This window comes from Bradyrhizobium sp. 137 (genome assembly GCF_023074095.1).
GTDB lineage: Bacteria > Pseudomonadota > Alphaproteobacteria > Rhizobiales > Xanthobacteraceae > Bradyrhizobium.
In genome coordinates, this window is sequence record NZ_JADPKU010000103.1 from 1 (window position 1) to 54,069 (window position 54,069).

At 63.5% G+C, this 54,069-nt stretch carries 56 protein-coding genes and 3 pseudogenes (1 of these 59 only partly in view); 19 read left to right on the forward strand and 40 right to left on the reverse strand.

Going from position 1 to position 54,069, the window contains the following annotated elements:
* A pseudogene (locus IVA78_RS27690) lies at positions 1–106 on the reverse strand (IS5/IS1182 family transposase); the annotation flags it as partial.
* Positions 107–318: 212 nt separating this feature from the next.
* Here IVA78_RS27690 and IVA78_RS27695 point away from each other — a divergent pair.
* Positions 319–1,311, forward strand: a complete 993-nt coding sequence (locus IVA78_RS27695; protein ID WP_247468745.1) for a chromosomal replication initiator DnaA — start codon at positions 319–321, stop codon at positions 1,309–1,311.
* A 160-nt stretch (positions 1,312–1,471) separates the two neighbouring features.
* Here IVA78_RS27695 and IVA78_RS27700 read toward each other — a convergent pair whose 3' ends face one another.
* The 4 genes and pseudogenes from IVA78_RS27700 to IVA78_RS27715 form a co-directional block, all read right to left on the reverse strand.
* Positions 1,472–1,993 (reverse strand): hydrogenase, encoded by a 522-nt coding sequence (locus tag IVA78_RS27700; RefSeq protein WP_247468897.1) that lies wholly within the window; start codon positions 1,991–1,993, stop codon positions 1,472–1,474.
* Between the two features lie 15 nt (positions 1,994–2,008).
* Positions 2,009–2,219, reverse strand: a pseudogene (locus IVA78_RS27705) (SOS response-associated peptidase); the annotation flags it as partial.
* A 2-nt stretch (positions 2,220–2,221) separates the two neighbouring features.
* On the reverse strand, positions 2,222–3,094 hold the full coding sequence (locus IVA78_RS27710; protein ID WP_247460462.1) for a GIY-YIG nuclease family protein: 873 nt from the start codon (positions 3,092–3,094) through the stop codon (positions 2,222–2,224).
* A gap of 136 nt (positions 3,095–3,230) precedes the next feature.
* Positions 3,231–3,461: a hypothetical protein gene (locus IVA78_RS27715; RefSeq protein WP_247460464.1), complete on the reverse strand. Its 231-nt coding sequence runs from the start codon at positions 3,459–3,461 to the stop codon at positions 3,231–3,233.
* A gap of 297 nt (positions 3,462–3,758) precedes the next feature.
* On the opposite strand from IVA78_RS27715, the gene IVA78_RS27720 reads away from it, so the two are divergent.
* The gene (locus tag IVA78_RS27720; protein ID WP_247460466.1) at positions 3,759–4,067 is read left to right on the forward strand and encodes a hypothetical protein; all 309 of its coding nucleotides are present in this window, start codon (positions 3,759–3,761) and stop codon (positions 4,065–4,067) included.
* A gap of 311 nt (positions 4,068–4,378) precedes the next feature.
* On the opposite strand, the gene IVA78_RS27725 is transcribed toward IVA78_RS27720, so the two are convergent.
* From IVA78_RS27725 to IVA78_RS27755, 7 genes are all read right to left on the reverse strand, one after another.
* Complete coding sequence (locus tag IVA78_RS27725; RefSeq protein WP_247460468.1) at positions 4,379–5,782, reverse strand: integrase family protein; 1,404 nt, start codon at positions 5,780–5,782, stop codon at positions 4,379–4,381.
* Positions 5,783–6,444: 662 nt separating this feature from the next.
* Entirely contained in the window at positions 6,445–7,677 is a 1,233-nt protein-coding gene (locus tag IVA78_RS27730; protein ID WP_247460470.1) for a Zn-dependent hydrolase, read from the reverse strand.
* Entirely contained in the window at positions 7,670–8,455 is a 786-nt protein-coding gene (locus IVA78_RS27735; RefSeq protein WP_247460472.1) for an ABC transporter ATP-binding protein, read from the reverse strand. The genes IVA78_RS27730 and IVA78_RS27735 overlap by 8 nt, the downstream gene beginning before the upstream one ends.
* Positions 8,452–9,225 (reverse strand): ABC transporter permease, encoded by a 774-nt coding sequence (locus IVA78_RS27740; protein ID WP_247280626.1) that lies wholly within the window; start codon positions 9,223–9,225, stop codon positions 8,452–8,454. Before IVA78_RS27740 ends, IVA78_RS27735 begins: the two co-directional genes overlap by 4 nt.
* Positions 9,226–9,296: 71 nt before the next feature.
* Positions 9,297–10,238 carry an ABC transporter substrate-binding protein gene (locus tag IVA78_RS27745; RefSeq protein WP_247468747.1) on the reverse strand — a complete coding sequence of 314 codons (942 nt, stop codon included), beginning with the start codon at positions 10,236–10,238 and terminating at the stop codon, positions 9,297–9,299.
* A gap of 106 nt (positions 10,239–10,344) precedes the next feature.
* Positions 10,345–11,073 (reverse strand): histidine utilization repressor, encoded by a 729-nt coding sequence (hutC, locus tag IVA78_RS27750; protein ID WP_247460476.1) that lies wholly within the window; start codon positions 11,071–11,073, stop codon positions 10,345–10,347.
* The gene (locus IVA78_RS27755) at positions 11,070–12,428 is read right to left on the reverse strand and encodes a formimidoylglutamate deiminase (protein WP_247468749.1); all 1,359 of its coding nucleotides are present in this window, start codon (positions 12,426–12,428) and stop codon (positions 11,070–11,072) included. The genes hutC and IVA78_RS27755 overlap by 4 nt, the downstream gene beginning before the upstream one ends.
* Before the next feature lie 82 nt (positions 12,429–12,510).
* On the opposite strand from IVA78_RS27755, the gene hutI reads away from it, so the two are divergent.
* From hutI to hutU, 3 genes are read left to right on the forward strand one after another with little or no spacing between them, the layout of a single operon-like run.
* The gene (gene hutI, locus IVA78_RS27760) at positions 12,511–13,725 is read left to right on the forward strand and encodes an imidazolonepropionase (protein WP_247468751.1); all 1,215 of its coding nucleotides are present in this window, start codon (positions 12,511–12,513) and stop codon (positions 13,723–13,725) included.
* Positions 13,722–15,293, forward strand: coding sequence for a histidine ammonia-lyase (hutH, locus tag IVA78_RS27765; protein ID WP_247468752.1), 1,572 nt, complete (start codon positions 13,722–13,724; stop codon positions 15,291–15,293). Before hutI ends, hutH begins: the two co-directional genes overlap by 4 nt.
* Entirely contained in the window at positions 15,290–16,957 is a 1,668-nt protein-coding gene (hutU, locus tag IVA78_RS27770; protein WP_247468754.1) for a urocanate hydratase, read from the forward strand. The genes hutH and hutU overlap by 4 nt, the downstream gene beginning before the upstream one ends.
* Positions 16,958–17,057: 100 nt before the next feature.
* Here the strand turns inward: hutU and blaBJP are convergent, their stop codons facing one another.
* The 4 genes and pseudogenes from blaBJP to IVA78_RS27790 all read right to left on the reverse strand — a co-directional run bounded on the left by blaBJP (position 17,058) and on the right by IVA78_RS27790 (position 20,179).
* Entirely contained in the window at positions 17,058–17,942 is an 885-nt protein-coding gene (blaBJP, locus tag IVA78_RS27775; protein WP_247280468.1) for a BJP family subclass B3 metallo-beta-lactamase, read from the reverse strand.
* A 171-nt stretch (positions 17,943–18,113) separates the two neighbouring features.
* Positions 18,114–18,389: pseudogene (locus IVA78_RS27780) on the reverse strand (Plug domain-containing protein).
* A 61-nt stretch (positions 18,390–18,450) separates the two neighbouring features.
* A complete protein-coding gene (locus IVA78_RS27785; RefSeq protein ID WP_346275319.1) occupies positions 18,451–19,299 on the reverse strand; it encodes a hypothetical protein in 849 nt (282 codons plus the stop codon).
* A gap of 583 nt (positions 19,300–19,882) precedes the next feature.
* Positions 19,883–20,179, reverse strand: a complete 297-nt coding sequence (locus IVA78_RS27790; RefSeq protein ID WP_247451247.1) for a hypothetical protein — start codon at positions 20,177–20,179, stop codon at positions 19,883–19,885.
* Positions 20,180–20,352: 173 nt separating this feature from the next.
* Here IVA78_RS27790 and IVA78_RS27795 point away from each other — a divergent pair, with 173 nt between their 5' ends.
* Positions 20,353–21,162, forward strand: coding sequence for a substrate-binding domain-containing protein (locus tag IVA78_RS27795; protein WP_247468757.1), 810 nt, complete (start codon positions 20,353–20,355; stop codon positions 21,160–21,162).
* On the opposite strand, the gene IVA78_RS27800 is transcribed toward IVA78_RS27795, so the two are convergent.
* On the reverse strand, positions 21,136–21,834 hold the full coding sequence (locus IVA78_RS27800) for an ABC transporter permease (RefSeq protein WP_247468759.1): 699 nt from the start codon (positions 21,832–21,834) through the stop codon (positions 21,136–21,138). The two genes, IVA78_RS27795 and IVA78_RS27800, sit on opposite strands and share 27 nt — an antisense overlap.
* 448 nt (positions 21,835–22,282) lie before the next feature.
* On the opposite strand from IVA78_RS27800, the gene IVA78_RS27805 reads away from it, so the two are divergent.
* From IVA78_RS27805 to IVA78_RS27820, 4 genes are all read left to right on the forward strand, one after another.
* Positions 22,283–23,134: a 3-hydroxybutyryl-CoA dehydrogenase gene (locus tag IVA78_RS27805; RefSeq protein ID WP_247468761.1), complete on the forward strand. Its 852-nt coding sequence runs from the start codon at positions 22,283–22,285 to the stop codon at positions 23,132–23,134.
* Positions 23,135–23,270: 136 nt separating this feature from the next.
* Positions 23,271–23,735: a group III truncated hemoglobin gene (locus IVA78_RS27810; RefSeq protein ID WP_247468762.1), complete on the forward strand. Its 465-nt coding sequence runs from the start codon at positions 23,271–23,273 to the stop codon at positions 23,733–23,735.
* Between the two features lie 235 nt (positions 23,736–23,970).
* Positions 23,971–24,624, forward strand: a complete 654-nt coding sequence (locus tag IVA78_RS27815) for a Rieske (2Fe-2S) protein (protein ID WP_247468765.1) — start codon at positions 23,971–23,973, stop codon at positions 24,622–24,624.
* A gap of 116 nt (positions 24,625–24,740) precedes the next feature.
* Positions 24,741–26,468, forward strand: a complete 1,728-nt coding sequence (locus IVA78_RS27820) for a methanol/ethanol family PQQ-dependent dehydrogenase (protein ID WP_247280476.1) — start codon at positions 24,741–24,743, stop codon at positions 26,466–26,468.
* 263 nt (positions 26,469–26,731) lie between these two features.
* On the opposite strand, the gene IVA78_RS27825 is transcribed toward IVA78_RS27820, so the two are convergent.
* The 7 genes from IVA78_RS27825 to xoxF5 all read right to left on the reverse strand — a co-directional run bounded on the left by IVA78_RS27825 (position 26,732) and on the right by xoxF5 (position 34,617).
* Positions 26,732–26,989 (reverse strand): hypothetical protein, encoded by a 258-nt coding sequence (locus IVA78_RS27825; RefSeq protein ID WP_247280477.1) that lies wholly within the window; start codon positions 26,987–26,989, stop codon positions 26,732–26,734.
* A gap of 54 nt (positions 26,990–27,043) precedes the next feature.
* A complete protein-coding gene (locus IVA78_RS27830; protein ID WP_247302118.1) occupies positions 27,044–29,356 on the reverse strand; it encodes a molybdopterin cofactor-binding domain-containing protein in 2,313 nt (770 codons plus the stop codon).
* 1 nt (position 29,357) lies between these two features.
* Positions 29,358–29,810: a (2Fe-2S)-binding protein gene (locus IVA78_RS27835; protein WP_247302116.1), complete on the reverse strand. Its 453-nt coding sequence runs from the start codon at positions 29,808–29,810 to the stop codon at positions 29,358–29,360.
* 634 nt (positions 29,811–30,444) lie between these two features.
* On the reverse strand, positions 30,445–31,008 hold the full coding sequence (gene gfa / locus IVA78_RS27840; protein WP_247451235.1) for an S-(hydroxymethyl)glutathione synthase: 564 nt from the start codon (positions 31,006–31,008) through the stop codon (positions 30,445–30,447).
* Positions 31,009–31,039: 31 nt separating this feature from the next.
* Positions 31,040–32,149 (reverse strand): S-(hydroxymethyl)glutathione dehydrogenase/class III alcohol dehydrogenase, encoded by a 1,110-nt coding sequence (locus IVA78_RS27845; protein WP_247280481.1) that lies wholly within the window; start codon positions 32,147–32,149, stop codon positions 31,040–31,042.
* 60 nt (positions 32,150–32,209) lie between these two features.
* Positions 32,210–32,701, reverse strand: coding sequence for a c-type cytochrome, methanol metabolism-related (locus IVA78_RS27850; RefSeq protein WP_247302298.1), 492 nt, complete (start codon positions 32,699–32,701; stop codon positions 32,210–32,212).
* 110 nt (positions 32,702–32,811) lie between these two features.
* The gene (xoxF5, locus tag IVA78_RS27855) at positions 32,812–34,617 is read right to left on the reverse strand and encodes a lanthanide-dependent methanol dehydrogenase XoxF5 (protein ID WP_247451233.1); all 1,806 of its coding nucleotides are present in this window, start codon (positions 34,615–34,617) and stop codon (positions 32,812–32,814) included.
* Positions 34,618–35,127: 510 nt separating this feature from the next.
* Between xoxF5 and IVA78_RS27860 the strand changes: the two genes are divergently transcribed.
* On the forward strand, positions 35,128–36,096 hold the full coding sequence (locus tag IVA78_RS27860; protein ID WP_247280483.1) for a helix-turn-helix domain-containing protein: 969 nt from the start codon (positions 35,128–35,130) through the stop codon (positions 36,094–36,096).
* Between the two features lie 52 nt (positions 36,097–36,148).
* On the opposite strand, the gene IVA78_RS27865 is transcribed toward IVA78_RS27860, so the two are convergent.
* The 5 genes from IVA78_RS27865 to IVA78_RS27885 form a co-directional block, all read right to left on the reverse strand.
* Entirely contained in the window at positions 36,149–36,574 is a 426-nt protein-coding gene (locus IVA78_RS27865; protein WP_247451230.1) for a hypothetical protein, read from the reverse strand.
* A gap of 126 nt (positions 36,575–36,700) precedes the next feature.
* Complete coding sequence (locus IVA78_RS27870; protein ID WP_247451228.1) at positions 36,701–37,690, reverse strand: tripartite tricarboxylate transporter substrate binding protein; 990 nt, start codon at positions 37,688–37,690, stop codon at positions 36,701–36,703.
* Between the two features lie 199 nt (positions 37,691–37,889).
* Positions 37,890–38,819, reverse strand: coding sequence for a transporter substrate-binding domain-containing protein (locus IVA78_RS27875; RefSeq protein ID WP_247451226.1), 930 nt, complete (start codon positions 38,817–38,819; stop codon positions 37,890–37,892).
* Positions 38,816–39,172 (reverse strand): cytochrome c, encoded by a 357-nt coding sequence (locus IVA78_RS27880; RefSeq protein ID WP_247468766.1) that lies wholly within the window; start codon positions 39,170–39,172, stop codon positions 38,816–38,818. Before IVA78_RS27880 ends, IVA78_RS27875 begins: the two co-directional genes overlap by 4 nt.
* Positions 39,173–39,182: 10 nt before the next feature.
* A complete protein-coding gene (locus IVA78_RS27885; protein WP_247451224.1) occupies positions 39,183–40,847 on the reverse strand; it encodes a methanol/ethanol family PQQ-dependent dehydrogenase in 1,665 nt (554 codons plus the stop codon).
* A 336-nt stretch (positions 40,848–41,183) separates the two neighbouring features.
* On the opposite strand from IVA78_RS27885, the gene IVA78_RS27890 reads away from it, so the two are divergent.
* The 5 genes from IVA78_RS27890 (at position 41,184) to IVA78_RS27910 (ending at position 43,613) form a co-directional block, all read left to right on the forward strand.
* Complete coding sequence (locus IVA78_RS27890) at positions 41,184–41,576, forward strand: calcium-binding protein (protein WP_247451222.1); 393 nt, start codon at positions 41,184–41,186, stop codon at positions 41,574–41,576.
* Between the two features lie 123 nt (positions 41,577–41,699).
* Positions 41,700–42,023 carry a hypothetical protein gene (locus tag IVA78_RS27895; RefSeq protein ID WP_247451220.1) on the forward strand — a complete coding sequence of 108 codons (324 nt, stop codon included), beginning with the start codon at positions 41,700–41,702 and terminating at the stop codon, positions 42,021–42,023.
* A 228-nt stretch (positions 42,024–42,251) separates the two neighbouring features.
* Entirely contained in the window at positions 42,252–42,332 is an 81-nt protein-coding gene (gene pqqA / locus IVA78_RS27900) for a pyrroloquinoline quinone precursor peptide PqqA (RefSeq protein WP_008562446.1), read from the forward strand.
* A gap of 24 nt (positions 42,333–42,356) precedes the next feature.
* Complete coding sequence (locus IVA78_RS27905; protein WP_247451218.1) at positions 42,357–43,262, forward strand: hypothetical protein; 906 nt, start codon at positions 42,357–42,359, stop codon at positions 43,260–43,262.
* Positions 43,263–43,403: 141 nt separating this feature from the next.
* Positions 43,404–43,613: a hypothetical protein gene (locus IVA78_RS27910; protein ID WP_130211758.1), complete on the forward strand. Its 210-nt coding sequence runs from the start codon at positions 43,404–43,406 to the stop codon at positions 43,611–43,613.
* 10 nt (positions 43,614–43,623) lie between these two features.
* On the opposite strand, the gene IVA78_RS27915 is transcribed toward IVA78_RS27910, so the two are convergent.
* The 4 genes from IVA78_RS27915 to IVA78_RS27930 are packed head-to-tail and all read right to left on the reverse strand — an operon-like array spanning position 43,624 to position 46,464.
* On the reverse strand, positions 43,624–43,977 hold the full coding sequence (locus IVA78_RS27915; RefSeq protein ID WP_247451217.1) for a hypothetical protein: 354 nt from the start codon (positions 43,975–43,977) through the stop codon (positions 43,624–43,626).
* A 49-nt stretch (positions 43,978–44,026) separates the two neighbouring features.
* Positions 44,027–44,737 carry an ABC transporter ATP-binding protein gene (locus IVA78_RS27920; RefSeq protein ID WP_247280493.1) on the reverse strand — a complete coding sequence of 237 codons (711 nt, stop codon included), beginning with the start codon at positions 44,735–44,737 and terminating at the stop codon, positions 44,027–44,029.
* On the reverse strand, positions 44,727–45,464 hold the full coding sequence (locus IVA78_RS27925; RefSeq protein ID WP_247280494.1) for an ABC transporter permease subunit: 738 nt from the start codon (positions 45,462–45,464) through the stop codon (positions 44,727–44,729). The genes IVA78_RS27920 and IVA78_RS27925 overlap by 11 nt, the downstream gene beginning before the upstream one ends.
* A 1-nt stretch (position 45,465) precedes the next feature.
* Entirely contained in the window at positions 45,466–46,464 is a 999-nt protein-coding gene (locus IVA78_RS27930) for an ABC transporter substrate-binding protein (protein ID WP_247451213.1), read from the reverse strand.
* An 87-nt stretch (positions 46,465–46,551) separates the two neighbouring features.
* Here IVA78_RS27930 and IVA78_RS27935 point away from each other — a divergent pair, with 87 nt between their 5' ends.
* A complete protein-coding gene (locus IVA78_RS27935; RefSeq protein WP_247337240.1) occupies positions 46,552–46,911 on the forward strand; it encodes a hypothetical protein in 360 nt (119 codons plus the stop codon).
* Between the two features lie 193 nt (positions 46,912–47,104).
* Here the strand turns inward: IVA78_RS27935 and IVA78_RS27940 are convergent, their stop codons facing one another.
* Together IVA78_RS27940 and IVA78_RS27945 are read right to left on the reverse strand one after the other, a co-directional pair.
* Positions 47,105–47,923, reverse strand: a complete 819-nt coding sequence (locus tag IVA78_RS27940; RefSeq protein ID WP_247451211.1) for a quinoprotein dehydrogenase-associated SoxYZ-like carrier — start codon at positions 47,921–47,923, stop codon at positions 47,105–47,107.
* 42 nt (positions 47,924–47,965) lie between these two features.
* Positions 47,966–48,892 carry a quinoprotein relay system zinc metallohydrolase 2 gene (locus IVA78_RS27945; protein ID WP_247451210.1) on the reverse strand — a complete coding sequence of 309 codons (927 nt, stop codon included), beginning with the start codon at positions 48,890–48,892 and terminating at the stop codon, positions 47,966–47,968.
* A gap of 127 nt (positions 48,893–49,019) precedes the next feature.
* On the opposite strand from IVA78_RS27945, the gene IVA78_RS27950 reads away from it, so the two are divergent.
* Together IVA78_RS27950 and IVA78_RS27955 are read left to right on the forward strand one after the other, a co-directional pair.
* Positions 49,020–49,904: a substrate-binding domain-containing protein gene (locus IVA78_RS27950; RefSeq protein ID WP_247468767.1), complete on the forward strand. Its 885-nt coding sequence runs from the start codon at positions 49,020–49,022 to the stop codon at positions 49,902–49,904.
* A complete protein-coding gene (locus IVA78_RS27955; RefSeq protein WP_247451205.1) occupies positions 49,901–50,458 on the forward strand; it encodes a PQQ-dependent catabolism-associated CXXCW motif protein in 558 nt (185 codons plus the stop codon). The genes IVA78_RS27950 and IVA78_RS27955 overlap by 4 nt, the downstream gene beginning before the upstream one ends.
* A 168-nt stretch (positions 50,459–50,626) precedes the next feature.
* Here IVA78_RS27955 and IVA78_RS27960 read toward each other — a convergent pair whose 3' ends face one another.
* From IVA78_RS27960 to IVA78_RS27980, 5 genes are all read right to left on the reverse strand, one after another.
* Positions 50,627–50,926: a copper-binding protein gene (locus IVA78_RS27960; RefSeq protein ID WP_247451203.1), complete on the reverse strand. Its 300-nt coding sequence runs from the start codon at positions 50,924–50,926 to the stop codon at positions 50,627–50,629.
* 144 nt (positions 50,927–51,070) lie between these two features.
* Positions 51,071–51,679, reverse strand: a complete 609-nt coding sequence (locus IVA78_RS27965) for a hypothetical protein (RefSeq protein ID WP_247468768.1) — start codon at positions 51,677–51,679, stop codon at positions 51,071–51,073.
* Positions 51,676–52,524, reverse strand: coding sequence for an ABC transporter permease (locus IVA78_RS27970; protein WP_130211771.1), 849 nt, complete (start codon positions 52,522–52,524; stop codon positions 51,676–51,678). Before IVA78_RS27970 ends, IVA78_RS27965 begins: the two co-directional genes overlap by 4 nt.
* A complete protein-coding gene (locus tag IVA78_RS27975) occupies positions 52,521–53,327 on the reverse strand; it encodes an ABC transporter ATP-binding protein (RefSeq protein ID WP_247451199.1) in 807 nt (268 codons plus the stop codon). The genes IVA78_RS27970 and IVA78_RS27975 overlap by 4 nt, the downstream gene beginning before the upstream one ends.
* Positions 53,324–54,069 carry the 3' portion of a YVTN family beta-propeller repeat protein gene (locus IVA78_RS27980; RefSeq protein WP_247451197.1) on the reverse strand. It continues 214 nt past the right edge of the window, so 746 of the gene's 960 nt are visible here — the last part of the coding sequence; its start codon lies beyond the right edge, outside the window; the stop codon is at positions 53,324–53,326. Before IVA78_RS27980 ends, IVA78_RS27975 begins: the two co-directional genes overlap by 4 nt.

Genomic DNA, 54,069 nt, shown 5'->3' on the forward strand with positions numbered 1-54,069 from the left:
GCGGCATCTTCCGGGCGATCAGCGCCCATTCGGCATCGGTCAGATCGCTTGCGTAACGCAGTCCATCGCGCTGATACTGGATGCGAGCGGTTTTGGTCCACGGCATGGTGTCCTCCCTCGAATCTTTGCAAATCCGAAGGAATCACAAGCCGGCCAAAACCGCTCACCCTTTTTCGGTCAGGCTCTGAGAATGGGTTGGGCTATGGCGGAAGCAGCCGATCTGGTGGCTCCCGGCCTGAGGGCATTCGCGAAGCGCTCCTCCGCACGAGTAAGGAGATCATTACACTAGGCGCAAGCGATCCCGAGATGATCTCGTTAATGGGATTTTTCGAAGAGGACGTAGGCCCCGATACGATCAGCGATATGACCACGACGGTCATACTTGAGGACTTAGCGGCGATTACGGAGGACTTCTGCACGGCGAATGGAGTGCCGCTGTTTTCGTTCGAGATCGGCATGGGTCACATGCTGCCGAAGTTCGTTAGCAGGAATGGTCGCGAGGTGCCCATTGTCCTTATTCCTATGGACATTGTGCGCGAGCTACCCATTGCCAATGATTGGGAGCGCGCCGCGATGGAAAACGCGCGCATCCGTGACCGCGTAAACCGGTTTTTGGGCAGCATTGCCAGGCCCACGGTAGCGGATCGAAAAGATGCGCTTCGTTACGCGGCGATGGGATCGCAAGCCGATTTCGACTTCTTCTTGGCGGCTGTCAAAGCGAATGTCGGCAACTATGATCCGAACTTGGACGCACTCGGTTACTATCGCCTCAAAGCGATCATCGGGAACGGATTTGCTGATCTCAAGCAGGCAACCTCCTACGATTTGAAGCTTCCGCGCGTAGTGAAAGATACCATCACCCAATTCAAGCGGCACGTGGAAGCAGGCAATTTATGGGAGGAGCTTTGGGTCGGAAGCAAACCGAAGAAAGAGCGCGCCTCACAGCTTATCTACTATGCGATCGCAGACGCATTTTGCAAAGCGAACGATTTGGATATTTCGCCCGAAGCCAACATGGGTGGAGGACCGATCGATTTCAAATTCTCAAGTGGTTATCAGGCCCGCGTGTTGGTCGAGATGAAACGATCAGGCGGCACCGTCGTTCACGGCTATGAGAGGCAGTTGGAATTCTATAAGGCTGCCTCACAAACCGAATTTGGTCTGTTTGTGATCATCGACTACGGTGATCTTGGCAATAAGCTGAATGAGGTCAAACGCATTCGAGATGAACGTCTCAAGAATGGCGAGCGGGCCTCAGAAATCATCGTAATCGACGCCACTCGGAAGGCTTCGGCAAGCAAGAGAAAATGATGCAGGGCGCGGCCTACGCCGCCGCCTTATCTTCCTTGTCCGCGCCGCGCATTACGATCCTAAGCGCATCATCCGACAATGGTCGCTGCAACATCTTCGGCTCATCCCCGCGCGCATTCCCTTGCGGTCCTAGGGCAGCAGTCCAAGGAAAGCTGCCGCTCTAGACATTCTCGCTGCTAGGTTCCCTGAGCGCTGCGTTTCGTAGACCCCACAATACCAGGATGGTGGCTGTAAGTATCGACAGCCCAACTGAAACAAAGCCCACGGTTACGACGGCTTCTTGCCACGGCTGTGCGCTGTGACCGGTCGCCGTGATGGGGGACATCGCGGCCGTACCCCATATCGCGGCCAAGGTTGTCACAGCCCAATTGGCGTACGTGCCATACAACACTGTCCAATATGCGACGGTTTTCTGCGGCGGCCCTAGTATTACTTCGGACCAAATCGCACCAAGCGCAACAAGAAACGTTCCATTCATGACGCCTTCGAGATGTGCCGCTAGGCCCATTCGGGGGTTGTTCAGATTGGTTTCGACCAAGCCCGTTAAAAGACCGACCAAAAAGAGAAACATGCCATGCAAAGCAAAGCGCGCTTGCGGTGTTCCATTGCTCTGTTCCCTCGCCCGTTCAAGGCCGGTGAGCTTAGCAACAATGGTCAGCCGAAGCGACTTACCACATGCCATGCCTTCGGGCTGGCTCCGGCGCGTGCTCCGCAAGTAATGCCGGTCTCGTGCTTGGGCCAGCCGCGTAGATGCTCTCGCGGCCAGCATCGCTGTTACGGATCACCGGAGCCGGATAGTCCGGAAACACGCCGGGCATCGGGGCGAGATTGCCGACGTACCGATTGACTACGCGAAATAGAGCGCGGATCGCCTCTTGGTTCGTGGTGACGCTGTAGAGATTGCACATGTCTAGTTGTCATTCAGGCCATAGGGTTGGCGCGTGTGCAGCCGCTCTTTCCAATTACCTTCGAGCAATTGAACTTCTTCGGGCGGCATCGTGGGGGAAACGAGTTCTAGGATGGTGAAACGAAAATTTTTGGGGTCGCGCTGCCGCAACAACTTGTTCCCGCCGTGTCCGGAAGCCCCATATTGCCGCCACCTACCCAACAGGTTTTCCGAGCCATAGGCCGAGCCGACGTAGCCCTTCGCATCCGATCTGTCGAAAATGTAGTAGATGCCCCGCCACTCCGCGAGCTTCGCCTGCCAACGCTTTGGCAAGATACTGAGTTGGTCCCACGTGAGATCCAGTTCGTTCCATTTCTGCATTGCCGCATCGAGCGCACTGTCTTCTAGGACGGCGTGAACGGATATTCTATTGCGATCGGCGCGCCGCCACCAAGATCGCTCAGGCGGCGGCCAATCCACAATTAACTTGCCCTTCCAGTCCGAATAGAAATCCATCCATTTCAGGTCGAACCACAGACAAGTCGGTCGGCCGCCAGTCATGTATCCATGCATTCCCAATTTCTTTAATTCGGCAAGAGCCGGGACCTGCCAGTATTGTGCTTGCGTAAGAGGGCGTGATCTCCCGATCTCGTACAGGCCGACGAACAACGCCTTCCCGGACCCGTGTCGAATGAATGCAGCCACATGTTTCGCTGACAAAATGGCCTTCTCGATCTTTTCGCCGTGGGTTTGTTGATAGGCGTTGAACAAGTCTGGCCGATCCGCTGCCAACAGCGGAAATACTTTGTTTAACTCCGGCTCCTTGGGACGGTGGCGAAACACGATAACGCCGCGCGGATCAATGCCCTTACCCAAAAGTAATTCGTTCAATTCCATGTGCCCGATCCTGTTCGCGTCTCGGAGTAAGGCACATTAGTTCAGCGAATATAGTTTTTCGTGCCGTGAAAATGCTCTTGAGGGCCTTTATCCACGGTGAATGGTCGTCCGTTCGTCGTAGCATTGGGACGCTCGGTCACCACGACCGTCCACCTAAGACACGGCCCTTGGCAGGCGGCGGCTGCTCTTTCTTGAGCCGGTCCCGCTCGGCGCACAGTTCGTCGATCTTGTCTAGCATTCGATCCAACAGAGCTTCCGCCGATGCGCTCGGAATTCCCGCGCGTTGAAGCTGTCGGATTTCTACTCGCTGCCGCTGCACTCGCGCTCGCATGTGCTCGATCTCGCGCCGCAAGTCATCAAGCTGCATGGCTTTCCCCCTCTGCCAAGGGCCTTTTCGATCCCCCGGAGGACAGCGGTCACCGGGTGGCCCTGCCGCGTCCGATCCCATCCCACCGTGAACGAAATGAGAACAAATGGCAAGCCGCTGGACATCGGGCCGGTGACCTTTGGGGGACGCAAAAAGCGGTAGTAACGGCCGCCGACGATCGCCAACCGCTTGGTGAGGGCAGATTTGGAGCCCCGTAAGGAAGGGCCGTCGCCTACGGCAGGAACGGTCGGAGTTCGCTCCCGTTACACCCGTTCAACCCCAACGGAGCACTCGCACATGTTGAAGATCGCTCTTGTTTTGGCCGCGACCGCAGCGGCGCTGACAACTACCCCGTTCGCCATTCCGGCCAACGCCCGAGACGCCAAGATGGCCCAAGGCGTTGATGTTCAGATCGGGCGGGACCGCGAGGACCGCTACTACAGGGACCGTGACTACAGGGCCCGCGACCGCTACGACCGCGACACGACAGTTGGCGTCGGTCCGGGAGGCGTTACCGTCGGCCCAAGACAGCGCTGCCGCACGGAGACCGTCACGGTCGAACGTGATGGCCGCATGGTTACGCGCAGGGAGCGCCGCTGCGACTAATTCCGTCCGACAGGCGGATCGCGCCCTACATGCAACGTGGCTACCGGCAAGTTTGTTGGCTTTCCGTCCATTTTGAACAATGGACGGCAAGACTGGCTCCGACCCAGCTTCGCCCATTGCCCTTGGTGTCGGGGCCAGCCCATGTGGAGGGAGACCATGGACGGTAGGAGCACGGCCCGGATCGTCGCTTTCTGAATGGCGGGTATATACTTCGTTTGCATGGCGCTCGCGGCGATCAGCATGACCTAACTGCCGCTGAGCAATCTGCGGCCATTTCGTTTTCTCTGACCTATCGGTGATGCACTGAGCGGTCAGGCGACGAGGCGCAAGTCGGCTTTCGCGGACATCGCAGGCGCAGGCTCGGCGATGATCCGCCGTAGTTCTGCGGCCCACGCCTGCAGGACTTCTCGCTTCTCTTTCACCTCGCTCTCCTCGGCGTGGACGTAGTGCTTGCCGGTGACGGGTGGCAGCTTGATGCCGTCCTCCATCGTAACGCGATGATCCAAGCAAAGCGCAATCTTCGCCATTGGCTGACCGATCCGGCGTGCCCAACTCGCCGCTGTCCGCCGCAGATAGTGCGGCGTGAACGGCTTCAACCCTAGCAACTGGCAGATGCCGGGCGTTCTCACCTTGCCCTTGCGCTTGTCGCCACGCAGCGCGTCGGCCATCGCCTTGCGGTGCATCGGCTTGTTGTCGAGCGGGCTGGCGAATACGAAATCCTTGTTGTTGCCCTTCAAGGCCTCGTTGATGATCTCCACCGCGAGGCTAGACAGCGGCTGTTGGATCACCCGCCGTTTCTTGACCCGCTTGAGTGGCACGTCGAGACGCGGCTGCTCGCCGTCGAGGTCGATCACTTCGTTGCGATGCGCGCCGAGCAGTTCGGCGGAGCGCAGCATGGTGGCTAGCTCCAACTTGAGCGCGAGCCGGGTCCTCCGGTCCCATGGCGTCATCAGGTCCTCGCGGTCGAGGCCGTGCCAGAAAATCCTGATCTCGTCCTCGCTCAGGACGCGGGTGCGCGGATGCTCCGGATCGAGCGGCTCCAGATCACTGCACGGGTTGGCGGTGATGTACTCGCGCCGCAACGCCCACCGGAACATGCCCGATGCTGCCTTGCGCATGTGACGCGCGTTGCTGACCGACGGCTTGCCGCCGTGCCGACCCGCCACGATGTCGTCCGACAACGCCTGAATGTCGCCTCGGGTGACGTCGGCTGCGATCTTCCGGCCCAGCTTCGAGCCGATGAAGCGGCGCAGATGGCTCGCGGTGTTTTCCCAGCTTTCCAGCCGGGGCCGCATGTCGCCGTCCGCCTTGCGAACCGGCGTCTGCATCCACGCGATCCGCTCCTCGATGATCTCGTCGACCGTCTTGCCCCGCTTCGCCTGCCGCTCTTTCCGGTCGCGGAAGGTCTCGGCCATCGCGTCGCCGCCCATGCCCTTGAGGCCGTAGACCTTGCTCCGGGCGTCCTCGACGGTGAAGGTCTCGGGGTTATAGAGGCCGAGCCAGCCGGTTCGCTGCTTGCCGGTCGCCCGATCGGTGAACTTGAAGGAAAAGGTCGCCACGCCAGCCGTGGTGATGCTGACATAGAGGCCGGGGCATTTGCGATCGTAGAATTTGATCCGCTTGGCGACGCGCTTCTGGCAGAGGCGATCGGTCAGGATCATGCTGCCGTTGCGGGCGCGCTTGCCAGCGGGGGCAGGGGTGATGGTAGTATCCATTTCGGTTTCGGCTCCTAAGGCTTGGGACCAAAGGGCTCGGCTTTGGGACTTCCAGTTTGTCGTGCGGACGCTGAAAGGCTTAGGGCCGGGCCCTAGTTTTGACGAAACCCGCCGAAGCGCCCCGAAACAGGCTAGTCGAAAAAGGCTTATTTCAAAGGGTTTTTGTAGTTTCGGCGTGTTTCACCGAAGGCCAAAATATAGACGTGTGGTCCTGGCCGTCGTTGCTACGGTCAAGCTCTTGCGGATGCGGCATTGGCGTCAACCGGCGCGGTGTCCGTGACTTCTACGAGGGCGAGGGAGGCCAGAAGGAATTCGGCTCCCAGGAGAGCGCGGCATAAGCCGTCAAACCACTGCGCAGGGAAGGCCGTGTGTTGGGCTTCACCTGTATGCCGCTGTGCAGTTTTCTGCGTGTGCCTTTCGCACAGCGGACCGTGGGTGCCAGGTCAGCACCCGGCCTTCCCTGCGCCCTCCCGGCTTTGAGGGTGGAGCGACGAAGCAAAGCTCGGGCGAAACGTGCCGCGAGAATGCGAAGACGTGTCTGCGACCACACGCGCTGTCTTCGCCCAGCCTTGAACGGGCGATCCAGTACTCCGAGACCCTTGTGGATCAATCGACAGGCTGTGGCGTACTAAATTCCCCGCTTTCGCGGGGAGAAACTCGTTCTAACCGCCGAGGATGCGCCGACAGGCATCGACGAACACCTGCGCGCCGGTGACGATGTCGGCATCGGCGGTATTCTCGGTCCAGTGGTGGCTGATGCCGCCGATCGATGGTACGAACAGCATCCCCGCGGGCATGATCGTTGCCAGCATCTGCGCATCGTGCCCGGCGCCGCTGGGCATGCGGACCGATCGCCCGCCGGCCAGGGCCTTGCTTGCGGCTTCGATCGCATCCTGAAAGCCGGCGTTCATCATGGCCGGCGCGCCGGTGCGCAGTTTCTCCACCGTGACAGTGCAGGGGCCCTTCGCATTGACCTCGTTCGCCATAGTCCGCAGCAACTGCTCCAGCCGCGCGATGACCGCCGGGTCGTCGTCGCGGATCTGGAACAGTATTTCCGCGCCGCCAGGAATGATGCTGGGTGCGCCGGGATCGAGCGTGATGCGACCGGTGGTCCACACCGTGCGCGGGCCGCAGGCATCAGGGAAACGCTCGTCGATCGCGACGCAGAATTTGGCCAGCGCCAGGCCCGCATCCTTTCGCACGGCCATGCGCGTGGTGCCGGCGTGGTTCTGCTCGCCGACGAACTTGATCCGGTATTGCCAGATGCCGACGATGGAGGTCACGACGCCGATCGCGAGGCGGCCACTTTCGAGCGTGTCGCCCTGCTCGATATGCGCCTCCAGATATCCGACGTGCCGGCCGGGCGGGGCGGTGATGCGCGGACGTCCTGCGAGCCCCATGTCGGCGAGTGCGTCGCGCATGGTGCGGCCGCTGGTGCGGTCGCGGGCAGCATCGATGTCGGCCTCGGTCACCTGACCGACATAGGAGCGTGAGCCGAGGAAATGCCCAAAATGTCCTTCCTCGTCGCACCAGGCGGCGACCTCGACCGCGCCTTCGAACGAGGGATCGGCGTTCAGGACGCGTGCCGCCTCGAGCGCATAGACGACGCCGAGCGGACCGTCGAGCCAGCCGGCGTAGTTCTGGCTCTCCAGATGCGATCCCGCCAGCAGCTTCGGTCCCGGCTTCGCGCTGGTGCCGAAGACGTTGCCGATACCGTCGATGGCAGCGTAGAGGCCGGCGTCGAGCAGCTTCCGGATCAGCCAGTCCAGCGAAAGCTTGTGTGGCTCGGAGAAGGTCGGCTTGTGCACGCCGGTCTTGTAGGCGCCGATGGCGCGTAGCGCGTTAAGGTCGGCGAGGACGCGCTTCCCGTCGGCGCGGGGCCGGGTGTCAGGCATGTTCGGCAACCTTCAGCGCCTCTGTGCGAATCTCCTCGACCAGCCGCTCCTTGAGTTGGACGAATTCCGGCGTGGTCTTGATCTTGTAGGAGCGCGGATGCGGCAGGTCCACGTAGATCTCGGCCTTGATCCGGCCCGGGCGCGCGCTCATGACGACGACGCGGCTACCGAGGAAGATCGCCTCCTCGATGTCGTGTGTCACGAACAGCACCGTCTTCTGGTCGCGCTCCCAGATTCCCAGCAGCATCTCCTGCATCAAGGCGCGGGTCTGGTTGTCCAGCGCGCCGAACGGCTCGTCGAGCAACAGGATTTTCGGATCGTTGGCGAGCGCGCGGGCGATCGCGGTGCGCTGCTGCATGCCGCCGGAGAGTTGCTTCGGCCAGTGGTTCTCGAAGCCGGACAGTCCGACCTGGCGGATGAAGGCATCGGCGATCCTGTTGCGCTCCGCCTCGGGCACGCCGCGCTCGCGCAGGCCGAAGGCGATGTTCTCGCGCACGGTCAGCCAGGGGAACAGCGTGTAGGACTGGAACACCATGCCGCGATCTGCGCCGGGGCCGGTCACCTCGCGCCCGTCAAGCGTGACGCGCCCGCTGGTCGGGCGATCGAGGCGCGCGACGATGCGGAGCAGGGTGGACTTGCCGCAGCCCGATGGGCCGAGAATCGTAACGAAATCGTTGTTGCCGATGATGAGATTGGTCGGCTCCAGCGCCTTGGTCGGCGCGTTGCCGTGCCGTGCCGGGAAGGTGCGCGAAACCTGTTCGATCTTGAGCGTCGTCATGCGAGCTTCCACGGAAACAGCCAGGCGTTGAACGCCTTGAACAGGAAGTCCGAGATCAAGCCAATCAATCCGATCACGATGATGCCGAAGATGATCTGGCCGGTGTTGAGCAGCGCCTGACTGTCGGTGATCATGTGGCCGATGCCGGAGGACGAGCCGATCAGTTCGGCGACGATGACGTACGTCCAGGCCCAGCCCAGCACCAGCCGCAGGATCTCCGCGATCTCGGGCGCGGAGGAAGGCAGCAGCACGCGGCGGATGATGCCGCGGTCGCTGGCCCCGAGCGTATACGCCGCCTCGACCAGGTCACGGCGCGTCGCGCCGACGGTCACGGCGACCATCAGAATGACCTGGAACACCGAGCCGATAAAGATGACGAGCAGCTTCTGCAACTCGCCGATGCCGGCCCACAGGATCAGGAGCGGAATGAATGCGGAGGCAGGCAAGTAGCGCGCAAAGGAGACGAACGGTTCGAGGAACGCTTCGACCGGCTTGTAGGCGCCCATGAGCACGCCAAGCGGCACCGCGATGATCGCGGCGAGGGCGAAGCCGCCGACGACGCGCCAGATCGTCATGCCGATATCGTAGACGAAGCCCTGCTTGGCCAGCAGGTCATACCCTTCCTGCACCATGGTCAGCGGGTTGGCGAGGAAGGTCTTCGAAACATGGCCGCCGAGCGTTGCCCATGACCAGAGGGCAACGAACAGCACGAAGAATGCAAGGCCGTACGCCATGCGTTGCTTCGATGTCACGGGATCCAGGGGACGCATCAAACTGTCTATCCGAATAGCCGATCATGCGCCGGTCCCGCGCTTCAGCGGAACCGGCAACTTGCAGAAGTTTACTTGATGAAGCTGGCGTCGAAGAGGTCCTCGACCTTCGGCGCGGCCTTGATGATGCCGATTTCGAGCAGGAGGTCGGCGGCCTCCTTGTTGAAAGTCAGGAAATCGCCGGCGAAGAACTTCTGGTTCGCGGCCTTGTCCTGCCAGCGCAGATATTTCGCCGAATTGCCGAACTGCTCGCCGGTCTGCTTCACATCGGCGCCCATGATCTCGTAGGCCTTGGCCTGATCCTTGGCGATCATGTCGAGCGCCTCGAAATAGCTGTCGGCGAGCGCCTTGGCGGCCTTGGGATTCTCCGTCAGGAACTTCGGCGTGCAGCCAAAAGTGTCCATGACCATCGGGTAGTCGAGCGTGGTCGCGATGATCTTGCCCTTGTCCGGCGCGGCGCGCACGGTCGAAAGATAGGGTTCATAGGTCATCGCGGCATCGTTCTGGCCGGAGACGAAGGCCTGCGCAGCCGCAGCCGGCTCGAGGTTGACGACGGTGACGTCTTTCACCGACAGGCCATTTTTCTTGAGCATCCAGGCCAGCGCGAAATAAGGCGAGGTGCCAGGCGCGGAGGCCGCGACGGTCTTGCCCTTCAGGTCCTTGATCGAGGCCAGGTCGTTGCGGACGGCCATGCCGTCGGCGCCGTAGCTCTTGTCGAGCTGGAAGATCTGCTTGGTGGCAACCCCGTTGGCGTTCCAGGAGATCCAGGTCTCGACGGTCGTTGCCGCGCACTGGACGTCGCCGGAGGCGATCGCGAGGTGACGGTCCTTCTGCGGGATTTTCTTGATGGTGACGTCGAGGCCGTTCTTCTTGAAGATGCCGGCTTCCTTCGCCAGCGTCAGCGGCGCAAAGCCCGTCCATCCGGAGATGCCGATGCCGACCTTGATGTCGGCGAGCACCGGAGTGGAGGCCGCGAGGGCAATGAGTGTCACAAATACTTTCGAACTACGCATGATTGTCGTCCTCTTGCCGATCGATGGATTGACGTCGTGTTGATCCTTGTCGGTCCATTTGGACCGTTGCCCGAAGCATTGCAGGAATTGTGCCGCCATTATTCTCTCAGCCTCCCTTGAATCGTGCGACAAGGCGGTGAGAATCACCGGGATAGAGCAGGCGCACCGCGGTGATCGTGCGCGCGCTGCGCCAGGTATAGCGGTCGATCACGAGGCAGGGCGCGCCGACCGCGATGTCAAGTGCCTTCGCCGCGCGATGATCCGCAACAATGGCGCTGATGGTATGCTCGGCCTCGGTCCACGGGACATGGTGGAGCAGCCACGAGCCTGGCGGCTCGCGCGAGAAATCCGCGGTCGCAGCGTTCGGCACGGACGCAAGGTCGATCAGCCTGTCCTCGACGGCGAACGGCACGTTGTCGGCGCTATGCCGGCAGGCGATCGCGACCACCTTGCCGGACTTCTTGACGCCGAGGCGGGCGCGGTCAGCGGCGGTCGCTGTGCGCAGCTTGCGGCCGATCAGCTCGTAGCCGTAGCTGCGGCCGAGCGAGATGATCTCGGCACGGATGTCGGCGATCTTGAGCACGGCAGACTGATGCTGCGGCCGGCGCACGAAGGAGCCGGCGCGCCGCCGCCGTTCGATCAGGTCGGCTTGCGCCAGCTCCGACAGCGCCTTGTTGACCGTCATGCGCGAGCAGCCGTACCGCGCGACCAGCTCGTGCTCGAAGGGGATGCGATGCCCGGGCGGCCATTCGCCGGTCAAAATGCGCTTTTCAATATCGGCGCGGATTCGCTTGTAGAGCGTCGGCTTGTCGGCCGCATCGGTTGCGAGGCTCATGCGGCGAGCCTCCGGACCGAGGCCTTGAAGCGCTCGCGTGCGGCTTGGCGCAGCTTGTGCCGGCCACCCTCAACCACTTTGTCGCCGCCGGCCCAGACGCAATCGACCGCGCCGCCGTCGGCCGCGAAGATCCAGCCGTCGATGACGGCGTCGCGTGCGCGTCCCGCCAGCGATGGATGTGCCGTGTCGAGCGTGACGATGTCAGCGTGCGCTCCCGGCGCGAGGCCGACGGTCGTCTGCGCCAGCGCTTGTGCACCGCCCGCGAGCGCATGATCAAACAGCGTGCGTCCGGTCGAGCGCCCGGCGCCGCTGGAGAGCACGTTACGCTGGCGATGCTCGAGGCGCTGGCCATATTCGAGCTGGCGTAACTCGTCGGCGACGCCGATCAGCACGTTGGAATCGGTGCCCACACCGAACGTGCCGCCGGCATCGAGGAATTCGCGTGCCGGAAAGATGCCGTCGCCGAGGCTTGCTTCGGTGATCGGGCAGAGACCCGCGACCGCGCCGGTCTTGGCGAATGCGATGACTTCCTCATTCGTCGTGTGGGTGGCGTGGATGAGGCACCAGCTTTGATCGACCGGCGCGTGCTCCAGCAACCATTGCACAGGTCGCCGTCCCGACCATGCCAGGCAATCCTCGACTTCCTTCACCTGCTCGGCGGCGTGAATGTGCACCGGCCCGCCATCGGCAAGCGGAATGATCGACTTGAGCTCGTCAGGCGTCACCGCGCGCAGACTATGCGGCGCGATGCCGATATTGGCGCCCGGCAACCCGCTGATCGCCTTGCGCGAGGCGGCCATAAGGGCGGCGAACTGATTGACCGAGCAAATGAAGCGGCGTTGGCCTGCATGCGGCGGTGCGCCTCCAAATGAGCCGTGCGCATAAAAGCTCGGCAACAGCGTCAGCGCAATGCTTGAAGCTTCGGCAGCCTGTGCGATGCGCGCGGCCATCTCGCCGACGTCGGCGTAGGGCGAGCCGTCGCGATCATGATGGAGATAGTGAAATTCGCCGACGCGAGTGAAACCCTGCTCCAGCATCTCGATATAGAGCAGCGTTGCAACCGCCACGACGTCGTCCGGCGTCATCGCCAGCGCGAAGCGATACATCGTCTCGCGCCAGGTCCAGAAGGTGTCGGTGCTATCGCCGCGCAGCTCGGCGAGACCCGCCATGCCGCGCTGGAACGCGTGGCTGTGCAGGCTCGCCAATCCCGGAAGCGCGATTGCGTGGCGCTCGTCGCCGGCTACCGGGGCCACGCCCGGCGTCACCGCCGCGATCGCGCCGGCGGTGACGACCACCTGCACGTCATTGGCCCAGCCCGAGGGCAGGAGCGCGGAGGCGAAATGCAGTCGGGTCATGATTACACGCCGGCTGGACAGAACCGTCCCACGATCATATGTCTAGACATATAAGTCAAGCATCGCACGAAGGGGCCGTTGCATGGCAGAGCGCTTCGACCGGATCTGGCACAACGCCCGGCTCGCCACGATGCGAGCTGACCGTCCTGATCTTGGCGAGATCGAGCGGGGCGTCATCGCCACGCGCGGCGGCCGTATCGTCTATGCGGGCGCGCAGACCGATTTTCCGGCGGATGCCGATGCGGTGGAAAAGATCGATTGCGCGGGACGCTGGATCACGCCCGGTCTCGTCGATTGCCACACCCATCTGGTCTATGGGGGTAACCGCGCGCACGAGTTCGAGCTGCGCCTGAAGGGTGCGAGTTACGAGGAGATCGCGTGCGCCGGCGGCGGCATCGTCTCGACGGTGGCTGCGACGCGGCAGGCGAGCGAGGCCGAGCTCGCCGCAGGCGCGCTGCCGCGGCTCGATGCCTTGATCGCCGAGGGCGCAACCACGGTCGAGATCAAGTCCGGCTATGGTCTCGATACCGAGACCGAGATGCGTCAGCTTGCCGCCGCGCGCAGCCTCTGTGGTCGGCGGCCGGTTGCGATCCGCACCTCCTTCCTCGGCGCGCATGCACTGCCGCCGGAGGCGGAGGGCAACAAGGACGGTTACATCGATCTCGTGTGCCAAGAGATGCTGCCCGCGATCGCAAAGGCGGGCCTTGCCGATGCCGTCGATGCCTTCATGGAAGGCATCGCGTTCTCCGCCGGGCAGACCGCGCGGGTGTTCGAGACAGCGAGGGGACTTGGACTGCCGGTCAAGCTCCATGCCGACCAGCTCTCGAATCTCGGCGGTGCTGCGCTTGCCGCGAAATTCTCCGCGCTCTCGGCCGATCATCTCGAGCACACTGATGAAGCCGGCGCCGTCGCGATGGCCAAGGCCGGAACGGTAGCGGTGCTGCTGCCCGGCGCCTTCTACTTCATCCGCGAGACGCAAAAGCCGCCGGTCGAGACGTTTCGCAAGCTAGGCGTCCACATGGCGCTGGCGACCGACTGCAATCCCGGCAGCTCACCGCTGACCTCGCTGCTGCTCGCGATGAACATGGGGGCGACTCTGTTCCGGATGACAGTGGCCGAATGCCTTGCCGGCGTGACGCGCGAGGGGGCGCGGGCGCTGGGCGTGCTGGATGAGAGCGGTACGTTAGAGGCCGGTAAATGGTGCGACCTCGCGATCTGGGACATCGAGCGGCCGGCCGAGCTTGTCTACCGGATCGGCTTCAATCCGCTGCACGGGCGGGTATGGAGGGGGCAGTGACGGAGCGAGACACAGCGATCGTCGTCAGACCGGGGACGGTCAGTCTCGACGATCTCGGGCGTGTGCTCGACGGTGCGCCCGTCGTGCTCGATCCCTCGTTTTGGGCGCGCGTCGAAGCAGCGGCGGAGATCGTCGCAAGAGCCGCGCGCGCGGATGTCCCCGTCTACGGCATCAACACCGGCTTCGGGAAGCTTGCGTCGAAGCGCATTCCGCCGGATCAGACCGCGCTGCTCCAGCGCAACCTGATCGTCTCGCATTGCTGCGGCGTCGGCCCGGCGACACCCGAATCGATCGTGCGGCTGATGATGGCGCTGAAGATCGTCTCGCTCGGCCGCGGCGCCTCCGGCGTCCGCCGCGAGCTGATCGAGCAGCTGCAGGACATGTTGGCGCTGGGTGTCTATCCGCTGGTGCCGCAGCAGGGCTCCGTGGGCGCATCCGGCGATCTTGCACCACTTGCGCATATGACGGCCGTGATGATCGGCGAAGGGCAGGCGATCGTTGACGGGAAAATTGTATCTGGCGCCGAAGCGCTAAAGGCCGCCGAACTCGCGCCGCTGACGCTCGGGCCTAAGGAAGGGCTCGCGCTGATCAACGGGACGCAGTTCTCGACCGCCTACGCCATCTCGGGCGTGCTGCGCGCATTTCGCCTCGCCCGCGCCGCGCTCGTCACGGGGGCGCTGTCCGTCGATGCGGCGATGGCCTCGACGGCGCCGTTCCGCCCCGAAATCCAGGCGCTGCGCGGCCACGTCGGGCAGATCGCCGCGGCGGCGACGCTGACAGCGCTGCTCGACGGCAGCGACATCCGCCTGTCGCATCTCGAAGGTGACGAGCGCGTGCAGGACCCCTATTGCCTGCGGTGTCAGCCGCAGGTCGCGGGCGCAGTGCTCGACCTGATCACGCAGGCGGCGCGCACGCTGGTCATCGAGGCCAACGCCGTCACCGATAATCCGCTGGTACTGGTCGAGACGCGCGAGATCGTCTCCGGCGGAAATTTTCACGCCGAGCCGGTGGCCTTTGCCGCCGATGCGATTGCGCTCGCGCTGTCGGAGATCGGCGCGATCAGCGAGCGGCGCATCGCGACGCTGGTCGATCCTGCACTCAATTTCGGCCTGCCGCCGTTCCTGACGCCCGACCCCGGCATCAATTCCGGCTTCATGATCGCCGAGGTCACGGCGGCCGCGCTCTATGCCGAAAACAAGCAGCGGGCGCTCGCCTGCTCGATCGACTCGACCCCGACCAGTGCCAACCAGGAGGACCATGTCTCGATGGCCGCGCATGCCGCGCGGCGCCTGTCCGACATGGCCGACAATCTGGCCGCCATTCTCGGCATCGAGCTTCTGGTCGCCGCCCAAGGCATCACGCTTCGTGCGCCGCATGCGACCAGCGCGCCGCTCACTGCCGTCATTGCCGCGCTTCGTGAGCAAGTGCCCGCACTCGGTGCCGACCGCTACATGGCCGGCGATCTCGCCAAGGCAGCTGCACTGATCGAGGCCGGCGCATTGCCGGCCATCGCGATTACCGCACTTCCATCCGATCCGTTTCCGAGACTTGATAAGAGGTCCGCATGAACCGCCGACTGGACAATGACCGCACCATCCGCGCGCCCCGCGGCAGCGACATCAGCGCCAAGAGCTGGCTGACGGAAGCGCCCTTGCGCATGCTGATGAACAATCTCGATCCCGATGTGGCGGAGCGGCCGAGCGAGCTCATCGTCTATGGCGGCATTGGCAGGGCCGCGCGCGACTGGGAGAGTTTTGATCGGATCACGGCGGCCTTGCGCAAGCTTGAAAACGACCAGACCTTGCTAATCCAGTCCGGAAAACCGGTCGGTGTCTTCCGTACCCATGCCGACGCACCGCGCGTGCTGATCGCGAACTCCAACATCGTGCCGCACTGGGCGACGCTCGATCATTTTAACGAGCTCGATCGGAAGGGCTTGATGATGTACGGCCAGATGACCGCGGGCTCCTGGATTTATATCGGCAGCCAGGGCATCGTGCAGGGCACCTACGAAACCTTTGTCGAGGTCGGCCGTCGCCACTATGGCGGCAGCCTCGCCGGCAAATGGATTCTCACCGCCGGCCTTGGCGGCATGGGCGGCGCGCAACCGCTGGCCGCAACCATGGCCGGCGCCTCGATGCTCGCGGTCGAATGTCAGCCGAGCCGCATCGACATGCGGCTGCGCACCGGCTATCTCGATCGGCAGGCCGCAACGCTCGACGAAGCGCTTGCGATCATCGAAGAGGCGGGAAAGACCAAGAAGGCGGTCTCGGTCGGCCTGCTCGGTAATGCCGCCGAGATCTTCCCGGAGCTGGTGCGCCGCGGTGTCAAGCCCGACATCGTCACCGACCAGACCAGCGCGCACGACCCCATCAATGGATACTTGCCGAAAGGCTGGACGCTGGCAGAGTGGGAGGCGAAGCGCGCGTCCGATCCCAAGTCGGTCGAGCGTGCCTCGAAGACGTCGATGGTCGAGCACGTCAAGGCCATGCTGGATTTCCACGCACAGGGCATTCCGACGCTCGACTACGGCAACAACATCCGCCAGATGGCGCAGGACATGGGCCTGAAGAATGCCTTCGATTTCCCGGGCTTCGTTCCCGCCTATATCCGTCCCCTGTTCTGCCGCGGCGTCGGGCCGTTCCGCTGGGCCGCACTCTCGGGCGATCCCGAGGACATCTTCAAGACGGATGCCAAGGTCAAGGCGCTGATGCCTGACGACAAGCATCTGCACAATTGGCTTGACATGGCCAAGGCGCGCATCAAGTTCCAGGGCCTGCCGGCGCGGATCTGCTGGGTCGGCCTTGGCGATCGCCATCGTCTGGGCCTTGCCTTCAACGAGATGGTGGCGCGCGGGGAATTGAAAGCGCCGATCGTGATCGGCCGCGATCACCTCGACAGCGGCTCGGTGGCAAGCCCGAACCGCGAAACCGAGGCGATGAAGGACGGGTCGGACGCGGTGTCGGATTGGCCCTTGCTCAACGCGCTGCTCAATTGCGCCAGCGGTGCGACCTGGGTCTCGTTGCATCACGGCGGCGGCGTCGGCATCGGCTATTCGCAACATGCCGGCATGGTGATCGTGGCCGACGGCACGCCGGAAGCCGCGAAGCGGATCGAGCGCGTGCTCTGGAACGATCCCGCCAGCGGCGTGATGCGCCATGCCGATGCAGGCTATGAGACCGCGATCGAGTGCGCCCACGCCAACGGCCTCGATCTGCCGAGCCTGGCCTAGCTGCGGTCAGATCGCGACCTTGGCTGCGGCTCCGTCGCGGCGCAGTCTCTGCTTCGCCGATCGCTGTGCAGGATGAGGCAAAGGCAATGCTAGACGGCCGCTATTTCTTCTCCAGTGCCGCGGTCTGTTTGGCCAGCTGCTTGTCGAAATCCTCGGAAAGGCCGGTGATGTAGGTCGCCAGCTCCCCCGGCCTGACGAACGGGTTCGGCGCGCCGTCCTTCATCTGCGCGCGCTTGGCCTGCATGCCGTAGACCTCCGGATGCGGCCCCAGCAGCACGTCGATCTTCATCGCCTTGGCCTTGGCGAATGTCGCGCGATAATCATCGACGATCCCGGGATAGGTCGGTTGACCGACCAGCCTGTTCAGCGCGACCGTCCCGCTACAGAAGAACAGCACCTCGCGGTCCTCCTTGCCGTCCTTGACACTCATCTCCCAGCTCGTGCAGCCCGGCGAATGGCCGGACGTTGCATGCGCCGTCAGCGTGACGTCGCCCAGTGTGACCTTGTCGCCTTCCTTCACCGTGCGGTCAACCTTCACCGCGGGAAAGGCGAGGTCCTGGTTCTTCTCGTCGCCGGGATAGTAGCCGCCTTCGAGCAGCGGCTTGTCGCGCTCACCGGCCACGAGCTGCGCGCCGGTTTCCTTCTTGATCTCGGCAAAACCCCCGGTGTGGTCGAGATGCGCATGCGTGTTGAGGATGTATTTGATGTCTGAAACCTTGAAGCCGAGTTTGGCGATGTTGTCCTTGATCATGCCGGTTGACTGGGGCATCGCCGTGTCCATCAGGATCAGGCCCTGCGGGGTCTTGATGACGTAGACGGCGATGCCTTCGGTCCCGACATAATAGATGTTGCCGATGAGCTGAAACGGCTCGAATGGCGCTGTCCACTTCTGCATGACCGCGGCCAGGAAATCCTTGATGGTCTGCGCCTGCGCGTCAGTTGCGAACAATGCCAGCGCGCACAGCGCGGCCGCGAGCCTCTTCATAGTCTGCCTCCCATTAGTGTTCTTATCGTCTTGATCGAGCGCGGAAATCGTGTGGCTCGACCGGTGCGCAAGTTACGTCGTGACCGGCGTCGTGGGCAACTGCTTCGTGTCTGGAAAGTTTGATGTGCCGCGCGGCAACAGCGCCAGGCCGGCCGAAAGCCACACAAGAGCCTAGCGCCCGATCGTCACGCCGGCGGTCGCGCGCATGGCGCCCCGGAGGCTCGTCGCGTTCATGTCGTCGAGGACCTACCGCGTCAGCACGGTGGTCTGGCCGGGCGTGTTGAGGATCGTCTCGCTGCGCGAGGACGAGAGCCGATCGGCCTTGTAGGGTGTGGCTGGATCGGCGGCGGGAGCAGCGGTATGACGCGGCCATTTCCCGGCCGCGAGAGCGGGCTGCGAGATGCAGAAGGCGGCGAGCAGGTCCACAGACAATGACCTTGCGCGCATATGCGATCTCCCATGTCGGGACATCAACCTAGCACATCGCCGGCGGCCGCAGAAGAAAGGATCAGGCGAGAGCGGCCTGGCGCTCCCGCACCGGCTCGCGGGCCCGATCGTGTTTGCTGGGCTCTGCGAGCCGGGTGAAGCTGCGCTGGCTCGCATGCGCGGGCGCCTCGACGGTGACGCCCTCGCAGATGATTTGTCCGCCGAGCATCTTGAATTCCAGCTTGTCGTAGCGCGGCATCGTCTCGCCGGTCGCGGGTGGCAGCAGTCCAACACTGCCCTGGATGTTGAGCGTGGCATCGCCGGTGCCGTGCAGGCGCGGATTCCACATCCTGATCCCGGTTTCGGCCCAGCGCTGCCGGATCAGCGCGGCACGATCGGTGGGCTCTGCGGGTCTAGCGCGAACTTTCCGTGCGCTGCGAATCTCCGGAGAAGCCGACACGACAGCGGGAGCCGGCTCGATATTCGTGATGGCGCCGAGCGAACAGGCAGAGGGAACCTCCGTAGCGACGGCTGTGGCGAGCGGCGCATCATTTGCGGCGGCGGACGCGATCTCGGCGCTGCCACATGGGGCGCTGCCGGACCTGGTTTCAGGCACGTCCGCAGCAATGCTGATGGTATCGACGACAACGGCGGGAATTTGATCGGCGACGGCCGTGGAAGCGCTGGGCGAGGATTTGTCGCTGGTGAGAGGGGTCTCGACCTCGGCAGACGAAAGCGAAACCTTCGCTGCGACGACGGGTTCAACCGCCGCCGGGACTTCAGAGCACGTCTCGCTGACGATGACGAGATCAGGAACCAAAACCGGATCGTGCTCCACGTCGGCCGATGAAGCAGAAGCGTCCTCGACGGCCGGGAATGTCGAGATCGCCTCGGCTCCTGTCAGCGTCTCCGGAGATGAAGCGTCTTCCACACGTATTCCGGTCGACGGGCTCTCCGCATCGACAGAGACAGCCGTGTCATTCTCGGCTACCGGAGCCGTGACCGCGAGGTCAGAATTGTCATGCAAAGGCTCCGCGCTGACGTCGGTGACGCGAGCCGGAGCGGCTTCGGCAATGTCGATGATGGGGGCTGGGCTATCTGCGGCACCCGGTGCAGCGTCAACGCTGCCGCTGTGCGGCGGGGGCCGAAGCCGGGTGAACGCCCAATTCACCGCAAGGATGCGGCGCAGCAACGATATCAGTCTCGAAAGCACTGGAGTTGTCCAAGAGGTACCCGGCGTGAGGCTATCGCTGATTCGCCAGCAATGTAAAAAACTGCCCCGGCCGTCGCACCGATGTCAATCGAGGCGGGACCAATTGCGGAACACGAGGCGGAAACCGCCCGTGCCTTTAATTGTGATTGTCGGCGGCATCTCAAAGCTCGCGCTATCGCTGATTTCACTGAACAGCACAAGCGGTCATTGGCATAGTCATGACGATCGCGCCGGGGCGCGGCGTAGCAGCGAACTCCCGGGGAATCTTCAGGCTAGGCGAAGCTGCAACGTCCTCTCGCGGCTATCGCCCGGAGCCGGAGCCTGCACCGCCGCCGGAGCCAGCGCCGCCACCGGCCTGGCTGCCCATGTTATTCGTATTGGTGCCACCTGCGGATGGCTGTTGTGTGCCCTTGCTGTCGGTGGCCTCGTTCTGCATGTTCGACGAACGGCCCGTCGTCATGCCCTTGGTCGCAGGCCCCCGCGACGAGGGACCGACGTCGCCCTGGCCGGATGCGCCTGGAGCGGGTTGTGTCTGCGCGAATGCGCCCCCGGTCGCCAGCGCCATGACACACGCGGATGCCAAAATGATCTTCTTCATCGCAGTCTCCTTGCCTTTCAGCCCGAAGACAACATGCCGGTGCTGACGACGTTCCTGGACGATGGCTTGTCGGCGGCCGCCTCGGATCAATTCGCGTTGCACCTAATTTTTGCGGTTCCCGTCTCGTCCGTTCGTGGCTATTCAGGAACCCCGTTGCTTGTTCGAGGGTACGTATGAGAAAGATCGCCGCCATCGGAGCGCTTCTGCTCTGGTCCACCATCGCATTCGCGCAGGATCGCACCATCACCGTGGCCTCGACGACGTCGACGGAACAGTCGGGGCTGTTCGGCTATTTGCTGCCGCTGTTCTCGAAGGCTTCCGGGATCGACGTGAAGGTCGTTGCCGTCGGTACCGGCCAGGCGCTGGACATCGGGCGGCGCGGCGATGCCGATGTGGTGTTCGTTCATGACAGGGTTGCCGAAGACAAGTTCATGTCCGAGGGGCAGGGCGTGAAGCGCTTCGACGTCATGTACAACGACTTCGTCATCGTCGGTCCCAAGAGCGATCCGGCGCAGATCGCCGGCAGCAAGGACGTCACTGATGCACTGCGCAAGATCGCGGCGGCGAAGGCGCCGTTCATCTCGCGCGGTGACAAGTCCGGCACGCACGCGGCCGAGCTGAGGCTATGGAGGGAGGCGGGCGTCGATCTCAATGGGGCCAAGGGCGGCTGGTATCGGGAGATCGGCCAGGGTATGGGACCGGCGCTGAACATGGCGTCGTCGTCGAATGCCTATCTTGTGTCGGACCGCGGCACCTGGCTCTCGTTCAAGAACCGGGGTGAGCTCGCCATCCTCACCGAGGGCGACAAGCGGCTGTTCAACCAGTATGGCGTCATGCTGGTGAATCCGGCCTTGCATCCGAACGTCAAGGTGAAGGACGGGCAGGCCTTCATCGACTGGCTCATCTCATCGAAGGCGCAGGACGCGATCGCAGGCTACAAGGTGGGCGGCGAGCAGCTATTTTTCCCCAACGCGTCCCACTAGCAGGAACGCGATAGTCGACACCGCGACGCTGAGCGCGAGCAAGATCAGCCCGAGCCCCAATGCCAGCGGCAGGTCGCCCTTGCTGGTCTCCAGCGCGATCGCCGTTGTCATCGTGCGGGTGAAGCCCCGGATATTGCCGCCGACGATGATGATGGCGCCGACTTCCGCGATGGCGCGGCCGAAGGCCGCGAGAAAGGCCGTCAGCAGCGAGGTCCGTCCCAACGCGAACAGGAGTGCCATGCTGCGCAGCGCCGACAGTCCGTCGATCCGTGCCAGATCGCCGTACTCCGCCCACAGCAGGCTGGCCGGCCGGTGCACCAGTGCCACCACGATCGGCGTCGCGAGCAGCGTCTGCGCAATCACCATGGCAGTTGGCGTGAACAGCAAGCCGGCGGCCCCAAGCGGGCCGGACCGCGACAGCAGGAGGTAGAGCGCGAGCCCGACCACGACCGGCGGAAGACCGAGCAAGGCATTGGTCAGAATGATGATGACCTGACGTCCGCGGAAGCGCGTGATCGCAAGCAGGGCCCCGAATGGGGCACCGATCAGCAGCGCGACGATGCTGGCGGTCAGGCTGACGCGCACCGACAAGGCGACGATGCCGAGCAGTTCGGCGTCGACTTCGCCGATCAGCGTGAAGGCGGCAGCGATGGATTGCGCGAAGTCGTTCATCCGGCCGGACGCTGTTGCGCCGGCCTGGTGCCGCTGATCCCGATCACGTCCATCGCGAAACCCTTCATCCTCAGCAGACTGCCTTCGGCCCGCGTCGGCGGCGGGCCGGGTCCTCCACGCACATGCTCGGTTGGCCATCGCACGCTGCACTTGCCACAATCAAGAGGTCGCAATCCAGGGGTGGGGGTAAGCTCTGGATAAATATGAGATCGAACGTCCCGTGTCAGACTTCACTAAACCCGTCAGGGCCGCAGGGCGCGGAATCCGGCACTCCGGGCAGGAAAAGCCCGACCCCCGGCGGCCGTGGACGGCTTTATTCCGCCCGTGGATGCTGTAAGGAGGGGTAGAGTCGGGTCGCACACGCCGCTCGGCAGTGCTAGACCCTCGTGCAGGAACAGATCGGGCCGGAGCGATGCTGGCAGGCCCCAAGCATGAAGGACACGACGCAATGATCCAAACCGTTGGCATCATCGGGGCAGGGACGATGGGGAACGGCATCGCGCAGGTCTGCGCGGCGGCCGGGCTCTCGGTCGTGATGGTCGATATTTCTGATGCTGCGGTGAACCGCGGACTTTCGACCGTCGGCGGCAGCCTCGAGCGGCTGGTCAAGAAGGAGAAGATGTCGGGGGCCGATCGCGAGGCGACGCTCAAACGCATCACCGGCACCACGGACCGGTCGAAGCTGTCGGATTGCGACCTCGTCATCGAGGCGGCGACCGAGAACGAGGAGCTCAAGGTCAAGATCCTGAAGGATCTCTGCGCGACGCTGTCGCCGCGCACCCTGGTCGCGACCAACACCTCCTCGATCTCGATCACCAAGCTCGCCGCCGCGACCGACCGCCCTGACCGCTTCATCGGCATGCACTTCTTCAACCCGGTGCCGGTGATGGCCCTGCTGGAGCTGATCCGCGGCTTGCAAACCTCCGACGACACCCACGCCAAGGCGCTCGACTTCGCCAAGCGCGTCGGCAAGGTGGCGATCACGGCGAAGAACAGCCCGGGCTTCGCCGTCAACCGCATCCTCTGTCCGATGATCAACGAGGCGATCTTCGCTCTCCAGGAAGGAATCGCGACGGCGGAAGAGATCGATGCCGGCATGAAGCTCGGCTGCAACCATCCGATCGGGCCGCTGGCGCTGGCCGACCTCGTCGGCCTCGACACCATGCTTTCGGTGATGGAGGTCTTTTACAAAGGCTTCAACGACCCTAAATATCGGCCAGCCCCGCTGCTGAAAGAGATGGTCGATGCCGGTCATCTCGGCCGCAAGACCGGGCGGGGATTCTACACCTATAGCGCCTGATGAAGCATCAGCGGCGGACGTTCAGCGTCCGCCGCCGGATCCCGCAATTTGCGCTGCGACAAAGACGCCGCGCGCAATTGGCCCGACAATGTCGAACGGGCGGCTCGCGGGCACAACGGCACGGATAACGAAGGACATGTCGGATCGACTGAAGGCCGAGCGCGACGCGGCGGCTGCGCGGCGGAACCTGCTGACCCAGGATGCGATCGAGCGCACCGGGATCACCGAGGAGATGATCGGGGAACTCGTCACCCGTTTCTATGGACGGGTGCGCGAGGACGCACTGCTCGGTCCGGTTTTTGCGATCGTCCAGAACTGGGACGAGCATCTCGCCAAGCTCAGGGATTTCTGGTCATCGGTCGTTCTGATGAGCGGCCGCTATCATGGTTCGCCGATGCGGGCGCATCTGCCGCTGAGGCTGAGTGGCGACCACTTCGACCGTTGGCTCGACCTGTTCGAACAGACTGCGCGCGAGATCTGCCCGCCGGCGGCGGCCGCGCTCTTCATCGACAAGGCACGGCGCATCGCCGACAGTTTCGAAATGGCGTCGGCGACGGTCGCAGGGCGTATCGCATCGCCCCGCCACGTGCTCCGGTTCTAGAGCGATCTGCTCCGCGTTTGCGCTCCGCAACGAAGAGCGCAGCGCACCAATGCCAGCATCATCGGTCTGATCTGCAAAATCATCATACAGATCGCGCGATGTGACGTTGAAATCGCGAAAATCCTTTTGAATGGGCTGATGGTCGCGCAATCAAAGCGAGCAAAGCCATATTGATGCACTGCAGCGCCGATTCTTCGCCTTGTTTTTGGCAGAGTTCCAGCGCCTGCTAGTAGGCATGTCGCGCGCACCGTCCACCGCCTGTTCCTCACCCTCCGAACCCATTGCGGAACCTGAAGCCGACGGGGGCATCGAGCAAACGCGGCGAACGCTGCTGCTTGGCGCGCTCGCGACCACCGCGTGTCTCGGCTGTTCCCGAGCGGCGCGGGCAGGTGAAGATCCACCTGGCTCGGACGAGCGGCCCCAGAAGGGCGATGTGCTCGTTTTCTCCGAAGGCGACAAGGAGGGAAAACTCATTACTGCGGCCGATGTGCCGGCCGGCGGGCCCCCGGTCCATGCCTGGCCGAAGGATCCCAACACGTCGGTGGTGCGGAGCGCCTCGCGCCTCAACGAAATCCTGATCATCAAACTCGATCCCACCGAGCTCGACGAGAAGACTCGTGCGCGTGCCGTCGACGGCATCATCGCCTATTCGGCGATCTGCTCGCATGCGGGCTGTCCCGTCACCGCCTGGGTGAAGAGCGATGCCGGCGACAAGGAGGTGTTCAAGTGCATGTGTCACAACTCCGAATTCGATCCCCGCGAGGGCGCGCAGGTCGTGTTCGGACCGGCGCCGCGACGGCTTGCGGCGCTGCCGCTGGCGCTCGTTGACGGTTCGCTCAGTGTCGCCGGCAATTTCATCGGAAAGGTAGGAGGCGCGCAGCCGGGATGACGGACAGTGCGGGCCGTGCCCGCGTCAGGAGAGGCCGCATCCGCCGATGGGCGGACGACGGGACGAACGACAAGAATTCACAACAAGAATTCAAATGGCTGAAAAGGGGAACGTCCATGACCAGGAAGCAATGGTTACTGTCCGGCTTCGTCGCCTTCACGTGTCTTGCCTCGACCGCCGCTGTATCAGGCCCGATCGAGAATTATTCTCCGGTCACCGCGCAACGGCTGGAAAATCCTGAACCCGGCAACTGGATGCTCTACCGGCGCACCTATGACGGGCACGGCTACAGTCCGCTCGACCAGATCAACGCCTCGAATGTGAAAAACCTCACGCCGGTCTGGACCTTCGCTACGGGCGTGGTCGAAGGCCACGAGGCGCCGCCGATCGTCAACAACGGCGTGATGTTCGTGGCGACCCCGATGGGCCAGGTGATCGCGCTGAACGCGAAGACCGGCGACGAATACTGGCGCTACAAGCGGCAACTCCCCGACGATTTGTTCCAGCTGCATCCGACCAGCCGCGGCGTCGGCCTATGGGAGGACAAGCTCTATCTCGCCACCACCGACGACCACGTCGTCGCGCTCGACGCCAAGACCGGCAAGGTGGTGTGGGACACCAAGGTGCAGGATTACAAGAAGGGCCAGTACATGACCCTGATGCCGCTGATCGTCGAAGGCAAGGTCATCGTCGGCGGCTCCGGTGGCGAGTTCGGTGTGCGCGGCTATGTCGCCGCCTACGATGCCAAGGACGGCAAGGAGCTGTGGCGGACCTACACCATTCCCGGCGAAGGCGAACCCGGTCACGACACTTGGCAGGGCGACGACTGGAAAAACGGCGGCGGCTCGGCCTGGATGACCGGCAATTACGACAAGGAGACCAAGACGATCTACTGGGGTGTGGGCAATGCCGCGCCATGGCCTGGCGAAACCCATCCCGGCGACAATCTCTACACCTCCTCGGTGCTCGCGCTCGATCCCAACACCGGCAAGATCAAGACCTATCACCAGTACCACCAGAACGATTCCTGGGATTGGGACGAGGTCGAGGCGCCGATGCTGATCGACCTGCAGCGTGATGGCCGCAACATCAAGAGCCTGGTCCATCCGGGACGCGACGCGATCTTCTGGGTGCTCGAGCGCACGCCGACCAAGATCAACTACGTCGCCGGCTGGCCGTTCGTCTCCACCGATGTCTGGAAGGGCATCGAACCCGAGAGCGGTAAGCCGATCGTAGATCCCGCGCACAAGCCGGTGATCGGCAAGCGCGTGGAGTTCTGCCCCTCACTGTGGGGCGGCAAGGATTGGCCGTCGGCGGCCTATAGCCAGAAGACCGGCCTCGTCTACGTGCCTGCCAACGAGAATTTCTGCGGCGGATTCACCGGCGAGAAGGTCGCGCTGAAGCCTGGCGAGCTCTGGCTCGGCACCAAGCCGGAGGATATCGGCCTCAAGACGAAGCCCGGCGCGGATCATTTCGGCGAGCTCCAGGCCTGGGATCCTGCGACGGGCAAGAAGGTGTGGCAGCACAACTTCCCGAAGTCGCAGCTGTTCGGCTCGGTGACGGCGACCGCAGGCGATCTCGTCTTCGTCGGCGGCACCAACGACCGTAACTTCCGCGCCTTCCACGCCAAGACTGGCGAATTGTTGTGGGAGCAGAAGACCAACTCCGGCATCATGGGCATGCCGGTCTCCTATGAGATCGACGGCACGCAGTACATCGCGATCCAGTCCGGATGGGGTGTGGACGCTCAGCGCATCCAGGATGCGCTTGCGACCAATAACATCGGCATCGAAGCCAACGTGCCGCAGGGCGGCGTGATCTGGGTGTTCGCGCTCAAGAAATAGCTCCGCGGGCGGATCGAAAAGGCGGAGCAGCAGGGGGGTGGCGAATGCGGCGGACGGCAACGTCCGCCGCATTTTTGTATCTTCCTTCTCCCCTTGTGGGAGAAGGTGGCGCGCGAATTGCGCGCGCCGGGATGAGGGGTTCTATTCACGCGCACTCATCGCGAGATTGGCGTGGAGACAAACCCCTCACCCACAAGCGAGATCGTGATGGCCAGCGTCGCTGCCCTCTCCGCAAGGGGTCCATGCGCAGCCGTCAGATAAAACTACTTCCCCTCGCGCTCGACCTTGTCCTTCTCCTTCTGGTTCATCTCCCGAACCTTCGGATCAGGATTGTGTTGCCCGGTGGTCTGGGTGGTCGAGGCGGGCGGGGCGTTGGCGTTGGGAAGCGAGTTCTGGTCCGGCGTGGTGGGGCGCGTCGCTGTTGTCGGCGGGCTGGTGCTGCTCTGGGCGAATGCGCCGGCGCTCGTCAAAAGAAAGGCGCCCGACAGCGAGACTGCGAGCGCCTTTGAGATGTTAGTCATCGATCTGCTCCTGTCAGATCGATGGCAACGGTGTGAGCCGTATTGCGTTCCCCGCTAGGCCTCCAATTGCTTGCCGATCGGAAGCGAGCGGATACGTTTTCCCGTCGCGGCGAAAATCGCATTGATCAGCGCCGGCGCGAACGGCGGAACGCCGGGTTCGCCGACGCCGCTGGGCGGCGTGTCGGGTCCGGGCGGCACGATGTGGACGTTGGTCACTGCGGGAGCTTCGTCGATCCTGACGAGTTGGAAGTCGTCAAAGTTCTTCTGCTGGACCTTGCCGTCCTTGAAGGTGATCTCGCCATATTTGGCAAGGCTCAGCCCCATGATCGCTGCGCCCTCGATCTGCGAGGCGATGCGCTCGGGGTTGACATAGGTGCCACAATCGATCGCCGTGTCCACCCTTGGCACCGTCAGTTTGCCCTTGTCGTCGACCGCGACCTCGACAATCGTCGCGATGTAGCTGACGAAGCTGCGGTGCGCGGCGATGCCCAGGCCGTGGCCCTTCGGGACCTGACGGCCCCATTCGCCCTTCTCGGCGACCAGCTCGACCACCTTGCGCAGGCGCGCGGTGTCGATCGGGTAGCTGTCCTGGGGTTCGCCGTAGTTCCAAAGGTCTTTCACCTCGGGCTTGACGATGCGCGGGCTGCCAATCAGCGCGAGCAGGGTCTCCTTCTGGTCGCGGCCGGTCGCCTGCGCGATCTCGCCGACCATCGATTGCACCGCGAAGGCACGCGGGATGTTCGAGACCGAGCGGAACCAGCCGATGCGGGTATGCGCGGCCGCCTCCGGATTTTCGCAGGAGATGTTGGCGATCTCGAATGGCATGTCCACGAGGCCCATGCCGATTTCGAACGGCGCCTGGTGCACGGTGCCGGCGGCAAAGGTCGAGGCGATGCTGGGTGCCACGCTGCGGTGGCGCCAGGCGATCACCTTGCCGCTCTTGTCGAGGCCGGCTTCGATCCGCTCGACCGAGACGGTGTGCAGGAAGCCGTTATGGATGTCATCCTCGCGCGTCCACTGCACCTTGACCGGTGCACCGAGCTCCTTGGAGAGCAGCGCGGCCTCGAGCGCAAAGTCGCATTTCGACTTGCGTCCGAACCCGCCGCCGAGGAGCGTGACATTGACCGTCACGTTCTGCTCGGGAATGTCGAGCGTCTTGGCGACGTCCTCGCGGGTGCCGCCGGGGCTCTGCACCGGCGCCCAGATCTCCGCCTTGTCGCCCTTGACGTCGGCGACCGCCACCGGCGGCTCCATGGCGACATGGGCGAGATGGGGGATGTAGTACTCGCCGACAATGACCTTGTCGGCGCTCTTCAAGGCGGCGTCCGCATCGCCCTCCTTGCGCAGGACGAGGCCGGGCTTGCGCGACGCCTCCTCGAGCTCCTTGCGGTAGGCGACGGAGTCGTATTTACCGTTGGGACCGTCGTCCCACACGAGCTTTAGCGCGTCGCGGCCCTTGATCGCCGCGCCGGTGTTGCGCGCGATCACGGCGACGCCGCCGAGCGGCTGGAACTTCGACGGCCACGGCCAGCCGCGCACCTGCATCACCTTTTCGACGCCGGGGACCTTCAGCGCCGCGTCGGGATCGAACGAGACCAGCTTGCCGCCGGTCACCGGCGGGCGGGCGATCACGGCATATTTCATGCCGGGCAGCCGCACGTCGGCACCATAAACTGCCTTGCCGGTGGTGATGTCGTGGAGATCGACGATGCCGATCTGACCCTTGCCGAGATAGCGGAAATCCTTGGGGTCCTTCAGCTTGAGGCCTTCGATGCTCGGCACCGACTCCTTGGCCGCATCGGCGGCGAGCTCCCCGAAGCCGAGCTTGCGGCCGCTGGCGCTGTGGACAATCTCGTGATTGACGGCCTTCACCTCGGTCGCCGGTACGCCCCAGCGCTTCGCCGCGGCCTGCTCCAGCATGGTGCGGGCGGAGGCGCCGATCTGACGCATCGGGATCAAATAATGCCGCGTGCTGCGCGAGCCGTCGGTGTCCTGGTTACCGTACTTGACCTCGTCGCCATGGGCCTGCTGCACCTTGACCCTGGTCCAATCGGCTTCCATCTCCTCGGCCACGATCAGCGGCAGGCTGGTGCGCACGCCAGTGCCCATTTCCGAACGGTGCCCGACGATGGTGACGATGCCGTCCGGCGCGACCGAAACGAACACGCGCGGATCGACCACGACGCCATGCGGCATCTTTCCGGCACCGGTTTCATAGGCGAAGGCCTGCCGCGACATCACGGGGGCGGCAAGCACGAAGCCGCCGGTGACGCCGAGGCCCTTCAGAATGCTGCGGCGCGAGACCTTCTCGACCCTGACGTGCTTTTCGAAGCCGCGAAGCTTGCGGGGATTGTCGATGAAATTCATGTCACACTCCCGTCGATGCGAGATGGACGGCGTTCTCGATGCGCTGGTAGCAGCCGCAGCGGCAGATGTTGCCGGACATCGCCTCGCGGATCTGGTCGTGCGAGGGCTTTGGATTGTCCATCAACAGTGCCGCGGCCTGCATAATCTGGCCGGCCTGGCAGAAGCCGCATTGGGGCACGTTGAGCTGGCGCCAGGCCTTCTGCACCGGGTGATCGCCGTTAGTGTGCAGTCCCTCGATCGTCGTGACCTCGCGTCCGGCGACGTCGTTGATCGACGTGATGCAGGCGCGGACGGCCTCCTTGTCGACGATGACGGTGCACGCGCCGCACAGGGCCTGGCCGCAGCCGTATTTGGTGCCGGTCAGTCCGGCTTCGTCACGCAGGAACCAGAGTAGCGGGAGATCCGGGTCGCCGTCCCAGCTCTGTTCCTGGCCGTTGATCTTCACCTTGATCATGATCGTCCCTCGCTCTTCATAAGCATGTTCAATTCAAAACCCATTGACGCCGCCGGAGCGCAATGCCGGTTGCGTCGTGCTGCCGCATCCCGGCCCGTCATCCCGCACGGGCAGATCCCAGCGGGCGGCAGGAATACGAATCGCAATGTCCGGATGTGCTCGATACCTCCCGTTTTGTTCTTAATTGATTGCATTTCGCGCGGCATCGTGACGACGCGATCGTAGCAGAGGTCACGCCGGCCCGGCGTTCACAGCCGAGTGTTCTCACCGGGAAAAGATTGCATCGATGGTTTGTCAAAAGCAGGGCGCGGCTTGATGCCGCGCGCTTGCGAAACGGGCGCAACCAAAAAAAGCTTCGTCCGCCAGAAGACTGTACGGACGAAGCAGGGTGCCTCAGTCGAGGGAGGGAGAAACGCAAGTACCGCGAACTTCAAACAGGAAGCCGGCGGCCCTGCGCAGTCATTCAGAGACCAGGACTGAGGAGCTGATGGCCCTCACATACGCGTGGTGCAGAAGCGGCGGGATCGCCGTGATGGTCCCGGAACGGGACCGGCCGGTCCGCTGGCGTTGGTGGACGCCAGCGGACCGACAGAAGTCTGGGCGAAGGCGCGGCGGCCCTGCTCAGGCGCCTTGCTTAGGCGGCTTTGGCTTTCGCCACGTGGGTCGCGATCGCGTCCATCAGTGCCGGCGACAGGCAGTCATAGGGCTCCAGTCCGATCTCCTTCAGCCGCGAACGGATGCCCGCCATCTGCTCCGGCTTCACGCCCGATTCGATCACCGAGGAGACGAAGGCGGCGAATTGCGGCGCCTGTGAGCCCTCCTCCTGGAACAGCTCGGGATGGATGAAGTCCAGGCCGTAGAACGGATGGCCCTTGTTCTCGATCCGGCCGTACATGTGGGTGCCGCAGGCCTTGCAGGCATAGCGCTGGATCACCGCGGAGGGATCGACGATCTGGAGCTTGTCGCCGTTCTCGAGCACGGTGACGTTCTGGCGCGGCACCACGGCGACGACCGAGAAGGTCGCGCCATGCGGCTTCCAGCACTTGGTGCAGCCACAGGCGTGGTTGTGCGCGACGTCGCCCTTGATGCCGACCTTCACCGGCTGGTCCTTGCATTTGCAGACCAGCGTGCCGCCGGCGAAGTTGCCGCTGCCTTGCTTGATGCCGTTGTCGATCAATGGATGGAGTGCAACAGTCATGGGTCGATCCTCCTGGGGTGATGGCTGTGAGCTAGAACACGACGACGGAACGGATGGATTTGCCCTCATGCATGAGGTCAAAACCTTTGTTAATCTCTTCGAGCTTGAGCGTGTGGGTGATCATCGGGTCGATCTGGATTTTTCCGTTCATGTACCAGTCGACGATCTTCGGCACGTCGGTGCGGCCGCGCGCGCCGCCGAAAGCGGTGCCGCGCCAGTTGCGCCCGGTGACGAGCTGGAACGGGCGGGTGGCAATCTCCTTGCCCGCTTCGGCGACGCCGATGATGATCGAGGTACCCCAGCCGCGATGGCAGGCTTCCAGTGCCTGGCGCATCACCGTGGTGTTGCCGGTGCAGTCGAAGGTGTAGTCGGCGCCGCCGTCGGTGAGACCGACGAGGTGCTGGACGATGTCGCCGGTGACCTTCTTCGGGTTGACGAAGTGGGTCATGCCGAAGCGGCGGCCCCAATCTTCCTTGGAATCGTTGATGTCGACACCGATGATCTTGTCGGCGCCGGCCATCTTGGCACCCTGAATCACGTTGAGGCCGATACCACCGAGGCCGAACACGACCACGTTGGCGCCCGGCTCGACTTTCGCAGTGTTGACGACGGCACCGACGCCGGTGGTCACACCGCAGCCGATGTAGCAGCTCTTGTCGAACGGCGCGTCCTCGCGAATCTTGGCGACGGCGATCTCGGGCAGCACGGTGAAGTTCGAGAAGGTCGAGCAGCCCATGTAATGGTAGATCGGCTTGCCCTTGTAGGAGAAGCGGCTGGTGCCGTCGGGCATCACGCCCTTGCCCTGCGTCGCGCGGATCGCGGTGCAGAGATTGGTCTTCTGGCTGAGGCAGCTTTTGCACTGCCGGCATTCCGGCGTGTAGAGCGGGATGACGTGGTCGCCCGGCTTCACCGAGGTCACGCCGGGACCGATCTCGCGGATGATGCCGGCGCCCTCATGACCCAGGATCGACGGGAAGATTCCTTCGCTGTCGAAGCCGTCGAGCGTGTAGGCGTCGGTATGGCAGATGCCGGTGGCCTTGATCTCGACCAGGACTTCGCCGGCCTTTGGTCCCTCCAGGTCGACCTCGACGATCTCGAGCGGCTTCTTGGCTTCGAAAGCGACGGCGGCACGTGTCTTCATCGTAAACTCCTCAAATCCCTCGTAGGACGCCAGGAAGTCGTCTCGGCAATCCTGGCAGTTTCATTTCTTGCCCATGCAGGCATCTTCCGCCTTGGTGTAGGCGTCCGTTTTCTCTTCCTTCTTGGCGGGACGCTGGCGGCCCCATGCTTCGGTGGAGCGGGCGCGCAGATAGACGTAGAGATCGTCCATGTAGCAAGCGACGTTCGGGTTGTCGCCGAAGGCCGGCATGACGTTCTCCTGCGCCGTCGAGATGTTCTTGCGGCCGGAGGCGATCACGCCGAGAAAGTCGCCATAGCTCATCGACTTGACAGAATCCTTCAGCGCCGGTGCGTAGGTGGATCCCATCCCGTCCGGTCCGTGGCACACGTGGCAGTCTGAATGATAGCGGCGGTATCCAGAATAGGTGAACCAGTCCACGGTGCCGTCGGCTGAAATCTTGTAGGTGGGGTTTCCTTCTTTATCGAGCCACTTCCCGTCGTCTTCCTTCTTCACCGCGGTCGGGTCACCCGGACCTTCCGCGACCGCAGCTCCTCCGGACACAACGAAGATCATCACAGCAATGGCAGAGCAGATTTTACGCAAGAGATTGTCCTCGAAGGCGTTCGGTGGAGACGAGCCGGCGCGTGGAGTTGAGCCACGCGCCGGAGCGATGCTGAATGGGCCTAGTTCGGCAGCGAGAACACGGTCAGCGTGCCGCCCAGCGCCGTGTAGTTGCTGAGAGCCGCGTAGCCACCCACCGCGCCGAGACCGGCGGTCGGATCGGTCAGACCTGCCGCCAGGCCGATGCCGGCCCAGCCACCCACGCCGGAGAGCACGGCAACGTATTGCTTGCCATTGTTCTCATAGGTGGTGACGTTGCCGATGATGCCGGAGGGAGTCTTGAACTTGTAGAGCTCCTTGCCGGTCTTGGCATCGACCGCCTTCAGGTAGCCTTCGAGCGTGCCGTAGAACACCACGCCGCCGGCGGTTGCGAGTGCGCCCGACCAGACCGAGAACTGCTCCTTGTTCGACCAGACGATCTTGCCGGTCTTGCCGTCCCAGGCGATGAAGTTGCCCATGTGGCTTTCACCCTGCGGCGGATACATCGAGAGCGTCGCACCCACATAGGGCTGGCCCGCGGTGTAGCTCACCTTGAACGGTTCGTAATCCATGCAGACGTGGTTGGTCGGAACGTAGAACAGCTGCGTGTCGGGCGAGTAAGCTGCCGGCTGCTCGTCCTTGGTGCCGAGCGCGGCCGGGCAGATGCCCTTCACGTTGACGTCCTCCCCCGCCTTGTCGGTCGAAGCTGCGTCGAGCACCTTCGGGCGGCCATAGGTCGGCGAGCTCTTGTTCATGTCGACGCCGGAGGTCCAGTTCACCTTCGGATCGTACTTTTCGGCGACCAGCAGTTCGCCGTTCTCTCGGTCCATGGTGTAGGCGAGACCGTTGCGGTCGAAATGGGTCAGGAGCTTGCGAGGCTGCCCATTGATCTGCTGATCCGTGAGGATCATCTCGTTAACGCCGTCATAGTCCCACTCGTCGTGGGGCGTCATCTGATAGACCCACTTGGCCATACCGGTGTCCGCGTCGCGCGCGAAAATGGTCATGGACCATTTGTTGTCGCCCGGACGCTGCTTCGGATTCCAGGTCGAGGGGTTGCCCGACCCGTAATAGACCATGTTCAGAGCGGGATCATAGGAGATCCAGCCCCAGGTGCAGCCGCCGCCGATCTTCCACTGATCGCCTTGCCAGGTCTTCAAGCTGGAGTCCGGTCCGACCGGCTTGCCCAGCGACGTCGTCTTGGCCGGATCGAACTTGATCTGGTCATCCGGACCTTCGGAGTAGGCGCGCCAGACCTGCTTGCCGCTCTTGAGATCGTAAGCGGTGACGTGGCACTGCACGCCGAACTCGCCGCCGGAGATACCGACCAGGACCTTGTCCTTGACCACCAGCGCGGCCGATGTGCCGGTCTCGCCCTTCGCAGGATTGCCGTTGGTCGCCGACCAAGCTACCTGGCCGGTCTTGGCGTCGAGCGCCACGAGATTGGTGTCGGCCTGATGCAGGATGATCTTGCCGTCGCCGTAAGACAGGCCGCGATTGACGGTGTCGCAGCACATCACGGGGATGACGTTCGGATCCTGCTTCGGCTCATACTTCCAGACGATCTTGTTCTCGTTCGAAAGGTCAATAGCGTAGACCTTGTTCGGGAACGGGGTGTGGACGTACATCATGTTGCCGATGATCAGCGGCCCGCCTTCGTGGCCACGCAGCACGCCCGTCGAGAAGGTCCAGGCCACCTGGAGCTTGCCGACGTTCTGTGCGTTGATCTGGTTCAGCTTGGAATAGCGGGTATTGGCATAGTCGCCCGCGGGCATCACCCAGTCTTTCGGGTTCTGCGACATCTTGATCAGCTCGTCATTGGCTGAGGCGCTGCCGACGGCGAGAGCCGCCGCGGAGCCAAGATAGGTCGCCAGTAGCACCTTGCGCATAGTTAATTCCTCCGTTGGTCGTTTATTGTTTCCGAAGCATTGCTCAATCGCCGGGCTTTTCGTCCGGCGTCTGCTCGTGCAGGGCGGTCACGATCGAGACCAGAAACGATGCTGTGCTGTTTCCTCCTCCTGATGAGAGCCACGGGTCCGCGTGCAGGAGCGGCCCGTTCTTGTTGTTCCTGCCGCAATCCCTAACGACTTCGTCAACGGGAAACTTGCCCAAGAGAGAAGCCGGTTTGCTCGACAGCGCACGGGCGCGAAGATTTTGATTTTGCAGTAGCGAATTCAGCGGTTTCCGCGGGGGCCCGCGCCGCCGTCTGCGCCTAGGTTCCCCTTGACGGCGCTGCAACTAAGGCGGAGGATTAAGTTTCAAAGGTGGCAATGGAACGGAGGTGCAGTTCCAATAGACCGCCCAAGTTTGAGGTAAACGTCACGCAATCACGGCTGAGGGCTCCGCAGCGCTGGTCGCGATTCGCGTCGAATCTCCGGATCAAACCAGTGGCTGGATCAATGTCCGACACCATTCACACGCTCTCGACGACCGGGCTCACGCCGAAGCGGCAGATCCAGAGCTGGATCGATGGTCTGACGAGCCTGTGCGGCCATTTCGACGTCGATCCGCTGGAGGCGTCCTCGCTTGAAGGTCGCATCGACTACACCACCGTCTCGCGCCTGAAGCTCTGTCAGATCGAGGTGAGCCAGCATCGCATCGCGCACACGCTGGCGCGTGCCAAGGCCAATGAACACCCCTACATCAAGATCCACTTCCAGACCTACGGCGTGTCTTATTTCGAGCAAGAAGGCCGCCACATCGAAATCAACCCGGGCGACATCATCGCCTACGACGTCTCCTGCCCGCATTCGATCATCAGCCCGGCCTTCACGCGCCACGACGTGGTGATTGTGCCCAAGGCACTGCTGCGCGACCGCGGCTTTCCCTCGCAGCGGATGCCGGCGTGCAAATTGTCGGCGAAGACCGGGACGGGGCGGATCGCCCATGATTTCGTTCACGCGACTTTCGACGAGGCGGCAAAGCTGTCGGCGAACAGCGCGGTCGGCGTTGCAGATTCGCTGATCGACCTCCTGCTGCTACCGCTACGCGAGGCCGACACGATGTTGGACCGTGTTGGGCCGGAGGCGATGTATGTGCGGGCTCAGTTCTTCATCCGCGAGCACTTGCGCGATCCGGATCTGTGCATCGACCAGATCTCGGCCGAGCTCGGCTGCTCCAAGCGCTATCTGCACATGCTGTTCTCCGAGCGCGGCACCACGGTGAGCGACTACATCTGGCAGGCCCGCCTGCAGAACTGCCGTCAGGAGCTCGAGGCCCACGCCGGCAAGACCATCACAGACGTTGCGTTCTCCTGGGGCTTCTCCAGCTCATCGCATTTCAGCCGCGTGTTCCGGAAATACTTTGGCGTGGTGCCGTCCTCGATCCACAAGGCGCAGCAGGGCACCGCGAGTTCGGGCGAGCATTAGGCGCGCTGCGGCCGTCGCCGGCAATGTTGTGCCGGCCGTGATGCGAGGTCTGTCAAGCCGACACGGCGATATAGGGAATGCTGGCCAGGAGAACGGCAAGCAGCACCGCGTTCGCCAGCATTCCGCTCCAATGCAGCCGGCGCAGCCGACGCGGGGCCTCGGTATCGCCGGCTTCCGTCGCGCTGAGCTGGTCGTCCATGCGTTGCAGGAATCTGCGGCGTCCCCACATCGTCAAGGCTGCAAGCAGACCAACGCCCGCCGCGGCGATCAGGCGACCGTCGAGCAGGAAGGCTATCGTTCCGATGATTCCGGCAACACGCATCACCAGAAAGTGGGCATTGAACATTCCGCGCAGCAGCTGGGCGACGGGCGCAATATCCAGCTTCACCAGCAGGAAGGCGGGCGAAGCCAATGTGAAATAGCCCATCGGAAAGAGCAGGATGATCATGACGGCTACGGCGACGCCATCCGGTGTCATGGGATCGGCCCTTCTCGTTCGCGCCGGCGAGCCGGCGCCGCACAATCATAGCGCGAAAGTACATTTCCGACACTAGGCTTTGGTCCGAAGCCAGCGCCGTGAGCGCGACCGCGCCTTGCCTCCGATTCAGGCCGGCTCGAGGCCGAGCGACTTTGCGCTCTCGATCCAGACCGGCAATTCGCGCTGATACAGCGCATTGGTTTCCTTGAATCCGAAGGCCGGTTCGAGCACGAAGGTCGCGAGAACCTCCTTCACCTTCGGATCCTTGTTGGCCGCGACGCAGAGCTCGGCTAGCCGGTCGACGACCGGCTGCGGTGTCGCCTTCGGCACCGCCCAGCCGGTGAAGCCGCTCACGGTGAAGAATTTCGACGTCGCGCCCTGTTCGGGGAGCGTCTTCACGGTCGGGATCGCGTCGACCTTCTTCGAATGCACCGCGAACACGGTGCCGCGGTCGCTTTGCAGGACCGATTGCGCCGCCGTATAGCTGCCCATCGCGGCATCGAGCGTGCCTTCGAGCATGCCAGTCCACATCGGGGCTTCGCCGCGGTAGTGCACCGGCTCGATGGAGAGACCGTATTGCTTGTTGAGCTCGTTGATCGTCATGTGCGGGGCCGATCCCGCGCTGTAGGTGCCGAAGTTCACCTTGCCGCTCTTGCGCCCGAAGGCGACGAAATCCTCCAAGGTCTCGACGCCGGTTTTGGGGTTCGCGACCAGCAACAGGCCGGCGCCGGGAATCACGCTGACGAGGGTCAGATCCCTGTCCATGTCGTAGCCGGGATTCTTCATCACCACCCGGTTCATGATGTAGGTGGTCGAGATCGAGCATAGCACGGTGTGGCCGTCGGGCTCGGCGCGGGCGACCTCCGCCGTGCCGATTGCGCCGGAGGCGCCGGGCTTGTTCTCGATGACGACGGTCTTTCCGATCTGCTTGGCGATGAATTCGCCATAGGCGCGCGCCAGCAGGTCGGTCTGTCCGCCGGCGGGATAGCTGCAAATCATGCGAATCTGCCGCGACGGCCATGCAGCTTGCGCCGAGGCGGCGCGCGAGACGAAAGGCATCGCGAATGCGCTGGCGCCGGCTGCGACGAAGTGGCGGCGATCGAGCTTTGCGGACATGATTCCCTCCAGCATTTTCATCGAGGGTACTGCATCGGATCGTCTCTGCCATCGGCGACAGCCGAGACAGATTGGCGCATTGCTCGCATCACCGGTCATTCCTGGATGCGAGCGCGGCTCGCCGGCCTGAAATCCATCGGGCTGCGCTGCCGAGAGATGGATTGCGGACTTGCCGTTCGGCGCCCGGAATGCCGGGCAATCACTGCTGAATGATCTTCATCCAGACATCGCCGAGGATCGCAGGCTCGCGCGGCGGCAGATAGGTGAGGCCGGCCTGCTTGCCGAATTCGGCGATCTTGCCTTCGGCAGCAAGCTGCCCAAGCGCGGTGTTGACGGCCTCGATCAGCGCGGGATTGCCGGCAAGCCCGACATAGCCGCGATTGACGCCGATCGGATAATAGTAGCCGGATGCGGTGAGCCCCGTATCGGGGTGCGTGGCCCGATGGGCGTCGAAGCGCGCAAGGTCGATCAGCGTCGCATCATGATCGCCACGCTGGAGCGCGCCGAGCAGGTCGTCGCGGCCGGGCACGAGATGGGTGATATTGTCGATCAGGCGCCCCTTGTCGAAGGTCATCAGGATGGCATCGCCGAGCGAGCCGCTTTCGATCACGAGGCGAAGGCCGGCAAGATCGCCAATGTCGCCGATCTTGCGGCCCTTCGCCTTCGGTCCGAGCACCACCGTCATCGGGGAATAGAGGTAAGGCCGGCTCGGTGCGAGCACGCCGATCGCGACGCGGCGGCGCCGGTCGTCACGCGTGGCGCCGGCGAAATCCGGCAGACGCGCCGTCTTCATGCCGGGCTTGACGAGCGAGTCCTGCGTCAGTGCGTAGCCGCCGACCAGTGCGCAGCGCCCGTCCGAGAGCAGCGCATTGGCCTCGAGCTGTGGGCTGGAATCCTCATCGAGCTTGCTCTCGAACCACTGGATCGTCAGAGCCCGTCCCAGCCGTTCCGCGATCGCCTGCGCCAGCAGTACGTCGAAGCCCGCATCCGGCTTGCCCTTTTGATGCACCGAGAGCGGCGGCCGGTCTTCGTCGAGACAGACCTTCAGCGGATCCTCCGCCGCGTGCGCGAGCGTAGGCGCCGCGGCGAGGATCGCGGCAACGCTCCACGCGGCGAGCCGACGCCTCATGGCTTCCTCCGGCTCGAAATGAAGGCCCAGAGGTCGCCGATCTGGTCGTCGCTGAGGATGTCGCCCCAGGGCGGCATCTTGTTGTTCTTGCCATTCTTCACCGTGGTGACGAAGCGCGTCTTGTCGTCGGGAATGGCGCGCAGGTCCGGCGTAATGGTGCCGGAGTTCATCAAGTTCGGGCCGTGGCAGTGCGAGCATCTTTCGGCATAGGTCGACTTGCCATGGTCGATCTGCGCCTGCAGCGGATTGCCGGTTGCATCGTCCGCGGCGCGAACGGTCGCCGCAAGCGCGACCGTCAACACCGCGACGGCGGCGAACATCGCCGCCGTCTTGTGAGATATCTGCTTCAGCATCGTGTCGTGGTTATTGCTTGACCGCAAAAACCCACAGCGAGCCGCCGGGCGGAATCTGCGCCAGTCGTTCGTCGCCGGAAAACAGCGAGTAGACGCCGCCATAGCCGCTTGTCACTGCGACATACTGCACCCCATCCTGCTGCCAGGTCACCGGCTGCCCCTCGATGCCGGAGCCGGTCTGGAACTGCCAGAGCTTCTTGCCGGTGTCGGCATCGAAGGCCTCGAACTCGCCGGTCAGCGCGCCCGTGAACACGACGCCACCTGCGGTCGACAGCACGCCGGAGAAGCGCGGGATGTCGACAGGTGCCTCCCATTTCGCCTTGCCGGTCAGGGGATCGATCGCCTTGAGATGGCCGCGCGGGCCGTCTCCGTACTCCCAGAGATCGGTCAGATCCATGCCGAGATACCATTCACCCTGCTTGAAGGTGACGGGCTCGGTCTTGTACCTGCCGCCGAAGGCGAGCGTGTTGGCATAGGCCAGGCCGGTCTGCGGATTGAACGACATCGGCTCCCAGTTCTTGCCGCCGAGGATCGACGGATAGACGGTGACCTTCTTGCCCTCGCGCGCGTCCTTCGAAATGTCGGTCTCGATCGGACGTCCGGTCTTCATATCGATTCCGGTGGCCCAGTTGACCTTCACGTAGGGGGTGGCCGCGAGCAGCTTGCCGTTGGTGCGGTCGAGCACGTAGAAGAAGCCGTTGCGGTTGGCGTCCATCAGCACCTTGGTCGGCTTGCCCTCGACGTTCATGTCGGCGAGCACCATCTCGGCCACGCTGTCATAGTCGAACGGATTGTTCGGCGAGAACTGGTAGTGCCACTTGATCTTGCCGGTCTTCGGATCCATCGCCAGCACGGAGCAGGTGTAGAGATTGTCGCCGGGGCGGACCGCCGAATTGAACGGGCCGGGATTGCCGATGCCCCAATAGACGGTGTTCAGCTCGGGATCGTAGGACCCGGTGATCCAGGTCGAGCCGCCGCCGAGCTTCCAGGTGTCGCCCTTCCAAGTGTCGCCGCCGGGCTCGTCAGGGGAAGGGATCGAATGGGTGCGCCAGAGATGCTTGCCCGTCGCCGGATCCCAGCCGTCGATGAAGCCGCGCGTGCCGAATTCGGCGCCCGAGATGCCGGTGATGACGACGCCGTCGGCGACCAGCGGAGCCACCGTCATCGAATAGCCTTCCTTGATGTCGGCGGCCTTCTGCCGCCACAACTCCTTGCCGGTCTTGGCGTCCAGCGCGATCACGTTGGCGTCGAGGGTGGTGCGGTATACCTTGCCGTCGTAGAGCGCGGCGCCGCGATTGATGATGCCGCAGCAGACGATGCGCGGCGTCTCGGCGGGATACTCGACCTTGGTTTTCCAGATCTGCTTGCCGGTCTTGGCATCCACCGCCATGGTCGCATTGTGCGAGGTCACGTAGATCACGCCCTGGTACACCAGCGGCTGCGATTCCTCGCTGCGATCATCGTTGAAAGAGTAGTTCCAGACCGGGACGAGGTTCTTGACGGTGTCCTTATTGATCTGGTTCAGCGTCGAGAAACGCTGCAGATTGTAGCCCATCCCGTAATTGAGAACATTCGATGTATCGGTCGCGCCCTTGACCAGTTGCTCGGTGGTCTGTGCGCTTGCACAAGTCGATGCAAGCATGACGAGGCTCGCGGCCATCGCAAAGCGTTTCATCCGTTCCTCCCAATGTGCGCGCCTTTTGACGCTGCAGGAGCAACACTCCGCCCGAATACAAAACGCGTCAATACGAAAGTCGCAAGTCCGGCGCCGATATGCTGGCGCCGGATGCCGGTGACCTGACGGAGACCTGACAGCCCAGCACCCACTTGTGCGCAGGCGCTGGAAAAATTCCGCGACGCGAAGCGCTGGGCCGCAAGCGGGCCGGGTCGGCGCGGCCCGCTTGCGCGAGTCGTGGCGCGCGCAGGTTGTAATTTCCGGCTTGAACCGGGTCACATTTGTGGCCTTATCTCATTTCGATCCCGCTCGAATCGAGGTTCTCAGGAGGTTTCGATGATGTCACGTCGCTCAGTCGCGCTTGCGCTCACGATTGCATTGCTGTCCGGTCCGGCCCTCGCGGCATCCGGCAACGCGGTCAAGATGTTCGATACCGACAATGATGGAACGCTCGATCTCGCCGAGGTGAAGAAGGCGGCCAGCGCATTGTTCGCCAAGCTCGACCCCGATCACGACGGCACGCTCGACGCTCGCGAGTTGCGAGGGCGGCTGTCGGCGAAAGAGCTCGCCGCCGCCGATCCTGATCGCGATGGGACGCTTACGCTCGACGAATACCTGTCCGTGGTGGAGCAGCGCTTCAATGCGGCCAATCCGGACAAGGACGGGACGCTCGATGCAAAGGAGCTGAACGCGCGGGCCGGCCGCGCGCTGCTGCGGCTGCTGCGCTGAGGTCCGCTCCCGGCAGGAACTTAATTCCGATCGGAAGCCCGGAACATCGGGCTATTCGGTCTGTTCTCTTCGCGATGTCCTGCTCCGCGCCGGGGCAGCGCGGCGGGAGAAGAGGAGAAGCAGATGAACACGAAACATTCCGTTTTTGCTGCCTGCGCGATCCTGACGTTGAGCGCGGGCGTCGGCATGGCCGGCCCGTGCAACACCAGCAGCGCCAGCACTGACAAGGATGCCGGTTCCGGTCCAGTCACCGTGGGCTCGGCGCAGTCGCAGAGTTCGTCCACCGAAACGGGTCAGCATCCGCCGACCAGCACGATGAATCGTGCCAGCGGCGGCGCAGCTGCCTCGTCCGAAGATGCCCAGCGGCAGATGCAGAGCCAGCCAACTGCGGCGGAGCGGGCGGAAGGTGCTAAGCCCAACACGCAAACGGCAGGTAAGGACTGCTGACGACGCGGCACTGTTGGTGTCGATTCAAGGCGCGGTTTGTCGGGCAGGGCGATGTCCCCAAGATCTGTAATTGACCAAGAGAGAACTGGCTTTGCCCGAGAGAGAAATGCCGCCGCGAAGAATTGACCCAGACGCATCCGAACATCGATTCGGCGCTTGAACTGCAGGGGACCCAGCCCTAGGTTTTGCCCCGCGCGATGTCGCGCTCAATACCTTGGGAGACCCCGAATGGCTTGGAAAGCTCCGAAGATCGTGGAAGTGCCGGTCGGCATGGAAATCAACATGTACGCCTGCGCTTCGCGCAAGTAAGACTGACGACCTGCCGCGGCTTCGATGGCAAACGCCGTCGAAGCCGTGGTAGTGTCAGGAATGCGCGCGAGAGCCAATCCCTTCTGGACCATAGCTGCCTGCACAGTCGCGCTTCTACCTGTATGCGTCAGCGCCGAAGAAGGCTTTGATACCGAGCACATCTTCGGCTTCATGATCGGCACCGATGTCGGCAGCGTCGGCGAGCGCGAATTCCAGAGCGAGACGACGGGACGATTTGGTAAGGGCGGTGGGGCCTATCGCGCGCTCACGCAGGAAGTCGAGATCGAGGTGGTGCCGCTGCCGAACTTGCGTATCGAGGTCGGCGGTACCGCCAGCTTGCACGACATCACCGGCGTCCCCGACATCGACGATCGCCGCCAGTTCAACTTCCAGGGCGCCTCGCTCGATTTGCGTTATCGTCTGCTCGACCGCGCGCATGCGCCGTTCGGCCTGACTGTCGCCGCCGAGCTCCATGGCGACCGCATCGACGAGACCAGCGGCGCGAAGGGACGGATGTACGGCACCGATTTCACGCTTGCGTTCGACCGCGAGCTCGTTCCGAACTTCGCCATCGCCGCGCTCAATCTGATCTATCAGCCGGAATGGGCGCGCTTCGAGATGGCGGGACTGTCTGAGAAGAGCTCGACGATCGGGGCGGCGGTTGCCGGCATGGTGCGCGTGCGGCCCAATGTGCTGCTCGGCGGGGAGATGCGCTATTTCCGGCAATACGACGGCATCGGCCTCAGCGAGTTTTCGGGCCACGCCCTGTTCGTCGGCCCCACCGCCTATCTTCAGCTCTCCGAGCGCTCGCGGCTGACCTTGAGCTGGAGCATGCAGGCCTGGGGACGTCCGGCTGGATCATCCGCCAATCTCGACCTCGTCAATTTCGAGCGTCACCAGGCGAGGGTTGTGTTCGGGGTTAACTTTTAACGCGCCCATGTTCCCCTCTGTCTGCCCGGGCGGAGACGGGAAAGAGTCCCATTTTCTCTCACGCCGGATTGAAACTTCCCGCTCCTTGGCACGTAACCTTTCGTGCTAGTCTCCATCGCCCCTTTGCGAGAGGATCCCGGCATGAACCCGATTGACCTGGTGGTGACTGTCTGTGCGGTGCTCTCGCCCGCGACCTGCGAGGAGCAGCATCTGGTGTTCAACTATTCCGGGTCGCCACGGCAATGCGCGATGGCCGCGCCGCCCTATATCGCGCAATGGGTCGGCGAGCACCCGAAGTGGCATGCGGTGCGATGGCGCTGCGAATATCCGCACCCGAACGACAAGGCGTAAGCCGGCCTCGCTATTTGGTGCAGTCCTCCAGATCCTTGTCGGCGATCGAGAACACCGCATCCGCCCTGATCTCGATGTCGCGGACGATGCACTGCCGTGAATTGGCATAGCTGACCTTGGCATCATAGCGGCCCGGCTCGACGCCGGTAATGCGCAGCCGCTCGTCGTGGTCGACCTCCTTGTCCTTGTCGTTCAAGCATTGGTTCGGACCCCAGTCGGTCCTGCCGGCCGGAGCGAGCTGGAAGCCGGAGATCGTCTCCGTTGTGAGATTCCAGAGCCGGATGCCCTTGCCTTTGGTCTGCGCGAGCGCCGCGCCCGGCATCGCGACCAACAGGATGCCGATCGCAATCAGCTGACGTCGCATCGTGAAACCTCCCTCGACGGTCTTGTTTGGCCCAGTTGACCACGAGTGTTCATTTCGATTCAAGCTGCAGCGCCGCGAGCTCGGCCTTGATCCTGCCGAGATCGGTTTCGCTGCGCTCCGCTCGCGGGATCGCGATCGGCACCTCCTGCACGATACGCGCCGGCCTGGGCGACAGGAACAGCAGTCGGTCGCCGAGCCGGATCGCATCGTCGATGCTATGGGTGACGAGCAGCGTCATCACCGGACGGCTCGCCACCAGCGTTGCGATCTCGTCGCGCAGGCGGCCGGCGAGCGCGTCGTCGAGCGAGGCGAGTGGCTCGTCGAGCACCAGCAGATCGGGCTCGACCGCGAAGGCGCGGGCCAGCGCCACGCGCCGGGCAAGGCCCAGCGACAACTCGCCGGGGAAATGGTCGCGATGCGCCTGAAGCTCCAGGATCCTGAAAAGCTCGGATAATTTGGCCTCGGTCACACCGGGCGCAGCCAAGCGCACGTTCTGCTCGACCGAGCGCCACGGCAGCAGCCGCGGCTCCTGGAACACCATGCCGATCCGCGCCTTCGGCGGCCGCGCGATGCGCCCCTGAAATTCATGATCGAGCCCGAGGATGATGCGCAGCATCGTGCTCTTGCCGCAGCCGGAGGGGCCGATCAGCACGCCGACCTCGCCGGATTGAAGCGCGAACTTGACCGGCGCCAGCACCTCGTGCGTCCCGCCCGCGGCGCTCCTGAACGTCTTGCCTGTGATCTCGACCTCAAGCCGCACGGGGCCGCCACCGTGTTGCGCGGGCTTCGAACGGCTGCACCAGCAAGGTTTCGATGACGAGCACAACGGCGGCGAAGGTCAGCGAATAGGCGAGCAGCCTCGGCGTGTCGAACAGCTGGAAAGCGACGCCGATCTCGAAGCCGACGCCGTTCGGGCGGCCCAAAAGCTCGGCGACCAGCACGATCTTCCATACCAGAGACAATCCGGAGCGCGCGGAGGCTGCGATATAGGGCGCAAGTTGCGGCAGCACGACGTGGCGGAAGGCGCGCCAGCGCGGCATCGCGAACACGCTCGCCATCTCGTCGAGCGAGCGGTCGAGCGCGCGGGTGCCCTCGCGCAAGGTGACGATGGCGGTCGGCAGCTTGTTGATGGCGATCGCTGCGATCGCGGCGGCTTCAGTCAGGCCAGCCCAGATATAGGCCAGCACAATCACGACCAAGGCCGGCAAATTGAGCAGCAGGATCAGCCAGGGATCGCCGAGCCGGTCGGCAAGCTTCACTCGTCCCATCAGATAGCCGATGGCGCTGCCGAGCGACATTGCCAGCACGAAGGCGAGTGTGACGCGGGCCAGCGTGACGCCGAGATGCAGGAACAACGCGCCGCTCGCGGCTTCCGCGATCATCACCTCGAGCACGGCAGGCGGGGAGGGCAGCTTCGCGCCGCCGACGAACAGCGCGGCGATCCACCAGATTGCGAGGAACAGGACAGACGAGACAAGGCGCAGCACCTCAATCTCCGGGGACTGCGTGATAGAACGTGCCGGGATCGAGCTCGGCCGCCGGCCCGACGAGATCGCGGCCACCGACCTCGGCGAGCACGCGGTAGAGCACGCGCGCATCCGCCTCCTCGTCGGCAATGCTCCGGCGCGGGATGCCGTCCCGATAGCGGTCGCGGTAGGTCTTGAGCAGGACCGGATCGGCAGTGCCGGTGAGCGGCGCGACCTTGTCCCAGGCCGCGTCCGAGGTCACCAGCAGCGCTTTGGCCTTTCGGGTCATTGCGATGAAGCGCGCGATGGCGTCACGATGGCTTGCCGCCCAGCTCTCGTCGAAGACATAGCCGACCGCGGCGACCGGGCCCTTGGCGCCGAGTTTTGGCAGGATGTCCTCGATGCCGGCGAGGCGGCGAAAGCCCTTGGCCTCGAGCTGCGCGCAGAAATTCCAGAAATTGAGGCTCGCATCCATCTCGCCGTCGAGCGCCTTGGCCGCGATCAGGGGTGGTGCGCCATAGACGATGGTCGCCGCAGACTTCAGGTCGATGCCATCCTGCCTCATGCGGGCCTGGAGCAGCAGCCAGCTCTTGTCGATCGCTCCGCCGGCGATCGCGAGCTTGCGTCCCCTGAGGTCAGCGAGCGTCTTGATCGGAGAAGCCGCCGGCACCATCACCGCGCCAAGCGCGCTGGAATAGGGATAGAAAGTGAGCTTGGCGCCGAGCGCGCGCTCGCGCGACACCCATAGCCAGTCCGACAGGATGATATCGGCGCCACCTGCGCGCATCGCGATCTTGCCCGCTTCCGTGCTCGCGAGCTCGGTGACCTCGAGCGAGAGGTCGGCCTCCTTGTCCAGACCGTTCGCGCGGATCGCGGCCAGCTCCCAGGAGAATGTTCCGGTTTTCTGCACCGCAAGGCGGATGGTCTCGGCGGCGCGGCCGGGTACGGCCAGCGTCGACGCCAGCGTCACTGCGAGCACCAATGTTCGACCGAGTGCTCTTATCACACCACGTGCTCTCATCACCCTGTGAGCCGTTTCCTCTGACGGAGTGCTTTTCAGGACAATACGCATAGCATAGCTTTGGTCGCAACCAGCGGGAGGATGCGTATGAAACTGGCGGGACAGCTACGACCGATTGTCGCCGCATTGACCGTATTGGCAGTGACCGCGTGCGCGGCGCAGGCCGAGGACGCCAATGATTATCCGACATCGGCGCGCGCGGAGTACGTCTACGGCTGCATGAAAGCCAATGGCGAGACGCGGTCTGCGATCGAGCAATGTTCGTGCTCGATCGACGTAGTCGCCTCGATCGTGCCCTATGAGCGCTACGTCACCGCGGAAACCGCGCTCAGCATGTCCCAGGTCCGCGGCAATCTCGGCGTCCAGTTCCGCACCTCGGAGCAGGCGAACTCGGCGGTGAATGATCTCCGGCGCGCGCAGGCCGAAGCCGAGGTGAGGTGCTTTTGAGTTGTGCGGCGATGGAGGCGGAGGGTCGATTGCGCGCAGCGCGAGCGGGGGGTGATCTCTCCACCTCGGGCACTGTTGGGTGTGGAGAGACCGTCACCCCACCCCGTCTCACATTCCGCTGCGCTCCATGGGAGCCGACCCACGGACGAGCTACGCTCGTCCCGGACCCCTCCAAGGGAGGGTGCTCATCGCCTTACGTCCCCGGCTTCTCCACGTCCCACTCATTGCGGAACACGTGCCCATCCGTGTCCTTCGCCTCCGCGCGAAAGCGCTTGGCGCCGTTGGAGACGTAGGTGAAGCGCAGATTGGGATCTTCCGAGATCGAGATGCCGCCTTCCATCGAGAGCACCGGGCTGTCGTCCTGCGTCAGCTTGAGCTGGTTGATGAAGAAGGCCGGGATATAGAGCTGCGTGACCTGGTCCATTTGCAGGCCGGAATTGTTGGGATGGCCGATCATGATCTGCGCCTCGCGGACGCGGCTCGCCGGCGCGTCCTCGCGCGCGAATTGCCGGTAGCGCATCTGGCCGAGACGGTTCTTGGCCTCCTCGACGTTCTTTGCCGCCGGCGCAGAGCAACCGCCAGAGGCCTTGACATAGACTTTGGAGACATAGAGCTGGCCATCGCTGAGCTCGGCGACCGCATGCACGTCGGTGTAATTGTTGACGCGCACGCGCGTCGAGATCTCCGTGACATTGGCATCCGGTCCGAGTTCGAACTTCGCTGCCATCGGAGCGGGATTGCGGTCGATCACCAGCGTGATCGAACGGATGCGACGCGCATCGCCGGGCGACAGCTTGCTGCGCAGCGTGACCGGCACGATGGCCGCATCCTCGGCGCGATAGGGCATTTCGATGCCGAGGACGGTGCTGCCCTCGTTCATCGGACGGTTGCTGAAGATGTCCTGCACCAGGCCCGGCCACGGATCGTCGGCCTCTTCCGCCTGCACCGGCATCGCGAACGCGATGCCGAGCAGTACGGCGGTCAAGGTCAGGCGGCGTGTGCATCCCAACATGGTCATGGTCCTGCGGGCATTTCGCCCATCGTAGCGCGCCCGCTACTCCCATTCAATTTCTGAAAATGCTGCGGTTGCGTTGCGGGCGTTGTAGTCCTCGAACAACGCCCAGCGCGGCCGTTCCGACCCGGCGGCCTTGTCGGCAGCGGTTCGGATCGGCTCGCCCTTCTTGTTCAGTGCGCGGACGTCGGACAGCAGCGTTGACAGGTAGCGTCGCTCATCGGTCAGCGCGGCAGGCCAGTCGCTCACGGGGCCGTGACCAGGAACCACGCGCAGCGCCGGAATGGCCTGCAATTCCTTCAAAGTGTCTAGCCAGCCGCGGATGCTGCCGTCCATGACCGGAATGTGGCGGAGGAAGACGAGATCGCCCGCGAACAAGGTTTTGGTCGTCTCATCGAACACAGTCAAATCATTGTCGCTGTGCCCGGCCGGCCAGGCCCGCAGGGTTAGCTGGCGCGACCCGAGATCGAGCGTCGTCGTGTCCGAAACGAGCAGGGTAGGGGCAATGATCTTCACGGGATCGATCAGCTCATTGCCCATGATGCGGCGGAAATTCTCGAGATAGAAAGGCCCGCGCGTCGCGAGCGCCTGGGGAAGCTTTTGGTGCCCGACGAAGATGGTGTTTCCATCGGCGAAGGCCGCATTGCCGAAAACATGATCGGGATGGCCGTGGGTGTTGATGACGTAGCGGATCGGCTTGGGCGTCTTCGCCCGCACGGCCGCCAGCAGCGCCTTGCCTTCGCGGTAGCTCCCGCCGGTATCGATCACAGCCACCGCATCACCGCCCACGATGAAGCCGACGTTGGCGATGTCGCCCTCGTTTTCGCGGGTCATCAGGGCGATGGTCCCGGAGTGTACGAAGATTCCCGGCGCGACTTCGCTCACAGGCAATTCGGATGCCTCGGCGCGTGCTAGCGTGACGAAACCCAGCAGGAATAGGACTGCGATCGTTGAAGCGATGTGAGACACTTTTCCGCCTCAGTTCAGAGTGTTTGCTGCATTGCGCTGCAACAAAGCAAAACCAACACAAAGCTGGCAAACATGGCGCGTCATGCGTTGCATGGATAACATTCAAACAAAACGAGGAGGAAGCGCGATGACGGAGGCCGGACGACATCGTCGCTGGTTGTTTTCACTGTGGATGCTGGTGGCGTCCTGCGCGTTCGGCAATGCTGCGATCGCGCAGACCAACGAGACCGGCGACCTCTCCTTCGAATTGGTCGATCCAAAGGTGCTGCGCGTCTGCGCCGACCCGCGCAATTTGCCGTTCTCGAACGAGAAGGGTGAGGGGTTCGAGAACAAGCTCGCCGAGTTCTTGGCGGACAAGCTCCAGAAGAAGCTCGACTACGTCTTCTTCCCGCAGGCCACCGGCTTCGTGCGCATGACGCTGGGTGCGCATCGCTGCGACGTCATCATGGGCTTCCCGCAGGGCGACGACCTCGTTCAGGGCACCAATCCCTATTACCGCACGACCTATGCGCTGGTCGCCAAGGCCGGCAGCGGACTCGAGGACGTCGATACGCTGGAGGACGCGCGGCTGAAGGGCAAGCATGTCGGCATCGTCGCTGGCACACCGCCGGCGACCAACATGGCGATAGCCGGTCTGATGGGCGATGCAAAGCCCTATCCGCTGATGATCGACACCCGCTTCGACAATTCGGCGCAGGCCATGATCGACGACCTCGCCGCCGGCAAGATCGACGCCGGCGTGCTGTGGGGCCCGATGGCCGGCTATTATGCGAAAAAGGCCGGCGCTTCGCTTCACGTTACGCCATTGGTCAAAGAAACCACCGGGCCGAAGCTGGTCTATCGCATCGGCATGGGCGTGCGCCCGGCCGATCAGAACTGGAAGCGGCAGCTCAACAAGCTGATCCAGGAGAACCAGGGCGAGATCAACAAGATCCTGCTCGACTTCGGCGTACCTCTTTTGGACGAGAACAATCGGCCGCTCGGCGCGGAGACGGCCAAGAAGACGCCATGAAACGGCATGTTGCCGTTGCGCTGCTCGCCACTGTTCTGACAGGGCCGGCATTGGCGCAGCAGCAGGAGCCGTTCGAGCCTGAAGGCTACCGCACCGACAATTACCGCGCGCCGGTGCCCGCGACGCTCGCCGGCGCCCGCGTGCTGACGACGGCGGAAGCTGAGGCGATCTGGCGGGCGAAGAGCGGAGCCTTCGTCGACGTGATGCCGCGGCCGCCGAAGCCGAAGAATCTTCCCGCAGGCACCGTGTGGCGAGATGCACCGCGCAGGAACATTTCCGGCAGCCTGTGGCTGCCGGACACCGGCTACGGCGCGTTGCCGCCGGCTGTCGACGATTACCTGCAGCGCGGCCTCGCGCGTGCCTCGCGCGGCGACAAGGCCGCGCTACTCGTGATCTATTGCCTGGCCGATTGCTGGATGTCCTGGAACGCCGCCAAACGCGCGCTGGCGTATGGCTACTCCAACATCGCCTGGTACCCTGACGGCACCGACGGTTGGGAGGGCGCAAAACTCCCCACCGAGGAAGCGCACCCGGAGCCGCGCCCGGAGCAGTAACGACACACAATTATGCCGGGGCTTGTCCTGCCTGCGCGCCCGAAGCCGCGTCGGCGCAAGGCCGGGGCATCCACGTTCTTCGTTCCGCGTGGCTAGACGTGGATGGCCGGGACAAGCCCGGCCATGACGCTGTGTCGCACCTTGGAGAAGTGAAGGCGAAGACCGCACCTACTGCTTCTGCAACTTCGTCAGCGTGCCCGTGCCGTTGGTCTCGGTGGCGGTATAGGTCACCCGGTCGCCGGCATGAACGGCATCCAGCATCGCGGCGTCCTTTGCTTTGTACTCCTGGAGTGCGCCGGCGCTGCCTGAGCTGGCGCCGACCGTGCCCTTCTGCGTCTGCTGGATCGAGATCGTGCCGTTGAGCCGATCTATCCGCGTGATCATTCCGGTCAGATCGTCGGCAAAGGCGCTGGATGCGAACACGGTGATGACCGCAACGCTCGCGAAGATGAATTTCGTTGTTCCCATCGAGGCCTCCCGATGTCCTGGATTGGATGTCCTGGATTGACCAAGACATCCTAGAGCGATTTGGTTCCGCCAGATAGCGCGGCGGAAGGTTAACGATCGCGGTGATGTCGCGGGAACTTTGGTGAGCTGTCAGCCAGCCTGACGCTATTCCATTTCCTGCTGGATCACGCGCCCGAGCGCGAACAGGCGCTGGTCGATCGTGGTCGGAACCTCGCAGACGAATCGCACCACTTTGTGACGATCCTCGAAGATACGGGTCTTCCAGATCAGTTCGTTGCTGAGCGCCTCGATCTTGGCATCGTCGCGGGGCGTTACGCCTTGGAGCGCCTGGAGCGCCAGCGTTTCCTCGCGGATCTTGTCGGCGGCCTCGCGCTGCTTGCGGCTGACGCGTTCGAGGCCGTTTATCACCTGGGAGCGCTGGGCGTTAAGCGTGTCGAACAGGCCGGCGAACAGCAGCTTGGCGTTCGCCGTCTTGTCCGACGCGGAGGCGGCCAGAAACTCCTTCACCAACTTCTCGGCCTCGTCGAGTGGCGTCTTGCGCGCCGACAGCTTTGCGACCAGCGCGCTGATCTTGGCATGGTCCTTCCATTTGCTCTGCACTTCGTCGAGCGGCGGGCCGGCCCAGACGGCCGCGAGCGAAATCTCCGGCACCTTGGCTTGGGTGCAGGGCCAGTCGGGATAGCGCGGATCGGCCGCGCGCGCGGCCGTGCCCGACAGCACAATCGCCATGACCGCCAGGACCAGAACCCTCATCCTTCGCCTCCTGCAGGCCCCCGTCGCGCCAGCCCGCGTGACGGATCATAGGCGAAAATCGCACCAATCATGAACACGATTGTGCAGATTGCGACCACCGCCAGCGAGACCCAGTTGATCTGTCCGTACAGCGCAAATCGTATCAGCTCGACCGCATGAGTGAACGGATTGGCCTCGCAGAGGTAATACAGATAAGGGCTGCCCTCCTGGACCCGCCAGAGCGGGTAGAGCGCGGAGGAGGCGAAGAACATCGGGAAAATGACAAAATTCATCACGCCGGCGAAGTTTTCCAGCTGCTTGATGCCGGAGGAGATCAGCATGCCGAGTGAGCCCAGCATCAGGCCGGACAGGATCAGGGCCGGCAGCACGGTGAGATAGCCCGAGGGTGGCGGCGTGATGTCCCAAAACCAGGCGATCAAGAGGAACGCATAGACCTGGAGCAGCGACACCGCGGTGCCTGCCAGCAGCTTGCAGAACAAGAGGAAGCCGCGCGGCAGCGGACTGACCAGCAGCGTCCGCATGTTGCCCATCTCGCGGTCATAGACCATCGACAGCGAGGACTGCATGCCGTTGAAGAGCTGGATCATCGCCATCAAGCCGGGCGCGATATAGACCTCGTAGAGGATGTAGGTCTCGTAGGGTGGGATGATGGAGATGCCGAGCACCTGACGGAAGCCGGCAGCGAAGATGAACAGCCACACCAATGGCCGCACCAGCGCCGAGACGAAGCGCTCGCGCTGATGCAGGAAGCGCAGGCCTTCGCGCCAGACGATGCCGGTGAGGCAGGTCATGTACTCCGCGAACGAGAAGCCGCGCGGCGCCTCGCGGGTCGTGATGCTGCTCATGCGCCGCCTCCCGGCATGGTTTGCGCGCCGGTCAGGCGCATGAAGGCGGTGTTGACGTCCTGCGCACCGACTTCCGTGACGACGCGGCTCATCGGCCCCCGCGCCAGCACCTTGCCCTGGTGCAGCACCACGAGATCGTCATTGGGCATGACCTCGTCGAACAGATGCGTCGCCCAGAGCACGCCGATGCCTTGCTCGGTCACGAGCTGGCGGACATGGCCGATGATGTCGGCGCGCGCCTTGACATCGAGGCCGACGGTCGGCTCGTCCAACAACAGCAGCCGCGGCCGGTGCAGCAGTGCCCGTGCGATCTCCAGTCGCCGCATCTGCCCGCCCGAGAGATCGCGCACCTTGCTGCCGGCGCGATCGGAGAGTCCGATGCGCCCGAGCAGCTCGGCGCTACGTGAAGCCGCCTCACGCCGGCTGATGCCGTGAAGCGCAGCGTGATAGAGCAGGTTCTGCGTCAGCGAGAGGTCGAGATCGAGCGTACGCGGCTGGAACACAACACCAAGCAGCCGCAGCGCCTCGCCCGGAGTATTGCTGATGTCGTGACCGAAGATGGCCACACGGCCAGCCTGGATGCCGAACAGGCGCGTGATCAGCGAGAACAGCGTGCTCTTGCCGGCACCGTTGAGGCCGAGCAGCGCCGTGAAGCTCGCGGGCTGCACGTTGAAGGAGACGTCGGTCAGCGCCCGCCGCGGCCCGTAAGAATGACTGACGCTGTCGATCGATAGCGCCGGCACTGCGGCCAATTCCAGCCTCGGCGTCTCACGCGATTCGGCGATGGGGGCAGGGCCGGTCATGGCGCGATCGTGATGCCCCAGGGCAGTTCGCCCACCTGAATGGTCTTGATCACCTTTTGCGCGGCGACGTCGATGACGGAGACGTCATTCGACACACCGTTGGTGGTGAGCAGGTATTTTTCATCCGGCGTGAACGCCATGTGCCAGACCCGCTGCCCCACCAGCAAATATTTCAGCACCTTGCGCGTCGCGACGTCGACCACGGCGATGCGGTTGGCGGGGCCGAGCGCGATGAAGGCGGTCTTGTCGTCCTTGGTCATGCCGATGCCGACCGGCTGGATCGCCTCTTTCCGCAAGCCCGGGATCTCGAAGGTGACCTTGCCGATCACCTCATGCTTGTTGGGATCGATGATCGAGACGGTGCCGCCGATCTCGGAGGAGACCCACACTTCCGAGCTGTCATGCTTGAATTCGGCAAAGCGCGGCCGCGCATCGACCAGCACGTTGGCGACGATCTGGCGCGACGACGTGTCGATGAAATGCGCCATGTTGGTCGTCTCGGACGTGTTGATCAGCGTCTTGCCATCGGGGCTGATGGTCATGCCCTCGGGCTCGACGCCGACCTGGATGTCGCCGAGCCGGGCGCGCTTCTCGAGGTCGATCACAGTCACCGTGTTGTCGTTCTCGTTGGCGACGTAGAGGATTTTCCCCGCGGCATCCTGAGCGAACAATTCCGGGTCGGGCCCGGAGGGCAAGCTGTCCACCACGCTTTGCGTCTTGGCGTCGATCACCTGGATGGTGT

Excerpts from the sequence above, each read along its gene's own strand:
- IVA78_RS27695 (WP_247468745.1), top strand. The coding sequence starts at position 319 with ATGGGATTTTTCGAAGAGGACGTAGGCCCCGATACGATCAGCGATATG.
- IVA78_RS27735 (WP_247460472.1), bottom strand. The coding sequence starts at position 8,455 with ATGACGACGCTCAAGATCGAACAGGTTTCGCGCACCTTCCCGGCACGG.
- IVA78_RS27845 (WP_247280481.1), bottom strand. The coding sequence starts at position 32,149 with ATGAAGACACGTGCCGCCGTCGCTTTCGAAGCCAAGAAGCCGCTCGAG.
- IVA78_RS27950 (WP_247468767.1), top strand. The coding sequence starts at position 49,020 with ATGACGGAGGCCGGACGACATCGTCGCTGGTTGTTTTCACTGTGGATG.
- IVA78_RS27820 (WP_247280476.1), top strand. The coding sequence starts at position 24,741 with ATGACCAGGAAGCAATGGTTACTGTCCGGCTTCGTCGCCTTCACGTGT.
- IVA78_RS27825 (WP_247280477.1), bottom strand. The coding sequence starts at position 26,989 with ATGACTAACATCTCAAAGGCGCTCGCAGTCTCGCTGTCGGGCGCCTTT.
- IVA78_RS27965 (WP_247468768.1), bottom strand. The coding sequence starts at position 51,679 with ATGAGGGTTCTGGTCCTGGCGGTCATGGCGATTGTGCTGTCGGGCACG.
- IVA78_RS27715 (WP_247460464.1), bottom strand. The coding sequence starts at position 3,461 with ATGCAGCTTGATGACTTGCGGCGCGAGATCGAGCACATGCGAGCGCGA.
- IVA78_RS27930 (WP_247451213.1), bottom strand. The coding sequence starts at position 46,464 with ATGAGAGCACGTGGTGTGATAAGAGCACTCGGTCGAACATTGGTGCTC.
- IVA78_RS27935 (WP_247337240.1), top strand. The coding sequence starts at position 46,552 with ATGAAACTGGCGGGACAGCTACGACCGATTGTCGCCGCATTGACCGTA.
- IVA78_RS27940 (WP_247451211.1), bottom strand. The coding sequence starts at position 47,923 with ATGTTGGGATGCACACGCCGCCTGACCTTGACCGCCGTACTGCTCGGC.
- IVA78_RS27740 (WP_247280626.1), bottom strand. The coding sequence starts at position 9,225 with ATGCGTCCCCTGGATCCCGTGACATCGAAGCAACGCATGGCGTACGGC.
- IVA78_RS27890 (WP_247451222.1), top strand. The coding sequence starts at position 41,184 with ATGATGTCACGTCGCTCAGTCGCGCTTGCGCTCACGATTGCATTGCTG.
- IVA78_RS27805 (WP_247468761.1), top strand. The coding sequence starts at position 22,283 with ATGATCCAAACCGTTGGCATCATCGGGGCAGGGACGATGGGGAACGGC.
- IVA78_RS27835 (WP_247302116.1), bottom strand. The coding sequence starts at position 29,810 with ATGATCAAGGTGAAGATCAACGGCCAGGAACAGAGCTGGGACGGCGAC.
- IVA78_RS27745 (WP_247468747.1), bottom strand. The coding sequence starts at position 10,238 with ATGCGTAGTTCGAAAGTATTTGTGACACTCATTGCCCTCGCGGCCTCC.
- IVA78_RS27810 (WP_247468762.1), top strand. The coding sequence starts at position 23,271 with ATGTCGGATCGACTGAAGGCCGAGCGCGACGCGGCGGCTGCGCGGCGG.
- IVA78_RS27975 (WP_247451199.1), bottom strand. The coding sequence starts at position 53,327 with ATGACCGGCCCTGCCCCCATCGCCGAATCGCGTGAGACGCCGAGGCTG.
- IVA78_RS27830 (WP_247302118.1), bottom strand. The coding sequence starts at position 29,356 with ATGAATTTCATCGACAATCCCCGCAAGCTTCGCGGCTTCGAAAAGCAC.
- IVA78_RS27885 (WP_247451224.1), bottom strand. The coding sequence starts at position 40,847 with ATGAAACGCTTTGCGATGGCCGCGAGCCTCGTCATGCTTGCATCGACT.
- IVA78_RS27700 (WP_247468897.1), bottom strand. The coding sequence starts at position 1,993 with ATGGCATGTGGTAAGTCGCTTCGGCTGACCATTGTTGCTAAGCTCACC.
- IVA78_RS27710 (WP_247460462.1), bottom strand. The coding sequence starts at position 3,094 with ATGGAATTGAACGAATTACTTTTGGGTAAGGGCATTGATCCGCGCGGC.
- IVA78_RS27895 (WP_247451220.1), top strand. The coding sequence starts at position 41,700 with ATGAACACGAAACATTCCGTTTTTGCTGCCTGCGCGATCCTGACGTTG.
- IVA78_RS27910 (WP_130211758.1), top strand. The coding sequence starts at position 43,404 with ATGAACCCGATTGACCTGGTGGTGACTGTCTGTGCGGTGCTCTCGCCC.
- hutI (WP_247468751.1), top strand. The coding sequence starts at position 12,511 with ATGGCAGAGCGCTTCGACCGGATCTGGCACAACGCCCGGCTCGCCACG.
- IVA78_RS27815 (WP_247468765.1), top strand. The coding sequence starts at position 23,971 with ATGTCGCGCGCACCGTCCACCGCCTGTTCCTCACCCTCCGAACCCATT.
- IVA78_RS27800 (WP_247468759.1), bottom strand. The coding sequence starts at position 21,834 with ATGAACGACTTCGCGCAATCCATCGCTGCCGCCTTCACGCTGATCGGC.
- IVA78_RS27795 (WP_247468757.1), top strand. The coding sequence starts at position 20,353 with ATGAGAAAGATCGCCGCCATCGGAGCGCTTCTGCTCTGGTCCACCATC.
- IVA78_RS27915 (WP_247451217.1), bottom strand. The coding sequence starts at position 43,977 with ATGCGACGTCAGCTGATTGCGATCGGCATCCTGTTGGTCGCGATGCCG.
- IVA78_RS27755 (WP_247468749.1), bottom strand. The coding sequence starts at position 12,428 with ATGACCCGACTGCATTTCGCCTCCGCGCTCCTGCCCTCGGGCTGGGCC.
- IVA78_RS27960 (WP_247451203.1), bottom strand. The coding sequence starts at position 50,926 with ATGGGAACAACGAAATTCATCTTCGCGAGCGTTGCGGTCATCACCGTG.
- IVA78_RS27870 (WP_247451228.1), bottom strand. The coding sequence starts at position 37,690 with ATGTCCGCAAAGCTCGATCGCCGCCACTTCGTCGCAGCCGGCGCCAGC.
- IVA78_RS27875 (WP_247451226.1), bottom strand. The coding sequence starts at position 38,819 with ATGAGGCGTCGGCTCGCCGCGTGGAGCGTTGCCGCGATCCTCGCCGCG.
- IVA78_RS27880 (WP_247468766.1), bottom strand. The coding sequence starts at position 39,172 with ATGCTGAAGCAGATATCTCACAAGACGGCGGCGATGTTCGCCGCCGTC.
- pqqA (WP_008562446.1), top strand. The coding sequence starts at position 42,252 with ATGGCTTGGAAAGCTCCGAAGATCGTGGAAGTGCCGGTCGGCATGGAA.
- IVA78_RS27850 (WP_247302298.1), bottom strand. The coding sequence starts at position 32,701 with ATGATCTTCGTTGTGTCCGGAGGAGCTGCGGTCGCGGAAGGTCCGGGT.
- IVA78_RS27955 (WP_247451205.1), top strand. The coding sequence starts at position 49,901 with ATGAAACGGCATGTTGCCGTTGCGCTGCTCGCCACTGTTCTGACAGGG.
- IVA78_RS27730 (WP_247460470.1), bottom strand. The coding sequence starts at position 7,677 with ATGCCTGACACCCGGCCCCGCGCCGACGGGAAGCGCGTCCTCGCCGAC.
- blaBJP (WP_247280468.1), bottom strand. The coding sequence starts at position 17,942 with ATGAAGAGGCTCGCGGCCGCGCTGTGCGCGCTGGCATTGTTCGCAACT.
- hutU (WP_247468754.1), top strand. The coding sequence starts at position 15,290 with ATGAACCGCCGACTGGACAATGACCGCACCATCCGCGCGCCCCGCGGC.
- IVA78_RS27865 (WP_247451230.1), bottom strand. The coding sequence starts at position 36,574 with ATGACACCGGATGGCGTCGCCGTAGCCGTCATGATCATCCTGCTCTTT.
- IVA78_RS27725 (WP_247460468.1), bottom strand. The coding sequence starts at position 5,782 with ATGGATACTACCATCACCCCTGCCCCCGCTGGCAAGCGCGCCCGCAAC.
- IVA78_RS27860 (WP_247280483.1), top strand. The coding sequence starts at position 35,128 with ATGTCCGACACCATTCACACGCTCTCGACGACCGGGCTCACGCCGAAG.
- IVA78_RS27970 (WP_130211771.1), bottom strand. The coding sequence starts at position 52,524 with ATGAGCAGCATCACGACCCGCGAGGCGCCGCGCGGCTTCTCGTTCGCG.
- xoxF5 (WP_247451233.1), bottom strand. The coding sequence starts at position 34,617 with ATGCGCAAGGTGCTACTGGCGACCTATCTTGGCTCCGCGGCGGCTCTC.
- IVA78_RS27905 (WP_247451218.1), top strand. The coding sequence starts at position 42,357 with ATGGCAAACGCCGTCGAAGCCGTGGTAGTGTCAGGAATGCGCGCGAGA.
- gfa (WP_247451235.1), bottom strand. The coding sequence starts at position 31,008 with ATGACTGTTGCACTCCATCCATTGATCGACAACGGCATCAAGCAAGGC.
- IVA78_RS27790 (WP_247451247.1), bottom strand. The coding sequence starts at position 20,179 with ATGAAGAAGATCATTTTGGCATCCGCGTGTGTCATGGCGCTGGCGACC.
- IVA78_RS27720 (WP_247460466.1), top strand. The coding sequence starts at position 3,759 with ATGTTGAAGATCGCTCTTGTTTTGGCCGCGACCGCAGCGGCGCTGACA.
- hutC (WP_247460476.1), bottom strand. The coding sequence starts at position 11,073 with ATGAGCCTCGCAACCGATGCGGCCGACAAGCCGACGCTCTACAAGCGA.